The following is a 54355-nucleotide window of genomic DNA, read 5'->3' as shown; positions in this document are numbered from 1 at the left end:
TTAGTATTGATGCTGGTGCCGCTCACCATTCCGGCGATCGAAACGAGTGCGCACGCACCGAGGAACAAGGGCGTCGCCTGCATGGCTTTCGCTCCCAATAATGTTGCTTTGGTATTTTAATGCGCTGTATTCGGCAGTGTTCCCGCGTCCCGCCACAACGAGCGGGTTTCAGGAGATCGTTTGTGCGCCGACCGACTTTACCGCTCCGCGCGATGCTTGTGGCCGTGATGCCGCTCGCCGCCTGTCAGGGGGCGCAATCTTCCGGAAGCGGACCCGAGGCTGCGTCTGGCGCAGGATCGATGCCGGGCGACATGAGCGAGACGCAGGCATACAGCGGCATCCGCGCGGACGAGACGGTGCGCTTCACCGGCACGGAGCCGTTCTGGGGCGGACAGGTCGCCGGGCCGACCCTGACGTATTCCACCCCGGAAGATCCCGACGGCACCCCGATTGCCGTCACCCGCTTCGCCGGACGCGGCGGGGTATCATGGACGGGGACCTTGCAGGACCGGCCGTTTCACCTGGCGATCACCGAAGGCCAGTGTTCCGACGGGATGAGCGATCGCACCTATCCGTTCACCGCGACGCTGCAGGTGCTTGGTGAACAACGCCAGGGCTGCGCCTGGACCCAGCGGCGACCGGCGACGCTGCCGGACGGCGCGACGGCGCCCTAATCGCGAAGCTGCATCCAGGCGGGGGCGTCCCCCGGCTCGACGGTTTCGACCCGCAAGAGATCGACCGCCAGGCCAAGCTCCGGGTACGCGGCCTTGCGCCGGTTTTCCGCCGATCGGGCGAGTGGAACCACAAACAGGCGCCGGTTGACCTTCTGGCGCCAGTTCATCCGCGCCGTATTCTCCTGCCCGATGTAGCAGCCCTTGGTGAAGCTGACCCCATGCAGTTCCGAGGCATTAGTCTCCAGCCACAGCACGTCGCCCAGTTCTCCGCGCCCTTCCGCGATACCGAGCGACAGGCGGTGCGCGCGCCATGCCGCGTCGGCCGCCTCTTCCTGAGCTGACACCGGTGCCAGCCACCGGTTGCCGAGGTCGGGCAACCGCGGGTCGGGGTGCGCGTCGCCGGCGGGCTGCGGTGACCAGTGCACTGCCAGTTCCGGCTCGCGTTCGATCGCGAGCTTGCGCCGCAGCCGGTAAAGCGACAGCCGTTTCACCAGTTCGTCCGCCACCGCCGCTTCGCAGTCCAGCAGCAGCGCGCCGTCCTCGCCCGGCCACACGAGCAGGTCGAACAGCGCCTTGCCCTGGGCGGTGAGCAGACCGGCGTAGACCGGCAGCGGCCCCGCGACATCGTTGGTCAGCAATCCTTGCAGGAAGCCCGCCGCATCTTCCCCCTCGGCTTGGGGAGAGACACGGACAATGGCGCGATCGAACAGGCGGGTGGCAGGCATGGGTGACAGATAGGAGCGCGCTCGCATAAGGGGAAGCAATGGCCGACTCCCTCACCATCCGCCGCCCCGATGATTGGCACGTCCACCTGCGCGACGGCGCCATGCTGCGCAGGGTGGTCGCGCACACCGCCCGTCAGTTCGCGCGCGCGATCGTTATGCCCAACCTGGCGCCACCGGTCACCACCACGGCGGCGGCGCAGGCATATCGCGAGCGGATTTTGGCCGCACTCCCTGATGGGCTGCCGTTCGAGCCGCTGATGACCGCCTATTTGACCGACCACACCGATCCTGCCGACCTGGTGCGCGGCAAGGGCGAAGGCGTGCTGACGGCGGCCAAGCTCTACCCTGCCAACGCCACCACCAACTCCGCGCACGGGGTCAGCGACATCCGCCACCTCGCCCCGGTGCTTGGCGCGATGGAGGAGGCCGGGCTGGTGCTGTGCGTGCATGGCGAGGTCACCGATGCTGAGGTCGACGTGTTCGACCGCGAGGCGGTGTTCATCGACCGTCACCTGCAGTGGATCGTGCGCGAGTTTCCCGCGCTCAAGGTCGTGCTGGAGCATGTGACGACCGAGGACGGGGTGCAATTCGTCGAGGCTGCCGCCCCCACCGTCGCGGCCACCATCACGCCGCAGCACCTGCATCTCAACCGCAACGCCATGCTGGTGGGCGGGATGCGTCCGCACGCCTATTGCCTGCCGGTCGCAAAGCGCGAGCGGCACCGGATAGCGCTGCGCAAGGCGGCGACTTCGGGTTCAGCGAAGTTCTTCCTCGGCACCGACAGCGCGCCGCATCCCCGGCACGACAAGGAATCGAGCTGCGGCTGTGCGGGCATCTTCAACGCGCCATTCGCGCTGGAAAGTTACCTGCAGGTGTTCGACGACGAAGGGGCGCTGGACCGGTTCGAAAGCTTCGCGTCGCTGAACGGTCCGGCGTTCTACGGCCTGCCGGTCAACGAGGCGACGGTCACCCTTGTGCGCGGCGGAGTTCAGGTGCCCGATGAAATCGCCGCGGGCGAGACGGTGATCGTTCCGTTTCACGCGGGCGAGATGCTCAGGTGGCGATTGGCGTCCGGTTAGCGCGCAAGTCCCACACGAAGATGGCGATCGCGATCCAGATCGTCACGAACGCGGCGAGCTGGACCGGCATCAGCGGCTTGTGGAACACCGTCAGGCCGAGGATGAACACGATCGTCGGGGCGAGGAACTGTACGAAGCCGAGGGTGGAATACGCCATCCGCCGCGCCGCCACCGCGAACAGCCATAGCGGGATGGCGGTCAGCGCGCCGCCGAGCATGATCAGCAGGCTGAGCTGCCAGTCATGTCCGAATGAGGAACCGACGGGCGACGCCGCGTACCACGCTGCCACCCCGATCGCCGGCGCCAGCAGGATCAGCGACTCGATCGTCAATCCCGGCAGCGCGCCCACCGGCACCCGCTTGCGCAACAGGCCATACGAGCCAAAGCTGAGCGCCAGGGTCAGGCTGATCCACAGCGTGGTGAGGGCACCGCCCAGCAACAGCGCGATGCCAGCAGCGGCGACGCCGACGGCGGTCCATCCGCGCGCGCTCAGCCGTTCTCCCAGCAGCAGCGTGCCCAGCAGCACGTTGATCAACGGGTTGATGTAATAGCCAAGGCTGGCGGCATAGACCTCGCCGGTCTGGATCGCCCAGATATAGACCAGCCAGTTCACCCCGATCAGCGCCGCGCTGGCGGTCAGCGTCGGCATGATGCGGGGATCGCGCAGCGCGGCCAGGATTTCCGGCAACTGGTGGCGCAGCCCTGCGATCAGCAGGCATAGCGGCAACGTCCAGACGATCCGCCAGGCGACGAACTCGACCGCCGGCACCGCGCTGACCAGAATCAGGTAGAGCGGCAGAATGCCCCACGTGAGGTAGGCTCCGAGGGCCGCTGGCAAGCCGGAGGGGGTGGCGGGGGCGCGATCGTTCATCTTGGCGCGGGCCGTAGGCTCGTCCCGATGGCCTCACAAGCGCCAGCCCACGGACGCGCGAGAGCAAAAATGTCGACCGGTGAAGTTTTTTCAAACCTGCACCCTTGGTTGCGCATCGTTCAGCTTCGCCCCGCTATTTATGAACACATCAAATGAGGCTTCCACTCCGCCTCTCCGTTCAAGAGTGAAAGGAAGACCCGATGCAGATTTCCCAGTTCAAGAGCGCAGCGCTGGCGCTGGCCGTCCCGGGTCTTGCGATCGCCACCCCGGTGCTGGCCGCGCCCGCGCCGCATAGCGCCGCCTATGCCAACAGCGCAGTCTGGGGCGACCAGAACGTGAACCAGTCCCGCAAGCACAAGCGCCACTACGAGCGTCAGGATTGGCGCTATTACGGTGGCAGCAACTATCAGCAGCAGGGCTATTACGGCGAGCCTGTCTACGCTAACACCCGTGTGTGGCGCGGCGACAACAATCAGTACTACTGCAAGCGTTCCAACGGCACGACCGGCCTGCTGATCGGCGGCGCGGCGGGTGCCTTGCTGGGCCGTGAGGTTGTCGGCCGCAACGGCGACCGCACCCTCGGCGCCATTCTCGGCGCGGCGGGCGGTGCGCTTCTCGGCCGCTCGATCGACAATGGCGGCGCCCGCTGCCGCTAGGCGGAAGGCTGAACAGCTTTGCGACCGTGCCCACCCACGGTCGCAAGCCGCGAACTCTCTAGGGGGATCGCGGGAAGGCGTCTCTTGCTTCGGCAAGAGGCGCCTTCTTTCTTATGCGTTCAGGATGGGTTACGCCGGTTCGATGATCCGCAGCGCGCTTTTCGGTTTTCTGGCGCTGTGCCTTGCGGGCTGCGGCGATGACACCGAGCCCGCTGCTCCAGCCCCGCTTGATCCCGCGATTGCCCAGGCGCTGAACGATCCGTTGATGACCGACCCCGACCTTTCGTCCAGCAACGAAGGGGCGGCCGCCATCACCGTACAAATCGATGGTCCCCTGCCCATCCTCCCGCCACGCGACCAGGCGGTCGAAGATGCCCGTGCCGAGGCCCGGAGGTTGCTTGGTGCCGGTAAGCCGGTGTCGGTCCCGCAGGCGTCGGGGCAGGTGCCCCCGTTACCGAACGATCGTGAGCCTGCCGACCACCTTCAAGCGCTCAAGACAAAGACCACGTGCCGGGCGAAGCTGATCAATTCCGCCATCTGGGCTGCGCGCCTGCCGCCGGCGCTGCCGATATATCCCCGCGGCGCCACGCAGGCCGCCACCGGCGGTGACGGCAGCGGGTGCCGCGTGCTGGCGGTGATCTTCACGACCCCTGTGCCGCTGGACGAAGTGCGCGCCTTCTATTGGCACAAGGCGCAGGGTGCAGGGCTTGCGCCAGTTCACCGCTCGGCGGGGGAGTGGGCCGTGGTGCAAGGTCAGGATAGCGCGATCGCGTTCGACTTGCGCCTGCGTGAACGCGGTGGTGAGACCATCGCCCAACTGGCGGTGGTCACCCGCTAGGCCATCGGCTTGCGCGTTTCCTCGCGAAAACCTGCGCCCAGGCTGGCTCGCGGCTGCTCCATTTCGGTGCTGGCGACCGGGTATGCGCAGTAGTCGGCGGCATAGAACGCCGCGGGCCGGTGGTTACCCGACAGGCCCAGCCCGCCGAACGGCGCCTTGCTGCTCGCCCCGCTGGTCGGGCGATTCCAGTTGATGATGCCGGCGCGCACATTGGCCCAGAAGCGGTTGTAATCCTGTGGATTGCCCCCGACGAGCGAGGCGCTGAGGCCGAAGCGGGTGTTGTTCGCCTCTGCAATCGCCTGATCGAAATCATCGACCTTCACCACCTGCAACAGCGGCCCGAACAGCTCCACGTCCGGGCGGTCCGTCATGGCCGAAACATCGATGATCGCCGGGCTGACGAAGGGCAGGTCTTCGCTCGGACGCTGCATGTGCTTGATCGCGCGCCCGCCGTTGGACAGCAGGTACAGGAAGCTTTCGGTCAACTGGTCCGCCGCCCGGTTGTCGATCACCGGGCCCATGAACGGCACGGGGTCGGCAAACGGATGATCGTAGACGATCCGGTCGGCCAGCTTCTTCACCTCGCTTACCAAGGCATCGTACATGCTCGCCTTGACGATCAGCCGGCGCGCGGCGGTGCAGCGCTGGCCCGCGGTCATGAACGCACTCTGGATCACCAGAATGGCGGCGTCGGTGACCAGCGGCGTGTCGATCACCACGATCGGGTTGTTGCCGCCCATTTCCAGCGCGACGATCTTGCCGGGGTTGGTGGCCAGTTTCTTGTTGATCGCGATGCCGGCCTGCACGCTGCCGGTGAACAGCACCCCGTCGACATCGCGGTGCGCGACCAGCGCCTGACCCTCGCCGGGTCCGCCGACCAGCAGCTGGATCACCGCAGCGGAAATCCCGGCGCGGTGGAAGCAGCCGACCAGGAATTCGCCCACCGCGGGCGTCTTCTCGCTCGGCTTGAAGACCACCACGTTGCCCGCGATCAGCGCAGGGATGATGTGACCGTTGGGCAAGTGCGCGGGGAAGTTATACGGGCCCAGCACGGCCATCACCCCATGGGGCTTGTGGCGCACCGCGGAGCTGCCCTGCAGCGCACTGTCGAGCCGTTTCTGGCCGGTGCGTTCGGCATAGGCACTGACCGAGATATCGACCTTGGCAATGACCGCTTCCACCTCGGTCCGGGCCTCCCACAGGGGCTTGCCGGTTTCCCGCGCGATCAACTCGGCGAACGTGTCGCTCTGCTTGCGTACTTCGTTGGCGAACCGGCGGCACAATTCGATCCGGGTCGCGAGCGGCTGGGCCGCCCACGCTGGCCAGGCACGACGGGCGCGGTCGACCACCGCGTCGACGTTCCCGGGCGTGCCGCGCCACAGTTCAGCGCCGGTCGCGGGCTCGATGGAAATGATCTCACTGCTGGGCAATCGAGGATATCCGAAGTGAGGCGCCGCCGCGGCCGCGCGCGAAAGATGAACGTCGCGCGCTTTCTAGCGCAGGGGGTCTTGCGGTCAAATGGCCGGGCGTGGTGAAGAATGCGTAGTGGCCGCGCCGGGTTCCGCGTGCCCCGCAGCCTGGGGAGCGGGGCCGAGCCGCTCGCCGAAACTCCGAATCGCCGCGACTTGCGCCGTCAATGGCTGCCAGTCGTCGCGCTCGGCTATGGCGGTCCAGATGCGCTCCACCTGATCGATCACCAAGCTGGGCGGCGCTTCGTCGCTGTTCAGCGGATCGCCCGTTGGCTGATAGTCTGCCAGCGCCACAGCCAGCGCGCCCTCTGCCGCGCGCCCATGGCGATGGCGGTGGAAGAAAGCATCGGGTGCCGCGCCGCTTTCGCTCATCGCGGCCTCGCTGGCAGTGACGACGGCGGTGTCGCGCTCCTCGCCCAGGCTGGCGAGGCCGAGCCGCCACAGCCAGCGTCGGCGGACATTCGCCATGTACAGCGGGCCGAACCGCTCCAGCGCGGCCAGCAGCGGCGCCCCGTCCGCCAGGGTGCGCAGCGCCATCGCCAGCTGTCCGCAGTTCCAGTACAGCGCTTCGGGCTGGCGACCGAAGGCGTACAGGCCCGCGTGGTCGAAATAGGCGGCGGTAAAGCCCGGATTCCAGTCCGGCAACCAGCGCCACGGACCGTAGTCGAAGCTCTCGCCGGTCACGTTCATGTTGTCGGTGTTGAGCACCCCGTGGACGAACCCCGCCACCATCCAGCTGGCCGCCAGGTCGGCCAGCCGCTCGACCACCTGATGAAGCAAGATCACCGCGGGCTCATCCCGGCCCGGCGCGTCGGCGGGGGGCAGGGGTCCGGGGAATTCGCGGAGGCAATATGCCACCAGCTGCGCCATGTGGTCCCGCTCCTCCAGCGCCGCCAGCCGCTGAAACGTACCGATGCGGATGTGCCCGTGGCTAAGGCGGACCAGCACTGCGGAACGGGTGGGGGAAGGTTCATCCCCGCGCACCAATTCCTCACCGGTCTCGACGATGGAGAAAGTCTTGCTGGTGTTGACGCCCAGCGCCTCCAGCATCTCGGTCGCCAGCAATTCGCGCACCGCTCCCTTCAGCGTCAGGCGGCCGTCCGCCGTGCGGCTGTGCGGCGTGCGGCCGGAACCCTTCGTGCCAAGCTCGAGCAGCCGGCCGCGTCCGTCGCGCATCTGCGCGAAGGTGAACCCGCGCCCGTCGCCGATCTCGGGATTGTACACTCGGAACTGGTGCCCGTGGTAGCGCAGCGCGAGCGGGCCGGGCAACGTATCCGCCAACGGTTTGAACCGCGCGAAATGGCGCACCCAATCAGCGCCCGACAACTCTGCCAGGCCGATCCCGGCGGCCGCGCGATCGTTGCGCCAACGCAGGGTGGTTTCGGGAAAATCGGCCGGGGCGACGGGGTCCGCCAGCCACTCGGCAAGCTCCATCAGCGGTGCCCGCGGTTGATAGGCCTGCTGTTCGGCCTGTTGCGGTTCGCGTTCCATCAAGCGATAGTGGGGGCATGGGGACGACCGTTCAAGCGGCGCGTCCGATCGCTAGATCAGGAAACCGGACGCACCGATGGACATTCACGACCGCGCCGGTCCGGATCGCAGCGCTGCGGCACCCAAGGGGTGGAGCGACCGGTTCTGGCACTCGGCAGATGGACTGCAACTCCATTACCGCGACTATGCGGGAGCTGCCGACCGCGCCCCCGTGATCGTGCTTCACGGGTTGACCCGCAATGCCCGTGACGGCGCTGAACTGGCCGGGCGTCTGGCGGGGACACGCCGGGTGCTGGTCCCCGAAATGCGCGGGCGGGGCATGTCCGACTATGCGCCCGACAGCGCGAGCTACAATCCGGTGCAGTATGTCGCCGATCTCGTGGCGCTGCTCGATCAGGAAGGCATTACGCGGTTCGTAGCCGTGGGCACCTCGCTGGGCGGGCTGATGACGATGCTGCTGGCGCTGCAGCAGCCCGAACGGATCGCCGCCGCCGTGCTGGTGGACGTGGGGCCCGAGATCGACCCCGCGGGCATCGAACGGATCCTGGAATACGTGGGCCAGGGCGGCAGCTTCGCCACCTGGATGCACGCCGCGCGCGCGCTGCAGGAACTGCACGGCGATGTGCACCCCGACTTCGCGCTGGAGGACTGGCTCGCGATGGCCAAGCGGGTGATGGCGCTGGGCGCCAACGGCCGCGTGGCATACGATTACGACATGTCGATCGCCGACCCCTTCCATGTCGAGGCGGCACCGCCGGCGGCTGACCTGTGGCCGGCGTTCGAAGCGCTTGCCAACCGGCCGCTGCTGCTGCTGCGCGGTGAAAGCTCGGCGATCCTGTCCGCCGCGACAGCGCGCGAGATGCAGCGCCGGGTGCCCGACCTGACCGTCGTCACCGTCCCCCGCGTCGGTCACGCGCCGACGCTTGCCGAGCCGCAGTCCATCGCGGCGATCGAGGCCCTGCTCGCGAACGTGGCATGAGCGCTGCAAACCGCGCGCCCACAGCGCGCATCCTTCACCTGCACTCGACGTTCTCTGCCGGCGGCAAGGAACGCCGCGCGGTGCGGCTGATGAACGCGTTCGGGCCCAGGGTCGCGCACACGGTGGTCACCGGCGTCTTGGGCGAGACCGGCGCGGCGCGGGAATTGTCACGGGCGCTCAAGATCGCGTACCCCACCGATTTCCCCGCGCTGGCCGGGCGGCCGACGCCCGCGCGCCTGCAGAAGATCGCGCGCGCGATGCAGGGCCACGACCTCGTGCTGACCTATAACTGGGGGGCGCTCGATGCGGTGATGGCGCACACGCTGTTCGCCGACTTCTATCGCCTGCCGCCGCTGATTCATCACGAGGACGGATTTAACGCCGACGAGCAGGGCGGCCTGAAGAAAAGCCGTAACTGGTACCGCCGGATCGCGCTGGGCCGCGCCCGCGCGCTGGTGGTCCCGTCCGAGGTGCTGGAGGAGATCGCGTTGACCGCCTGGGCCCAGCCTTTGGGCCGGGTGCACCGGATCCCCAACGGGATCGACACCGCCGCCTTCGCCAAAAAACCGCGCGCGGACGCGTTGCAGGGCATCATCAAGCGCAAGGGCGAACTGTGGGTCGGGACGCTGGCGGGTATGCGGCCAGTCAAGAACCTGCCGGGTCTCGTCCGCGCTTTCGCGCCGTTACCTGCGCAGTGGCAGCTGGTGATCGTGGGCGACGGCCCCGAACGGGCGGCGATCCGCGCCGAGGCCGAACGGCTGGGCATCGAGGATCGGGTTCATCTACCGGGCTTCGCCCCCGACCCCGCGCGGTTCGTCGGCCTGTTCGACATATTCGCGCTGTCTTCCCACAGCGAGCAATTTCCGCTTTCCCTGGTCGAGGCGATGGCTGCCGGCATCGCCGTCGCCGCGCCAGCCGTGGGGGACATCGCCGACATGGTGTCGCCAGACAACCAGCCCTTCATCACGCCGCGCGCTGACGAGGCCGCGCTGTCCGGCACGCTGGCGGCGTTGGCGGTGGACACCGGTCTCAGGAACCGGCTGGGCCAGTCGAACCGGCTTCACGCCCGCGCGCACTTCGAAGAACGCGCCATGATCGAAGCGTACCGCCGACTCTATGCAGCGGCGATGGGCCGAGAGAGCCTGCCATAGCGCTTCACTTAGCGTTCACCGCCGGGGACGCATCCGGTTTGCAAGTTGAATTGGCCTGTCCTTAAGGTAAAGACGCCCGCGCGACCGGTTGGCGGATCGCATGGCATTACATAAACGAACGGCATCACGCGCTTGGCCCTGACCCCCGACAAATCACTTGCTCCTGACGACAAGCGCGCACGCGCCGCGGCAGCGCAGAACGACGTTCTGCTGCGCGAGGTGGACGATGCCGTGCGGCAGGACCAGTACGCCGATGCGGCCCGGCGCTATGGCCGCCCGGCGCTGATCGCGGTCGTGGTGGTCCTTGCCCTGTTCGCCGCCTACCTGTTCTGGAACAGCCGGCAGGACGCTGCGCGGGAACGCGATTCCGAAGCGCTGGTCGGCGCGCTCGATCAGGTGGAACGCGGTAATCTGGAAAGCGGTGCGACCGCGCTCGACCCGCTGATTGCCGATGGAACGGATGGTGCGAAGGCGGCCGCGCAGATGCTCAAGGCGGGGATCGCCATGGAGCAATCCAAACCCGATGACGCCGTCAAGCTTTACGATGCGGTCGCCGCCGACGGCGATGCGCCCCAGGCGCTGCGCGATCTGGCGACGATCCGCGGGGTAACCGCCCGTTATGACCGGCTCGCGCCGGCTGACGTGATCGGCCGGCTGAAGCCGCTGGCGGTGCCGGGCAACGCTTGGTTCGGACCTGCCGGGGAACTCGTCGCCATGGCGTATCTCGACCAGGGGAACACCGCCGAAGCCGGCGCGCTGTTCGCTGCGATCGCCAAGGACAAGGGGACCTCTGAAACGCTCAGGTCCCGCACCCGTCAGATGGCCGGCTTGCTGGGCGTAGACGCGATCGATGATGTCGACACAGTGCTCAACCGCCCGCAAGCCGCCGGCGAATGATTAAAACAAGGAACCGACCGCCGATGACCACTGCCAAGGCTCTATCAACAGCCGGGCGCGCGACGCTGACCCTGGCACTGGCGCTGGGGCTGTCGGCGTGTGGCGGCGGGCTGTTCGGCGGCAAGGACAAGAAAGTCACGCCCACGGTCGGCAACCGCATCCCGGTGCTGTCGCGGATTGAAGGCGTGAAGATCGACCCGGCGCTGGCCGGCGTTTCGGTCGTGCTCCCGCCAGCTTCGGCCAACACCGAATGGGCGCAGGGAGGCGGCACCGCGGCCAAGTCCTACGGCCACCTGGCGCTGGGCGAAAACCTGTCTCAGGCGTGGAGCGCGCAGATCCCCGGATCGACGCAGCGCCGGCGGCTGGCCGCTGCGCCGGTGATCGGCGGCGGGATGCTGTTCGTGCAGGACAGCGCGGGCGTGGTCCACGCGTTCGATGCCCAGACCGGCGCGCGCAGCTGGACCCACACCGCCGAGGTCGCGAGCAATGTCAGCTCGTCCAATTTCGGCGGCGGGGTCAGCTACGATTCCGGCCGGGTCTACGTCACCAACGGCGTGGGCGAAGTGCTCGCGCTCGATGCCTCGAACGGCAGCCAGATCTGGAAGGTCAAGCCCGGTGGGCCGCTGCGCGGTGCTCCCACCGTGGCGTTCGGTTCGGTCTATGTGATGACGCAGGACAACCAGATTTTCGCGCTCTCCAGCGGCGACGGCAAGCTGCAATGGACCGAATCCGGCTCCAGCGCGCAAACCGGCGTGTTCGGGGTGGCAGCGCCGGCCGCCGCGCAAGGGACGGTCATCGCGGGCTATTCCAGCGGCGAACTGGTTGCGTACCGGTACGAAAACGGCCGCTCGTTGTGGGCCGACGCGCTTGCCAGGACCTCGATCTCGACCGAGGTCGGCGCACTGACCGACATCGACGCCGATCCGATCATCGATTCCGGCCGCGTCTATGCCCTGGGGCAGGGCGGGCGCATGGCGGCGTATGAACTGGTCACCGGCCAGCGCATCTGGGAACTCAACCTCGCGGGGATTTCCACCCCCGCGGTCGCGGGCGAGTGGATCTTCACGCTGACCGACGACGCGCGCCTGCTGGCGATCGCCCGCGGCACCGGCAAGGTGCGCTGGATCACCGACCTCGGCCAATGGCGCAACGCGGAAAAGAAGAAGGATCCGCTGTTCTGGACCGGGCCGGTGCTGGCCGGAGGCAACCTGTGGGTCGCCAATTCCGCAGGGCAAATCCATCGCGTAAGTCCGGCCGAAGGGTCGGCAACGCTGTTCCAGACGGTCAAGTCACCCGTCAGCCTGGCCCCGGTGGTCGCGAACAACACGCTCTACGTGCTGGATGACGGCGGCACGATCCACGCATACCGCTGACCCGTTCGCGCTTTGCCGCACTGTTAACCGTTAGCGGGTAATGCCGGGCGCCAATGAGCGCGCCCGATCGTCCCGCCGTATCCCACCGCCCGCCGAGTGATGTCTCGGCGTGGGTAGGGTTGGCAGGTCTTGCCGGGCTGTTCGCCTGGTTCCTGATCTGCCGCCATTGGCCTGAGGTCGCCGCTTCCTTTGGTGTGCCCGGTCCACGGTTGCGGATGGACGGGCCATACGCCGCGCTGGCTGCGATGGTCTGGTCGGTGCTGCCGATGATCGTCGCCACGCTGGTGATCGACAAGGCGCACCGCCGCGCCTCGACCGGCATCGACTGGTCGCGCAAAAAGCTGCTGCGCGAGACGTGGCCGGTTTCGGCGGTCAAGCTGCTGGCGCTGTGGGCGACCTGGCTGGTCATCGCCGGCGTGTATTGCCTCGCCCGGTGGTACTGGGCCGAGCCGTACCTGTTCGCGATGGGCGTGCTGAAGGCGGCGGCCATCCCGCTGTTTGTTCTCGCGGTGCCGTACGTTGCGTGGCTGGATCGCTACATGGTGAACCCCCGCGATCATGCGTGGCACTTTGGCGCGATGCTGTTGGGCCAGCCGTTCGATGCGGCCGAGGTGAAGCGGCACTGGCGCGCGTGGATCATCAAGGGGTTCTTCGGCGCGTTCATGATCTCGATCCTGCCCGCCGGTTGGCAGGCTGCGGTCAATGCCGATTACGCCGCGATGCTGGGCAATCCCGCGGCGCTGGGCATGGCGCTCATCACCCTACTGTTTCTGATCGACGTGCAGATCGGCGCGGTCGGCTATCTCGTCACGTTCCGCCCGCTCGACGCGCATATCCGCAGCGGCAATCCGCTGCTCGCCGGTTGGGTCGCGGCGCTGATATGCTATCCGCCGTTCGTCTACGGCTTCTTGGGCAACGGCATCCTGGGGTATGAGTTCGGCACGCCGGGCAGGGGCGATGCCAACTGGACCGTCTGGCTTGCCGCTCACCCGGGGCTGATGTGGCTGTGGGCCGGACTGCTGGTGACGCTGACCGCGATCTATGCCTGGGCAACCTTCGCTTTCGGCCTGCGGTTCTCCAACCTTACCTATCGCGGCGTGCTGACGAACGGCCCTTATCGCTTCACCCGCCACCCGGCGTACCTGTCGAAGAACGCGTTCTGGTGGGCCTCCACCCTGCCGTTCCTCGTCACGAACGGGTCGCTCACCGACACCATCCGCAACACGGTGTGCCTGGCCGCGGTCAACGCGATCTATTTCTGGCGCGCGCGCACGGAGGAGGAGCACTTGTGGGCCGAAGACCCCAAGTACCGCGCGTACCACACATGGATGAGCGAGCACGGGCTGATCACCGCCCCGCTGGTGCGCCTGAAATGCTTGCTGCGGCCGCGCGGCGGCGCGCTTCCCCTGCCGGCGGAGTGACCCGCTAGAGCGGGGTGCCTTCGCCGACCTCGTACCATTTGAGATCGCGTTCCAGGACGCCGGCCTCGCGCATCGCGGACCCCCAGATCTTCATGTGCGGCGCCGCGCCGTGCGCCTTCAGCGCATCCATGTCGCGCCACAGCTCCGACACGTGCATCAGATCCGGGTCGAGCACGTCGCGGGCGTAGGCGTACTGGATGCAGCCATCTTCCGCGCGGGTGGCGCTGAGAACCGTCTCCATCGCATCGCGCACCTTGTCGAGCCCGCCTGCAGCAACTCGCACCGTTCCGGCAATCAGGATCATCGGGGCATCCCCTCCTTAGAAGCTTTCTTCGTACACGCGGGTCAGATCGCCCGCCCATTCACCGTGATACAGATCGAGCAGCCGCTGGGCCGGAACCTTGCCGCTTGCCACGATGTCGTCGAGCGGGCTCAGGAACCCCGTTTCGTTGTCGCCGCCGCTGCTCAGCTTGCCGCGCGCCGCCAGCCCCGCGCGGGCGATCCGCAGCGCCTCGGGCGCGATATCGCGCAACGTGCGCCCGCCACCCAATGGCGCGTCGAGGCCGAGCTTCGGCACCGCGTTGCGCAGCGCCTCACGCTCGTCCATCGTCCAGTCCTTGACCAGATCCCACGCGGCATCGAGCGCGCCCTGGTCGTACAGCAGCCCGACCCACAGCGCGGGCAGCGCGCAGATGCGGTTCCAGGGGCCACCGTCCGCGCCGCGCATTTCGAGGAACGACTTGAGCCGCACCTCGGGAAAGGCGGTCGACAGGTGATCCCACCAATCCGACTGCCGCGGCTTCTCGCCCGGCAGCACCGACAAGTTGCCGTCAAGGAAATCGCGGAAACTGAGGCCGGAGGCATCGATGTAGCGTCCGTCGCGGAACACGAAGTACATCGGCACGTCGAGCATGTAGTCGACGTAGCGTTCGTAGCCGAAGCCGTCCTCGAACACGAACGGCAGCATCCCGGTGCGCTGCGGATCGGTATCGGACCAGATGTGGCTGCGGTAACTGAGGTAACCGTTCGGCTTGCCTTCGGTGAACGGCGAATTGGCGAACAGCGCGGTCGCCAGCGGCTGCAACGCCAGGCTGACCCGGAACTTCTGCGCCATGTCGGCCTCGCTCGAATAGTCGAGATTGGTCTGGATGGTGCAGGTCCGCAGCATCATGTCGAGGCCCAGGGTGCCGACCCGGGGCATGTGCCGCATCATGATCTCGTACCGGCCCTTGGGCATGATCGGCAGTTCGGCGCGGGTCTTGTCGGGCCACATGCCCAGGCCGAGGAAGCCCACACCGCAGCGGTCTCCGATGGCCTTGACCTGATCGAGGTGCCGCCCGGTCTCGGCGCAGGTTTCGTGCAGCGTTTCCAGCGGTGCACCGGACAGTTCAAGCTGACCCGCCGGCTCAAGGCTGACCGCGCCGTCCGGGCCGGTAAGCGCGATGACCTTGCCGCCTTCCTCAACCGGCCTCCACCCGAACTCCCGCATTTGCAGCAAGATGTCGCGGATACCTCCGGGCTCGTCATAGCTGGGGGCGGCGTGGTCGCTCCTGCGATATACCAGCTTCTCGTGCTCGGTACCGATGCGCCAGCTCGCCTTGGGCTTCTCGCCCTTGGCCATGGGCTCCACGAGCTGGTCGCGGCTGTAGATGATCGGATCGTTGGCGTCGGAGGCCTGCCGCGTGCTCATGCAGGTTGCACTAGAAAACCCGCTTGAACCGCGCCAGCGAATTAATCGCGCCAGTCACCCGCCGCGCTCATCCACAGCGAAACGGCTGCGATGGCGGCAGTCTCGGCGCGAAGGATTCGCGGACCGAGCGAGATCGGCACCGACTGAGGCAGCCTGCGGATCGCCGCGTTCTCGCTGTCGTCAAAGCCGCCCTCGGGGCCGATCAGGATGGCGGCCGGACCGGGTCGAGCTGCCATTGCAGGCGCCGCCGGCTCCCCGCCGCGCTCGTCGCAGAAGAACAGCGTGCGCTCGGCAGGCCACTCGGCGAGGAGCTTATCCAGCCGCACAAGAGGTTCAACCTGCGGCAGGGCGGTGCGCTCGCACTGTTCGGCCGCCTCGATCATTCGCTTGGTGAGGCGGGACGCGTTGATCTGGCGAATCTGCGTCCGGCGCATCTCTACCGGCACGAACTGGCGCACCCCAAGCTCGCAGGCTTTCTCCGCCACCAATGCGAAGTTGTCGCGCTGGATCGGTGAGACGCACAGCCACAGGTCGGGGACTTCCTCGCGGGCGGCCAGCAAGCTGTCGATGGTGACGGAGGACCGCTCTTCCAGCCGGGCGACGTATTCGCCGGTGCGGTCGTCGAACAGGCGGACCGGGTCGCCGACTTTCAGCCGCAGCACGGTGCGCAGGTAGCGCAACTGGCCGGCGTCGAGCGGCACCTCGGCACCCACTGCCAGGGGCTGGTCGACAAACAGCCGCGGGGTCGATCGGGGCGGCCAGGCGGGGACCTGTGGCAGGTGCGGCGGGGTCATCGCTTTGCAGGTGGCATGCGCGGCGGTAGGGAACAAGCCATGGCGGATGCGATCGTCCCTGACAGCGAACAAGTTCCTGACAGTGAGTACGGGGGGCTGGTGGCGCGCCTGCCGCAGCGCCCGCGCGATCTGGCGATGCTGGCCCGATTCGACCGGCCGATCGGCTGGTGGCTGTTGTTCTGGCCCTGTTCCTGGGGGGTGTGGCTGGCGGGCGCGGGGTGGCAGATCGGCCTGGTGCTGTGGCTGCTGCTCGGCAGCATCGCGATGCGCGGCGCGGGGTGCGTGTACAACGATATCGTCGATGCCGAACTTGATGCCCGCGTGGCGCGCACCGCCAGCCGGCCGGTAGCGAGCGGGCGGGTATCCACAAGACTGGCGTGGGCGTGGCTGCTGGTCCTGTGCCTGATCGGCTTGGTGGTGCTGCTCCAGCTGAGGTGGCAGGCGCAGCTGGTCGCGCTGGCGAGCCTTGCGCTGGTGGCGGCGTATCCGTTCATGAAGCGCATCACCTGGTGGCCGCAGGCGTGGCTGGGGCTGGTGTTCACCTGGGGCGCGCTGGTCGGCTGGGTGGCGCTGCGCGGCGACCGGCTGGAGGTGGCGGGCGTGCTCTACGCGGGCGCGTTCTTCTGGTGCATGGGGTACGACACGATCTACGCGCTGCAGGACCGCGAGGACGATGCGCTGGTCGGCATCCGCTCCAGTGCATTACGGCTGGGCGCGCGGGTCAAGACGGGCGTCGCGCTGTTCTATGCCGCCGCGGTGATGCTGTGGTGCCTAGCGCTATGGTTGCTGCGCGGCGACCCGATCGCCTTGCTCGCGCTCGCGCCGGCGGCGGCGCACCTCGCTTGGCAGGTGGTGACATTGAACCCGGCGGACCCGGCGAACCCGTTGGCGCGTTTCCGCTCCAACCGCTTTGCCGGGGCGCTCGTTGCCGCGGCCTGCTTCGTCGCCGGAAACGCTTGAGACCAACGCCTGATGTGCAACCTCTATCGCATGACCAAGGGCGCCGACGAGGTCGCCAGGATGTTCGCCGTTACCAACGGGGCTGTCGGCGCCAACTTCGGCGAGGAAGTCTATCCGGGGTATCCTGGCCTGGTGATCGCCGAGGGCCAGCTGCGCCAGATGGCGTGGGGCTTTCCGGTGGTGTTGAAGGGCAAGCAAGGCCAGCCGCTGAAGCCAAAGCCGGTCAACAACGCGCGCGACGACAAGCTGCTGACCGGTTTCTGGCGCGACAGCTTCGTGAACCGCAGGTGCCTGATCCCGGTGACCCAATGGGCCGAGGCGGAGGGCGAGGCGGGGCGGATGACGCGCACCTGGTACCGGCTGGCGGGCCACGACCTGTTCGCGGTCGCCGGCCTGTGGCGCCCGACCGCGGAATGGGGTCATGCCTATACGATGGTCATGTCGGATTCGTGCAGCCAGATGGCCGAGGTGCATGACCGGATGCCGGTGATCCTGACCCGCGAGCAATACGGCCAGTGGCTGGACGGCACGGCGGACGAGGCGCTGCGCCTGGTGCAGACCTGCGACCTTGAACTGCACACCGAAAAGACCGCCGAACTCTGGGTCGGCCGGCCGAAACCAGCGGCGCCGGCTGAACGCCAGGGCACGCTGCTTTAGCAGCGCCAACGATTTCGCCGGTTGACCCGCGCCAAAACCGCCCCGACAGGCCGCCGGGCATGACCGGCCATCTCACGCGAACTCAGGAATATCTGCTCGCGGTGGCCGCCGCCGTGGTGACCGCCAACGCGTATTACATCCACCCGATCATCGGCGAGGTGGCCCAGCATTTCGGCGTCAGCACCGCGCGGATCGGGATCGCTCCGGCGCTCAACCAGCTGGCCGTGGCGGTCGGCATCCTGCTGCTGTTGCCGCTGGGCGACCGGTACTCCAATCGCCTGCTAACGATCCTGTTCACCGGCGGGCAGACGGTGGGCCTGCTGGTGATGACGTTCGCGCAAGGGTTCACCCTGTTTGTCGCCGGATCGACCGTGCTCGGCTTTTTCACGGTCGCGCCCTATCTGCTGCCGGCCTATGCCTCGAAGCGGGTCGCGCCGGAACGGCTCGGCCATGTGACCGCGATCCTCACCGCAGGGGTCATCTTCGGCATCCTGGTGGCGCGGGTCGGCGCCGGCGTGGTGGCCGAGCATTTCGGCTGGCGCACCGTTTACTGGATCGCCAGCGCGGCAATGATCGCAATCACCCTGGCGATGCCGCGGATCATGCGCGCCGAACCCGATGCGGCGCGCAAGGAGGGGCTCGGTTACCTGACGCTGCTCGGCTCGCTGATTGGCCTGGCGCGGACCCACCGCGAAATCCTGCTGTCCGGCGCGATCCAGGGGATCGGCTTTGGACAGTTCATCGCCTTGTGGCTGGGCCTGGCGCTGTATCTCACCTCGCCCGAGATGGGTTACGGCACCGACGTGGTCGGTTACCTCGCCGGGTTTGCCGCGATCAGCGTGTTCACCACGCCGATGTGGGGCCGGCTGGCCGATCGCGTTGGCCCACGGCGGGCGCGGCTGTGGTTCGCCGTGGCCCAGACCGCCGGCGTCGCGCTGCTCTATCCCTTCAGCGGCAACCTGATCCTGCTGGCGATCCCGCTGATCCTGGGCAACATCGTCGGTCCGGCGATCGACGTCACCACCCGGATGACCTTCCTCGCGCTCGATCCCGCGCTGCGCACCCGGCTGACCACGATCTACATCGTGCTGATGTTCGTCGGCGGCGCGGTCGGCAGCGTGGCCGGCACCGCGGTATACGACGCGTTTGGTTGGGCAGGCACGGCGGCGTACGCGTTCGCTTCGTGCCTGGCGTTGACGGTGCTCGCCGCGATCGGGCTGCGGCTTTACGGCAACCGGGTCTAGCTTTCCGGCCCCAGCGCCGGATCGAGATCGCGCGGCCGGGCGAAGTGGACCAGCTTGCCGCGTTCCTTTTCCAGCGAGGCCCAGTCGTCGATCGCCAGTTCAAGCGCCGCGAACGACGCGGTAGGAAACTTGACCGTGGCTTCATCGAACAGCTCGTTCTCGGCCGCCGGGGCGACCATCGCGAACAGCACGTCCTGCAAGCCCGGATTGTGCCCCGCGATCAGGACCGCTTTCGCGTCGCCCGCCTCGCGCAGCACATCCAGCAGGGTTTCGACATCGGCGAGGTAGAGCCGCTTGTCATAGCGCGGCTCGATCCCCAGCAGCGCGGCCTCCAGCGTCTGCTTAACCCGTGCCGCGGGGCTGGCGATCAGCGCGTCCCACTTGACGCCGTGATCGCGGATGTGCGCGCCGATCAGCGCCGCGCCGCGCCGGCCTCGGTCGTTCAGCCCGCGGTCGAAATCGCGCATCCCGATGTCGTCCCAATCGGACTTCGCGTGGCGCAGGAGGCCGAGCAGCTTGGGCAGGTTAAGTGATCCCGTCAGCGGCCGCTTCGGCCGACTCTTGCGCGCCCGAAACACCGGATGCGAGGCGTTGTAAAGCCTCGTCGAGCGTGCAGCGGATCACCGGCGTGCCGGCGGGGAAGGCCGGCAACAGGCGGCTGGGGAACGCAGGCGACAGGACGACAAAGTGGCCGCGGTCGTCCTTGGACCGGATCAGCCGCCCGAACGCCTGCGCCAGCCGCGCGCGGATGATGCGGTCGTCATACGCGCTGCCGCCGCCCGCCGCCCGGCGCGCACGGTGCAGGATGGTCGGGCGCGGCCAGGGGACCTGTTCCATGACGACGCACCTGAGACTCCGCCCGGGAACATCAACCCCGTCGCGCAAGGCATCGGCGCCGAGCAACGAGGCGGCGGGATCGTCGCGGAAAATATCGACCAGCGTGCCGGTGTCGATCGGATCGACGTGCTGCGAATAGAGCGGCAAACCCGAACGCGCGAGCCGGTCGGCGATGCGGCCGTGTACCGCGCGCAGGCGGCGGATGGCGGTGAACAGCCCCAGCACCCCGCCGCCGCACGCCTCGATGATGCGGCCGTATGCGCCTGCCAGCCCCGGAACGTCGCCGCGCTGGATGTCGGTGACGATCAGCACTTCGGCGTTGCTGGCGTAATCGAACGGGCTCTCCGCCTCGCTCAACCGCGGCTGGGCGTCGAGATGCCGTGCCCCGCTGCGCGCGACCGCCGCGTCCCAGTCCGGCCCGTCCTTCAGCGTCGCGCTGGTCAGCATCACCCCGTGCGCCGGCTCCAGCACCACCTGGGCAAACGGCTTCATCGGGTCGAGCCAGTGGCGATGCAGCCCGACGTCGAATTCGCGCGTATCGCTGCGCTCCACCGCCAGCCAATCGACGAATTCGGGGTCGCCCGGCCCGCCGAGCCGGTCCAGCAGCGCTTCCCACGCGGCGAGCAGGTCGCAGCGCCATTGCAGCGAATGACGCGCGCCTTCGATCCGGGCGCGGCCTTGCCCGTCCAGCCAGTCGGGCGGATCGGCGATCACCGCCTCCAGCCGGCCCCCCAGCTTCATCAGGGGAGAACGGATCGCGGCGAGGGCACCGGCGGCTTGCGCGGCCAGCTCCACCACCGGCCCATCGAGGCCGGCGGCCTCGGTCTCGATGCCGTAACCCGCTTCCTGCCCGCCGCTTTCGTCGCGGGCATAGGTCGTCGCGCGCACCGCGCCGAGCAGCGCCTCGACCGGTCCCGCCGGCACGCCTTCGACCAGGCGCTGCAGCCAGCCTTCGCTCGGCAGCGCCTGCGCCGCCTCCAGCGCCGCCTCGATCGCGGCGCCGCCCGCGTCATCATAGCTGGCGACATCGGCCAGCCGCGCGGCAAGCCCGCGCCGCCGTCCGCGCGACTGCTTTTCCGGACCGACGATCCACCGGCGCAGCTCGATCGCCTCGGCCCCGGTCAGCGCGGCGGCAAAGGTAGAATCCGCCGCCTCGAACACGTGATGCCCTTCGTCGAACACGATCCGCGTGGGGCGCTGCGCATGATCACGCCCGCGCGCTGCGTTGACCATCACCAGCGCGTGGTTGGCAATGACGAGGTCGGCCTGCGCGGAGGCGCGCGCGGCGTGCTCGATGAAGCACTTCCGGTAATGCGGGCACCCGGCATAGACGCATTCGCCGCGCTGGTCGGTCAGCGCGGCGATCCCGCGCTTGCGGAACAGCGTGCCCAACCAGCCGGGCAGGTCGCCGCCGATCATGTCGCCGTCCTGGCTGAACGCCGCCCACCGCGCGACGAGCTGGGCCAGGATCGCCGCGCGCCCGCCGAACCCGCCCTGCAGCGCGTCTTCCAGATTGAGCAGGCACAGGTAGTTCTCACGCCCTTTGCGCACCACCACCGGGCGGGTGCCGTCCGCACGCGCTTGCGGCCACGCACGCCCGCTTTCGCGGCGGAGCTGGCGCTGGAGGTTCTTGGTGTAGGTGCTGACCCACACCGTGCCGCCGGACTTCTCGCTCCACAGATGCGCCGGTGCGAGATAGCCCAGCGTCTTGCCGATGCCCGTACCGGCTTGCGCCAGAAGCACATGCGGCACCCCGCGCTTCGGCCGCGGCGCGAACACGGCGCCCGCTTCGCGCGCGTAGCGGCGTTGGCCGGCGCGATGTTCGGCGCCTTCGCCGGTCAGCCGTGCGAGGCGGCCCTCGACCTCCTCCTCCTCGATCAGCACGTGACCGGGGGCGGGGCGCTCGGGCGCTTCCTCCCACTCGGGCAGCCGCGCGAACAGCCAGCGCTCGGCGCGTTCGGGCTTGCGGACATGGGGAACGAGTACCTGGGCCCACGGCCAGCGCAGCCGGACCAGCGACTGGAGAGTGGACCACGCGCCCTCGCGCTCGGGCCAGTCGGCGCTTTCGCAGGTGGCGATCAGCTTGCCCGCGGCAGCCTGCAGGAACGCCGGCACCGCGTCGTCGGCCGCCGGCTCGTCCAGCCCCAGCGCATGCGCCAGCCCCTTGGGCGTCGGCACCGCGAACCGCGCGGGGTGAACGAAAGCGAACAGCTCCAGCAGATCCAGGCCCGACAGGTCGGGATAGCCGAGCCGTGTCGCGACCAGCGGCGCGTTGAGCAGCAGCAGCGGGGTGTCGGCCGTCGCCATCACCGCATCGCCCTTGCCGCACCCGCGGGTCACTTCGCGGTCGCGCAGCCAGATGCCGGCATGGCTCGCGTGGAGGGCGGGGAGGGGCAGCAGCGCGCTCACCTGGCAATCCATGCGGAGCGTGGAACGAAAAGTAAACACGGCTTTCCTACAGCCGTACTGGCCGCCTAGAATCTAAACATGCAACTGTTCGCACCCGTCATGCCCAGCGATCCGGCGCCGTTCGCGCAGACTGTGATATTTGCGCCGAGGACAGTGTGACACGTGTGACACAAGCCCCGCCGCGGCGGGCCGCTTGCCCTTGCGTCCGCGGCCGTTTCACTAAATGAAGCCCCGATGATCGATGATGCCCTGACCGAAGCCGCCCGCGTATCCAAGGCCTGGCCGTTCGAGGAGGCGCGCAAGCTGCTCAAGCGCTATCCCGAGGGGCGCCGCCCGGATGGCCAGCCGGTGGTGTTCGAAACGGGCTATGGCCCCAGCGGCCTGCCGCACATCGGCACCTTCCAGGAAGTGCTTCGCACCACGCTGGTGCGCCGCGCGTTCGAGGCGCTGACCGGCGGCGCGCCGACCCGCCTGATCGCGTTTAGCGACGACATGGACGGGCTGCGCAAGGTGCCCGATAACGTCCCCAACAAGGAGATGCTGACCCGCCATCTCGGCCTGCCGCTCAGCCGCATCCCCGATCCCTTCGGCACGAACGACAGCTTCGCGGGGCGCAACAACGCGATGCTGCGCGCGTTCCTCGACCGGTTCGGGTTCGAATACGAATTCGTCGCCGGCAGCGACCGGTACAATTCGGGCGCGTTCGATGCCGAGCTGAAGAATGTCCTGCAAAATTACGACGCCATCATGGACATCATGCTGCCGACCCTGCGCGAAGAGCGGCGGCGGACGTATTCGCCGGTGCTACCCGTCAGCGCGCTCAACGGCGTGGTGCTGCAAGTGCCGATCGAGGTGGTCGATGCCGATGCCGGCATGATCCGCTTCGAGGACGCCGGCCGCACGGTCGAGCAGTCGATCCTCGGCGGGCGGGCCAAGCTGCAGTGGAAGGTCGACTGGGCGATGCGCTGGGTCGCGCTGGGCGTCGATTACGAGATGTACGGCAAGGATCTGACCGACAGCGGCGTGCAGTCAGGCAAGATCGCCCAGGTGCTCGGCGGCCGGAAGCCCGAAGGACTAATCTACGAGCTGTTCCTCGACGCCAATGGGGAGAAGATCTCCAAGTCGAAGGGCAATGGCCTGACGATCGACGAATGGCTGACTTATGGCACCGAGGAGAGCCTGGGGTTGTACATCTTCCCCAATCCCAAGAGCGCCAAGAGCCTGCACCCCGGCGTGATCCCGCGCGCGGTGGACGATTACTGGCAGTTTCGCGCCGCGCTGGCCGAACAGCCGCTCGACAAGCAGCTCGGCAACCCGGTGTGGCACTTGCTGGGCGCGACCGATCCCGCGCGGACGGGAGCGGGCGACACGGTGCCGGTGACCTATGCGCTGCTGCTCAACCTCGTGGGCGTGCTCGGCGCAGGAGCGACGCGCGAGCAGGTGTGGTCGTATCTGGAGAACTATGTCCCTGATGCCGATCCCGCCGCGCACCCCGAACTCGACAAGCTGGTCACCACCGCGCTCGCCTACAACCGCGACCTCGTGGCGCCGGGGCTGCATCGCCGGGCGCCGAGCGAGAACGAGGCGGCCGCGCTGCGGGAACTGGACGCGCAGCTTGCCATGCTTGGCAGCGATGCTTCGGCGGAGGAACTGCAGACGATGGTGTACGAGATCGGCAAGCGCGAGGAATTCGGCTTCACCTCGCTGCGGGACTGGTTCCAGGCGCTGTATCGAACGCTGCTGGGCAGCGACCAGGGGCCCAGAATGGGCAGCTTCATCGCGCTATACGGAGTGGACAACACCCGCCGCCTGATCGCGGAGGTACTGGTCCAGACTTCGCCCGCATGATCGGCGCGGCCGACCCGGAAACGCTTGCGCGCGAACTGCTGGGCCGCGAACTGCACGAGCTTGATGACGAGGAGCAGGCGGTCATCTGCCGGGTGGCCGCAGGAACTTATTCGCAGCTTGATGCCGATGAAGCGGCGCAGATCGCATCCACCTTCGGCGACCGGCTGGCGGACCGGGTGGCGCGCGTCGGCGGAAGCTGGGGCTTCATCCTGTTCTTCGCCTGCGTGTTGCTGGCGTGGGTCCTGATCAACGCCGGTTACGTTTACGGCGTGCCGGTCTTCGACCGGTTCCCGTACATCTTTCTCAACCTGATGCTGTCGATGCTGGCCGCGATGCAGGCGCCGGTAATCATGATGAGCCAGAACCGGCAGTCGAAGAAGGACCGGATCACCGCCCGGCACGATTACGAAGTGAACCTGCGCACCCAGCTTGAGATCGTGCGGCTGTCACGTAAGCTGGACAAGATGGTCCACCTGGCGATCCGCGAGGCGAAAAAGGCGGAGGATTCCATCGAGGAGGTGGCGCAGGAGGTGCGCAAAACCACCGACTAGCTGTGGCGGCGGGTCCGGTACCACTTGGTTAGGACGTACTTTACGCCCTCCAGCACCGGAGTGCCAGCGTGCAGCGTGTTTTCGTTGGGTGAGCCGTCCGCCAGCGCGTTGTTCCACACCATCAGCACGCCGGCCTTGGGTTCGATCTTGGCGCCGACCTCCACGAAGTGGGTCTCGCCGCCCTTGTCCACGTTATTGAGGAACGCCATCGCAGTCCAGCTGCGCTGGCCGCCGCGCTTCCGCTCGGTCTTCCAGTAATCCTCGCTGGTGTAGAACCAGTCGTTGTGCGGCTTGAATTCCTGCCCCGGATAATACCGCTGGCCCTGGATGGATTCGCCGCAGATGCCGTTGATTCCCAGGAGGTCGTCGATCCGCCGGCCGATCGCCTTGACCAGCGGGTCATGCCCGTTGAGGTCCCCGGAATACGAGGTGCGGAACCCGGTCGAATAATCCTGGTCGTACAGCTTGCTCGGCTGCGCGACGGTGTCGATCATCCGCATCAGCCGCTGGCATTCGGACGGAGTGATGAAATCGCCGACCGCGAAGATCTCCGCCTTTTCGGTGGGCACTTTGTACACCCGCGGATCGGCTGCCAGCCGGGCGCGGACGGTTTCGCCCACTCGCCGCAGGGCGTCCTTGTCGGGAATCAGTTCGGTCGTCGGCATGGTGTGCGTCCTAGCAATCGGCTTGCCGCCCGCAAAGCCGGAGCTAGTGTGGCGCGACAGGACAGAGAGGGGAGGCACTGATGCAGGCGGAGCAAGGCGCGCGATATTCCGGGGTGGCAATGCTGCTGCACTGGGTCATCGCGATCGCGGTGATCGTCAACTGGCGGCTCGCCGAGAGCGCCCACGATGGCCCGCGCGAAGCGGGCGCGAGCCTGATGGCGACGCACAAGGCGATCGGCATGACCATCCTGGCGCTGACGCTGGTCCGGCTCGCCTGGCGGCTGGCGCATCCTTCGGTGGTGCGAACGGGCGATCTCAAGGCATGGGAGCGGGTCCTTGCCAAGACCGTGCACGTGACGTTCTACGTGCTGCTGGTGGGATTGCCGCTGCTCGGCTGGCTGGGTTCTTCGGCGTTCGACAAGCCGGTGGACTGGTTCGGCCTGGTGCAGATACCCGCGCTGCCGTTGGGCCGGAATCCCGACACTGGCGAGACGCTGTTCGAGATCCACGAAACGCTGGGCGGGGCGATGGTCTGGCTGATCGCGCTGCATGTGGCGGGCGCGCTGAAGCACACGTTCTGGGACAAGGACGGCACGCTGTGGCGGATGCTACCGTTCGGCAATCCCCGCGGCTGAGTTGGCGGAAAAGAACCCCCGCCGGCCGAAGCTGACGGGGGTCCAGTTTTCCCGGACAGGCCACTCAATCCCACCCGGGAAGAGCGCGTCCGTTACCAGAAGAAGTCGTAGATCACGTCAGCAACCTGACCGGTATAGACGTTCACCAGCAGCGCATCGTCGTAGTAGCGCACCCAGCGATACGGGCCGTAAGCTTCCGGCAGGCGGTACTGCCAGGGATCGTTGATCCAGTAGCGGTTACTGTAGAACAGGCTGCCAAGGCGCAAGCCGATGCTCAGCCGGTTGTAGCGATAGTTGTTGTACGGCGAGTAATAGCGACCCAGCCGGTACCGATCCTGGTACTGGTTGCGGTAGCTGTACCAGTTGTAACGGTTATCCCGCCGCCAGTCGCGGCTCCACGTCCGGTGATTGTCGCGGTAGTTGCCGTCCCGGCGCCCGTCGCGCCAGCTGTCGTTGCGGTCACCGTCGCGATAGCCGCTGCGATACGCGTTCTGCGTCTGTTGCCGGTCGCGGACATTGTCGACCCGGCGCCCGTCGCGATAGCCGTCACGGTAGGTCTGGTTGCGCGTGTTGTCGGTGTAGGTCCGGTTGCGCTCCCAGGTGTTGTTCGTGCTACCCGTGCGACCGTTCCAGCCCGAGCGATCGCGGCCCGTGGTCTGGGCCTGAGCGCGCGCCTGTGCCTGCGCCTGGGCACGGGCACGGGCTTGAGCCTGCGCCTGCCAGTCGCCGCCGCTGCGGTTCCATTCGCGGCCTGAGCGCGCGGTGCCGGTGTCGCTGCGCCGATCACCGCGGTTCCAGTCGCGGCCGCTGCGCTGTTGCGCCACCGGTGCCGCCTGAGCGGCCTGGCGCTGCGGGGCCTGGTACGACCGCTGCGGAGCCTGCTGCGGAGCTTGGGCGGCCCGCTGCTGCTGGCGCGCCTGGCGTGCCTCGGTACGGACTTCGCGCTGTTCGGCGCGGCGGTTCTTGTAACCGTCCTCGTCCTGCGCATGGGCGATGGTAGGGAGGGCGCCGAACGACAGGGCAGCAGCAATCGCCGCGGCGCTTCCGGTGCGCAGAAGGGTCTTGATATTCACGGGCGTTCTCCAGATCGAAGAAGCCGCTCCACCACCTGCGGCCGTATGTCGATGAGTCGTTTTCTAGTTAATCCTGGCTGTCGCGAAACTGAACGATACGGCCAAAGTGTCACACGTGTCACACTGTCCATGGCACCAAAAATCTTCCCGCTCTTGCGCCCGTCCGCTCGCGCTGAAAGCAGACGGGGCCTGAGGTGAGCCCTCGCTAGCAAGCGCCGGCGGATGTAGGAAAGCGGGAACCCCGCGCCCTTACGCAGCCAGCGGTGCGAGCCGGCGAATGTCGTGATGCGCGCCGGCGATCGCCTCGGCCTGCGCCGTCTCGCTGACCTTGAGCCCCTCGGCCACGACGAAGGTCAGGTCGGTCACGCCGATGAACGCGAACACCGCGCGCAGATAGCTTTCGACATGCTCGAAGGCGGCCTGGCCGCTGCCTTCACCATAAAGCCCGCCGCGCGCCACCGCGACGATCACCCGCTTGTCGCCCGACAGTCCTTCGGCCGCGCCGGTTTCGGTATAGCGGAAGGTTTCGCCGGCGATGGCAATCCGGTCGATCCATGCCTTGAGCTGGCTGGGCACGCCGAAGTTGTACATCGGCGCGCCGATCACCACCGTGTCGGCCGCCTTGAACTCCGCCACTGCGGACTGCGATTCCTCGCTGGCGAACGCGGGCAGGGTCAGGTGCTCGATCGGCGCGGCGGCCAGGTCGCGGTAGACGACACGCGCTTGCGGATCAGCGGCGGTCAGTTCGCGGGCGATGGCGGCAGTCAGTTCGCGGCTGGCGCTCGCCTCGCCGGTGATGGCGCTGTCGAGATGCAGGATGGTCATTTGCAGAAACTCCGGTCTGGAATGTTGACCAGCACCACATAAGTGACCACATCAGAGCCGCAAGAACGCAAATATTGCTGACCAGGTCACACCGATATGACTACCTCTCCGCATCCCCACGCCAACCCGGACTGCCGCGCGGTCAGCGAACTGTTGAGCCGCGTGGGCGACAAGTGGACCGTGCTGATCGTCAAGTCGCTGGAGGGCAAAGCCTGCCGCTTCAACGAACTGAAGCGCGAAGTCGGCGGGATCAGCCAGCAGATGCTGACTCGCACCCTGCGCACGCTGGAGCGCGACGGGATGGTCGAACGCATCGTCCACCCGACGGTGCCGCCATCGGTGGAATATCGCCTGACTGCGCTCGGCCGATCGCTTGCCGTGCCGGTGATGGCGCTGGCGGACTGGACATTCGCGCACCTGCCACAGATCCACGCGAACCGGGCGGCGTATGACGGGGCGATCGACCAGGCCGCCTGAGCGGGCGGCCGGTCGCCCGGCTTACTTCATCGCGAATTCGCCGGGCTTCGCGCGGAACTCCGCAGCCGCATGCTGGCGCGCCTTGGTCGCGGTTTCGAACGCCTGGTCGACCACGGTCGCGGTGACCAGCGGATAACCCTGGCTGTTGTATCGCGTCTCGCGCACCGTCAGGCGGATCATGCCGTCGTCATTCTTGGTGATGAGGAACGGTTTCAGGGGAACGTAGGCTTTATCGGGCTTCATGGGCGGCACCTTTGCGCGTTGGGGGTTAAGATGACGATCGGGCGATCAATGGGCGTCACCAGCATTGCCATGCGCCGCGGTGGCGTTTGGCCTCAGGTAAGGCGGGCGTGGACCACCAGGCGGACGCTTCCGCGCCAAGCGCGGCCTGCGCAACGGCGATATGGTCGGCAATGGCCGCCGCGCTGAGCAGATGGGCAGACCGCTTGTCGTTGGAACAGGTCCGGTCAGCCGCGATCAGCGACGCCTGATGATCGAAATAAAGGCGGTTGAGATCCATCTGTCGCTCCGGTCACAAGCGGGAGCACAAACAATCTCTCAGTCGCGGGGCGCTTATTCAGATCGACCGCGATGTGGATGAACTAGCACAGATCGTCCGAAATCCCAAATGGCTCGCGGGATGAAGCATACAGCTGATCAGCCGGCTGCTGTGGTCGGGCAGCTATCCGCCCGCTTCGCATTCTGACCGCTTCAGGGGCGAAACAGTCGGCCGCGCATGTCCAGAAACGGGTAGAAAGCGGTCAACGTTGCGGTCATCGGGTTCAGCCTACTGAAATTCCAATGCCGTAGGACCTGGTCAGAGGCTGATCGCAGCCTGGAGAAAAACTGCATGAAAATCAGTCTGCTCTTGGGTGCCGCCGCATTAATGGCCGCCAGCCCGCTGGCGGCGAATCCGCGAGGCGATGAGCCGATCGCGATCCCCGCTTCGATTAAGCAGGGGATCGACTTCATCTATGTCGATCCGCAGATGGCTGAAGTTGCGAAGCCGAAGCAAAAGCCGCGAAATTGGCTTCAGCGCATCTTCAAGGGTCGCGAAGAGACGCGAGGGAAAGAACCTAACTCGGTTTTCCTCGGCCTCGCGGGCGGTCTCGAACGGTACAAAACAAGTTGGGGCGGTTTGCCGCAGATCAAGGTTGCCGCGGGCGGTCCGCTGAAGGCGGGCTCCAAGGGAAGGCGCGTGGAGCAGCTTCGGACCCGCTTAGGGCTGCCTGAAGGGGGCGGCTATGACGAGACGCTTTTGCGCGCGGTGACCGAGTACCAGCGCGTGCATGGCCTTGACGCCGATGGCGTTGCTGGCCGGTCGACGATCGCCTCGCTCAACTTGGGCGCGGATCATTATGCTCGCCGGATCGCAATCAACATGGAACGTGCCTACCGCCTGCCGGTCACCCGCACGTTCGACCGATATGTGGTGGTCGATTCAGGCGCGGCCGAAGCATACCTCGTTCAGGGTGACAAGGTGGTGGACAGCATGCGCGTGATCGTGGGCGCGCCGAAGACCAATACGCCAATGCTAGCGGTTCTGATGCAGCGCGCGAAGGCCAATCCGTACTGGAACGTGCCGCCGGACATGATCCAGACCGTGACGGCCAAGCGCGTGCTCAATCAGGGCGTCTCCTACTTGAAGAACTTTCATTACGAGGTGCTGTCCGATTGGACGCCCGCTGCCCAGGTGGTCGATCCGAAGACCATCAACTGGAAGCAGGTCGCAGCGGGCAAGAGCAACATCCGCGTGCGCCAGCTGCCCGGGCCGTGGAATTCGATGGGTGAGATGAAATTCGAGATGCCGAACGACTACGGCATCTATCTCCACGATACCCCGACCAAGGAAGTGTTCGACTCAAAGGACCGCTGGCTGAGCAATGGTTGTGTTCGGCTGGAGGACTATCGCCGATTCGCATCGTGGGTGTACGGCGGTGTTCCGCAGCCCGGGCCGGCAGCTGAGCAAGTTCTCGAGCTGCCGAAGCCAGTCCCTGTATTGATGACTTACCTTACCGTGATGCTCAGCGGCACAAGCGTCCAGTTCCGCCCCGACCCCTATGGGTTTGACGCGCTGGCGATGCCGCAGATGTTTGCAGCCACCCGCAGCGCAGGCCTCGAACCCATCGAGAAGGGAGCCCAGTCCTAACGCTGCTTGGTGTCTCTGGCATCGTCACCTGTGTTCGAAGCACCTTCTACGGAACGTCGGCAATGGGCCGATACCCGGCAGTATGCAGGCAGGCGCGTTGCTGCCAATTCTACCGCGTCAGTTTCTTGTAGGCGAGCCGCGTCGGCCGATCTGCGGCATCGCCCATGCGGCGGCGCTTGTCTTCCTCGTACGCCTCGAAGTTGCCTTCGAACCATTCGACGTGGCTGTCGCCTTCGAACGCCAGGATGTGCGTCGCCAGGCGATCGAGGAAGAAGCGGTCGTGGCTGATGACCACCGCGCAGCCGGCGAAGTTCTCGATCGCTTCTTCCAGCGCGCCCAGCGTCTCGACGTCGAGATCGTTGGTCGGCTCGTCGAGCAGGAGGACGTTGCCGCCCGCCTTGAGCATCTTGGCCATGTGCACGCGGTTGCGCTCACCGCCGGACAGCTTGCCGACGTTCTTCTGTTGGTCGGCGCCCTTGAAGTTGAACGCGCCGACATAGGCGCGCGTCGACATGTCGTGGCCGTTGACCTTCATGTAATCGAGGCCATCGGACACTTCCTCCCACACGTTCTTCTTGGGATCGAGATCGTCGCGGCTCTGGTCGACGAAGCCGAGGTGGACGGTCGAGCCGATCTCCACCGTGCCGCTGTCGGGCGTCTCCTTGCCGGTGAGGATCTTGAACAGCGTCGATTTGCCGGCGCCGTTCGGGCCGATCACGCCGACGATGCCGCCGGGGGGCAGCATGAAGTTCAGGTCTTCGAACAAGAGCTTGTCGCCATAGGCCTTGGAGATGCCCTTGGCCTCGATCACCTTGCCGCCGAGGCGCTCGGGCACCTGGATGACGATCTGGGCCTTGCCCGGCTTGCGGTTGTTCTGCGCTTCCTGCAGCTGCTCGAACTTGCGGATACGCGCCTTGGACTTGGTCTGGCGCGCGGCCGGGGTCTGGCGGATCCACTCCAGTTCGTCCTTGAGCGCCTTGGAGCGGCCGGATTCCTCGCGGCTTTCCTGCTCCAGCCGCTTGGCCTTCTTCTCCAGGTAGGTCGAATAGTTGCCCTCGTACGGGTAGTACGAACCCCGATCGAGCTCGAGAATCCAGCCGACCACGTTATCCAGGAAATAGCGGTCGTGGGTGATCATCAGCACCGCGCCGGCGTATTCCTTGAGGTGGTTTTCGAGCCACTGGACGCTTTCGGCGTCGAGGTGGTTGGTCGGCTCGTCCAGCAGCAGGATGCCCGGCTTCTGGATCAGCAGGCGGGTGAGCGCGACGCGGCGCTTTTCACCGCCCGAGAGGCTTTCCACACCCATGTCGCCCGGCGGGCAGCGCAACGCTTCCATTGCGATCTCGAGCTGGTTGTCGAGCGTCCACCCGTCGACCGCGTCGATCTTGTCCTGCAGTTCGGCCATCTCGGCGCCCAGCGCATCGAAATCGGCGCCCTCCTCGGCCATTTCCATGCCGATGGCGTTGAACCGTTCGACCATGTCGGCGGTTTCGCGCGCCCCGTCCTTGACGTTTTCCAGCACGGTCTTGGTCGGATCGAGTTCCGGTTCCTGCTCCAGGTAGCCGACGGTGATGTTCTCGCCCGCCCACGCTTCGCCGGTGTAGTCCTTGTCGATCCCGGCCATGATCTTGATCAGGGTCGACTTGCCCGCGCCGTTGGGGCCGACGATGCCGATCTTGGCGCCCTGGTAGAACTGCAGGTTGATGTCCTTCAGCACCGGCTTGGGCGCACCGGGGAAGGTCTTCGTCATGCCTTTCATGACGTATGCGTACTGGGCGGCCATCGGTGGTCCTCAAAAAAAGCAGAGTGTGTCTGAAAGTTGGCCGCCAGATAGGGGTTGGGGCGGGGAGGGGCAAGCGGGTTGGCACCGCCGATGCGAGGCGCTAGCAGCGCGGGCATGAAGTCGCATTTCTCCGCGCTCGCCGCGCTGTCGCTCCTCGCCGCAACCGCCGCGTCTGCCGCGCCGCCGCCGCTCTCGCTCGAGCGTTTGGCCGATGACGCGCTGGAGAACGACCGGGTCGCATGGGACTTTGTCGAAGGGATCACCACCGAAGTCGGTCCGCGCCAGGCCGGCACCGAAGCGGAAGCGCGCGGGCGGGACTGGGCGGTGAAGTGGCTCAAGGCCAACGGCTTCGCGGGCGTGAAGGTCGAACCCTACAAGATGCAGACCTGGGTGCGGGGCGAGGAACGCGCCGAGATCGTCGGCACCTTCGCCCAGCCGATGAAGATCACCGCGCTCGGCAACTCGGCCTCGACCGGGGCGGCGGGCCTCACGGCGGAAGTGGCGTACTTCCCCACGTATGCCGACCTGGTCGCGGCCCCGGCGGGCAGCCTGGCGGGCAAGATCGCCTTCATCAGCCACGACATGCGCCCGACGCAGGATGGCTCCGGATACGGATTTGCCGGCCCTGCGCGGTGGACCGGCGCCAGCCTCGCCGCGAGCAAGGGCGCGGTCGCGACCGTGATCCGCTCCATCGGGACGGAGAACCACCGCACGCCGCATACCGGCGGTACCACCTTCGCCGAGGGCGTTACGCCAACCCCGGCCGGCGCGCTGAGCAACCCGGATGCCGACAATCTCGAGCGGATGTTCGCCCGCGGCAAGCCGATCCGCATGAAACTGACGTTGACCCCCAGCGCGGTGGGCGAAACCGACAGCGGCAACGTGGTGGCCGAAATCACCGGCCGCGATCCTAAGCTACCGCCGGTGTTGATCGCGTGCCATCTCGATAGCTGGGACCTGGGCACCGGAGCGATCGATGACGCGTCAGGCTGCGGGATCATCGCCGCCGCCGCCAAGCAGATCGCGCGCGGCGACCGGCCCTTGCGCACCATCCGGCTGCTGTTCGCCGGGGCGGAGGAGACCGGCCTGTGGGGCAGCCGTGCCTACGCCGCGGCCCACCGGGGCGAGGCGATCCACGCCGGCATCGAAAGCGACTTTGGCGCCGACCGGATCTGGCGGCTTGACAGCAACTTCACGCAATCCGCGCCCGCGCTCTATCAGCGCCTGGCCAAGGCCGTCGCGCGTTTCGGGGTAGCGCCATCGCAGGAGGTGGCCACCGGCGGGGCGGACCTGAACCTGGCGCGCGAATCGAAGTCAGCCATCCTTGATCTGCAGCAGGACGGCACCCGCTATTTCGACCTGCACCACACGCCTGACGACACGCTGGACAAGGTGGATCCGGTGCAACTGCGGCAGAATGTCGGCGTTTGGACTCAGGTGGTCGGCATCCTCGCGAACGAAGCCGACGCGATCACCCCGGGGGCGTAGCGCGGCGTTTCCGTTAGCATCCCGCGCTGGTTTCGCGTGGTGCTCATGAACGCGCTGACCTGTAAAGTCCGGGCGCGTTGCTCCCTCGGCGGTGATCCTGCGGGAACGGCACAAAAATCGCGCAAGCGGGTCCGGGAACGGCGCCGGAAACACCCGCCCGCCCGCGCGTTCGGTCAGCGGACGGGCACACTTTCTTGCAGGAGCAACCAATAGTGGCGCAGCAATTTGACGTGGCGGTGATCGTGGGCAGCTTGCGCAAGGAATCGGTCAACCGAAAAGCCGCGCTGGCGCTCGCGCGGCTCGCCCCTGCCAACCTGACGCTGCGGATCGTCGAGATCGGCGATCTCGCGCTGTACGACGAAGACGTGGAGAAAGCCGGCGCGCCCGATGCGTGGCAGCGTTTCCGCCGCGAGGTAGGCGCGGCCGACGCGGTGCTGTTCGTGACGCCGGAATACAACCGGTCCGTGCCGGGCGCGCTCAAGAACGCGATCGACGTGGGTTCGCGCCCCTATGGCAGCAGCGCGTGGGCCAAGAAGCCCGCCGCGATCATGAGCGTGTCCCCCGGCGCCATCGGCGGCTTCGGCGCCAACCATCATCTGCGCCAGGCGCTGGTGTTTCTCGACATGCCGACGTTGCAACAGCCGGAGGCTTATGTCGGCGACGGGTTCAACCTGTTCGGCGACGATGGCGGTATCGTGAAGGAGGGGACCGAGACGTTCTTCCAGACCTTCATCGACGCGTTCGCTCAGTGGATCGAGCGCACGGCAACGCCGCGCACTTAGCCGAGCCGGTTTTTATCCTGCTCTCACTGGGTTGATTGGTCGGGGAGACAGGATTCGAACCTGCGACATCTTGCTCCCAAAGCAAGCGCGCTACCGGACTGCGCCACTCCCCGACCCATCGATGCCGGCCACCTGGCACGCCTTGAAAGGCGCCGGTGGTGGGCCCGGCAGGATTCGAACCCGCGACCTAGCCGTTATGAGCGGCCAGCTCTAACCGCTGAGCTACAGGCCCCCTGGCCGAACCGGACGGGCCGGTCCGGTCAAAGCCGGTGCGCGGGGCGGTAGACGCAGGGCTGCACGCTGGCAAGCGGCTCAACGCTCGGCGGTGGAGATGATCTCGCTGACGCTGGTGGGAGCCACTCCGCGCATGTCCAGATACATGTAAACGCGGCGGAACCAGTCATACAGCCGATCAAGGTCGGCTTCGGTGCGGACGTAGGGTGTGTGGCCGGGTGACAGCGACGGGCTGTGAAAGCTCAGCACCAGCAGCGGCAGGCCATCGTCCAGCGCCATGTCGATGCCGCGCAGCGCTTCCTCGGCGGTGACGCCTTCGGGGGTCAACGCAATCCGTTCGAGCACGCCGAACCGCGAGCACGCGCCGGCCACTCTCGGTAACTTGCGCAGCAGCGGATGCACCCAGCGGCCCTGCCGCCGCAGCATTCCCCAATAAACGGTGGTGAGGGGCAATTCGAGGAGTTCACGCGCCTCGTCCACCCAGTACGGCGCCAGTGGATGGCGGCTGTAATCGGGACCCTGGCCGTCCCGATAGTCGAAGTTCGCCCGCACCGAGGTGTCGATCGGCACCCCTGCATCGCGGAGCATGGCGGCGGTTTCGGCCCCCAGCCCATAACGGCCCGCCCGGTAGATCAGCGGGGTAGTCTCGAATGCCTGCTCGACCTGCCGGCGCAGCCGAAGGAACTTGGCGCGCTCGAGCGCCGGCGGAAGGTTGCCGGCATAGCTGTTGTGGACGCTCACCTCTTCATCGAAGGGCGGATTGACCCATGGGTGAAGCTGGACGCCGACTTCGGCGCGGCCCGCCTTGACCGCGCTGCCGATGATGTCGATCGCCAGCGGCGAGGTGGCGACCGGCCAGTCGACGAGGTACACCGGCACCACCCCCAGCCCTTCGCAGAACTCCTGGAAGCGGGCGATCCGCGGCACGTGCATCAGTCCGTGCCCGTCGCGGGTGAAGGGGTCCGCCCAGTTGAATTCTTCTTCCGTATCGACCGTCAGCAATGAGCGGGTGCCGAACCGGGGGGCGAAGCGCGCGGCCGAACCGGGGAGCGGCGGCTGGGTGATCGGACGATCCATGCAACTCCCCCGCTGGCGGGCGGCGTGAGGTCAGCCGTGAGCGGCGCCAGCGCGGTCGTGGCTAAGTTGCCCCTCGGCGGCGGTCAAGCCGGGGAGAGTGAGGATCAGCGCCTTGTTCGCGGCCACCAGGTCGCCGCCTGCGGCCTGCGCCTCCGCCCGGGCGAGCCGCAGCGCGAAGCCGGCGCCGAACATCCCCGCGCTCACCGCGCCGCTGCCCGCGCGATAGTCAGCGGCAAAGACGTCGTCCTGCGTCGCCAGCGAGGCGGGCAGGGCAATGCGCAGTTGCACGCCGTTCGCCAGGCGAGAGAGGCGCAGGGCAATGACTTCGCCCGGACCGGTCGCGCCGGTCGCCGTCGCCAGCAGCCGCCAGGCGAGCGCTTCGGCATCGTGGCGGGCGAGGGGCACCGCGCCCGCGGCCCCGTCGATCTCGCTGAGAAACTGCGCATTGCGGCTGCGCAACACCTCGCCCAGTTGTACGGTCAGCCCCTGCAAGGTCTGCGCAAAGTCCGAGCTGCCTTCGTCCAGGGAGAGGGTGCCGCTCTCCAGCCGGGCCAGCCGGTCAAGTTCGTCGAACCCCGCCAGCATCCGCGCCGCGTCGCCCGCGATCGTCGCGGCCAGGGCGCGGTATTCGTGCGGCGTGGGTCCGAACAGCTGTTGCTGGATCACCTCGGCAAAGCCCTGGATCGCGTTCACCGGGGTCTTCAGTTCGTGCAGCAACTGACGCATGCGATCTGCCTGCGGGCTGGACGCGGCGGCAGCGGCGGCGAGTGCTGGCCGCCGGAACCGGCCCGCGTACCCCATGAACCGGCCACCCGGATCGGAGAAGCGGGGACCCGCATCGATGAGCCAGTCGCCCGCTACCGCCGGAGCGCCGCTCCACGTCATCGCGACACGGCGCAGCGGCTGGTGCTGGTTGCGCCCGCTGTCCGCGGCGACGGGGACGAGTGCCCCCATGACCATCGGCGCGATCGGCGCATCGGCCCAGTCGATCCGCCCTTCGGCGTCGGTGGTGAAAGCGAACCCCTCGCACCGCGAGCGCGCCTGGTCGGGCCGTTCGTTTAGCGGCAGGCGCGGCGCTTCTTCCGGCGGACGCGCGGCGCGGGTCTTGCGGAAAGTCTCGATCCGGCGGACCAGCGCGCCGATTTCGCTGGCGGAGTCGTCATCGCTCTCCGCCAGGTCGTTGGCCGGGACCGGCCGCAGGGGCGGGAGCGGGGCGGCGGGCGCCGCGTCCATGGCGGGATAGGGGCTCGGCAGACCGCGGTCGCGAATCCCAAGCCGGTCGAGCACGTGCTGAGTCGCCTGCGGCAAGTCGCGCCGCAAGCGCAGAAAGCCGCGCGCGCGGATCGGCAGGCGCGGGATCAGCGCGTCCCAGTCGTGCACGCTCAGCTGCGCGACCGAGAGTGCCGCCGCCGCGACCTCGGGCTCGTCCTCGGCCAGGTGCAGCGCCAGTTCGGGGTTGCGGAACCGCAGTCCCGGTTCCCGGATCATCATCGCGCGCTGGTCAGCGGCAATCGTCTCGCCCAGCGCCGCCAGCCTGAGCCACGCGGCCGCAAGCATGGATTCGTCGCGGCCGGCGCGGCGGTTGCCCAGCAGGTCGAGCAACTGGCGGAACTGGGTCATGGCCGCACGCTCACCCGTCGCCCGGTGGCGCAAGACGGTGGCAAGGCGGTCGTCGAAGTGCATCATGCTCCAGTCAGGCGCTCGGCGCGGGTGCGAGGCGGTATCCCAGCTCGTTCTATCACGGAGCGCCGATGTGAACATTGGGGCTCGGCCCCGCGTTGCAAAGCGGGACAATTGCTGGCAGAAACAATAAAATTAGCAGGCGGTGCCGTAATCTGCCGCCTTTATTGCCCGGCGATGTCTGGGTACCATCTCGCGGGGGCGCGGCAATGGCCAATCTCGACGATATCGACCGCAAACTGCTGGCAGAGCTGCAAAGCGAAGGCCGGGTGACGAATGTGGAACTCGCCAGCCGGGTCGGCCTCACCGCCCCGCCATGCCTTCGGCGCGTGCGCGCGCTGGAGGAAGAGGGCGTAATCCGCGGCTATCATGCCGATCTCGATCCGTCGAAGCTCGGCTTTGCGATCACGGTGTTCGCCATGGTCAGCCTGAAAAGCCAGGCGGAAAGCAGCTTGCGCGAGTTCGAGGATCACATGAAGTCGCTGCCCGAGGTGCGCGAGTGCCACATGCTCAACGGCGAGATCGACTTCATCCTCAAGATCGTCAGCCCCGATCTGCAGAGCTTCCAGGAGTTCCTGACAAGCAAGCTCACGCCCGCGCCAAATGTCGATAACGTAAAGACATCTTTGACCATTCGGACCGCCAAGCAGGAACCTGGGGTGCCGCTCGCCGACTAAACCGCGCGGCTTGGCAGATTGTCGAATCCCTGTCGGAACGCATCGCCGCGCCGGCGCTTGAGTATGTGATAACCCACAAGGAGATTCGCATGCCTACTCACGCCATTTTCGACAGCCATGACCATGCCCGCCGCGCGGTCGACGACCTGCGCACCGCCGGGGTGCGCGACGATTCGATCTCGGTCGTAGCCCACCATGGCCGCACCACCATCACTACGGACGCCGACGGCAACGTGACCGATGAAGACCACCAGAACATCCTGCGCGGTATTCTGGGCGGGGGCGCCTTGGGTGCCGGTCTCGGCGTTGCGGCGCTCGCCATCCCCGGCGTTGGCCCGATTGCGGCGGCTGGCGCGATCGCGGCCGGCGTAGTGCCCGAAGCGATGGGCATCGGCGCGCTGGCTGGCGCGGCGTTCGGGTCGATGAACGAAGTGCTGAAGGGCCACGGCGTCGATGACGATGACGCCGCGTACTACAGCCCGCGGATGAAGGACGGCGCGGTGTTCATGTCCGTCGACGACGAGAAATCGGGCTACGACGCTGATCGCACGTCCGAAGTGATGTACAACGCCGGCGGCCATAACCGCAGCCGCCCGCGCACGTAAGCAAATCGCGGGGGGCGGGCCAGACCGGCTCGCCCCCTGCTATCCCCTTGAGCACCCGCGAAAGTTAGGCTTCGCGTTCCCGGAGCCAGTCCTCCAGCCATTTGATCGAATAATCTCCGCTGAGGACATCGTCCTGGCGGATCAGTTCCCGGTGGAGCGGGATGCTGGTCTTGACGCCTTCGACGACCATTTCCTCGAGGGCCCGCCGCAGCCGCATGATGCATCGTTCGCGGTTGCGGCCATAAACGATCAGCTTGGCGATCATGCTGTCGTAGTACGGCGGGATCTTATACCCGGCGTAAAGCCCACTATCGACCCGCACGTGCATCCCGCCGGCGGCGTGATAGGCGGTGACCATTCCCGGTGAAGGGGCGAAGGTCCAGGCGTCTTCCGCATTGATGCGGCACTCGATCGCGTGGCCGGTGAAGGTGATGTCGGCCTGGCTGCACGACAGGTCCTTGCCATCGGCGATGCGGATCTGTTCGCGCACCAGATCGATGCCGGTGATCATCTCCGTCACCGGGTGTTCCACCTGCAGACGCGTGTTCATCTCGATGAAATAGAACTCGCCGTTTTCCCACAGGAATTCGATCGTGCCCGCGCCGCGGTATCCCATGTCCGCCATCGCGTTCGCACAGATCATGCCCATCCGATCGCGCTCTTCCGCGGTGATGATCGGCGAGGGCGCTTCCTCCAGCACCTTCTGGTGCCGGCGCTGGAGCGAACAGTCGCGCTCTCCCAGATGGACCGCGTTGCCGCGCCCGTCGCCGAACACCTGGAATTCGATGTGGCGCGGGTTGCCGAGGTATTTTTCAATATAGACCGTGGCGTCGCCGAACGCGGCCTTCGCCTCGCTGCCGGCCTGACGCATCAGCGTTTCGAGCTGTTCTTCCGCCTCGCACACCTTCATGCCGCGGCCGCCGCCGCCGCTCGCAGCCTTGATGATCACGGGATAGCCGATCTCCGCCGCGATGGCGCGCGCTTCATCGAAGTCGCTGACCGCGCCATCGCTGCCGGGGACCAGCGGCAGGCCGAGCGCGCCGGCGGTGCGCTTGGCTTCCACCTTGTCGCCCATCGTGCGGATATGCTCGGGCTTGGGGCCGATCCAGGCGAGGCCGTGCGCCTCGACGATCTCGGCGAACTTGGCGTTCTCCGACAGGAAGCCATAGCCGGGGTGGATCGCATCGGCATGGGCGATCTCGGCCGCCGAGATAATCGCCGCGACGTTGAGGTAGCTGTCGGTCGCCGGCGGCGGACCGATGCACACCGCGTGGTCGGCCAGGCGCACGTGCATCGCATCGGTATCGGCGGTCGAGTGCACCGCGACCGTCTCGATGCCCATTTCGTGGGCCGCACGATGGATCCGCAGCGCGATTTCGCCGCGGTTCGCGATCAGGATACGGGTAATCGGCATGGCCGGATCAGCCGATCACGACCAGCGGCTGGTCGTATTCCACCGGCTGCGCGTTCTCGACCAGAATCGCCTCAATCGTCCCTGCCTTGTCGGCGGCGATCGGGTTCATCACCTTCATCGCCTCGACGATCAACAGGGTGTCGCCCTGCTTGACGGTGTCGCCGACCTTGACGAACGGCTGGGCGCCCGGTTCCGGCGTAAGATAGACGGTCCCGACCATCGGCGACTTGAGCGCGTCTGCATTCGCGGTCGGTGCAGCCGGCGTCGGCGCGACTGCGGCGGACGGGGGTGCCGCGGCTGGCGCGGCCGCCATCGGTTGCGGCGCGGACGCCATCATCACCCCGCCGCGGGCGACGCGGACCTTGCGGTCGCCATCTTCGACCTCGATTTCGGTCAGCCCGGTTTCCGCCAGCAGTTCGGCCAGTTCACGGACCAGTTTGGTGTCGACGTTCATGCCCGAGCTCCGCGCGCTTGCGTCCTTGGTTTCGGCCATTGCCTGCCCCTTGTTGTGTCAGGCGAGTGCCTATGCGCGGCTCGTCCGCCAACCGCAAGCCACTAGCAAGCCGCTAGAGCGCCGCCGCCTTTTCCAGCGCGGTGACATAGCTTTGCGGACCCAGGCCCTTCACCTCGGCCACCGCGCCCATGCCGACATAGGATACGTGCCGGAACGCCTCGCGCGTCAGTGGATCGGACAGATGCACTTCGATCACCGGCACGGCGATCGCCTTGATCGCATCGAGCAGCGCGATCGAGGTATGGGTATAGGCCCCGGCGTTGAGCAGCACCGCCCTGGCCCCTTCGGCATTCGCCTCGTGCAGCCAGTCGACGAGATGGCCCTCATGGTTCGACTGGCGCACGTCGACTTCCAGCCCCAGTTCCTGCCCCCGGTCCTCGAGCATCCTGGCGATCTCGTCGAGCGTGGCGGAGCCGTAGATCTCCGGCTCCCGCGTGCCGAGCAGGTTGAGGTTGGGACCGTTGAGGACATAGACGAGGTTGCTCATCCGCGCTGCTTACAGACCCCGCGGCCCGGCGTGCAAGCATGCCGGACTGGGGCGAGTGTCACACGTGTCACACTGTTCAGAGCCGAAACAACTTATCCCTCCACCCCCTTGATCTTCCCCCACTGGCGCGCGGCGGTGTAGCCGAGGTAGCCGGTGCCGAAGAGGGCGTAGAGTTCCTCCGGCAGGCCGCGCAGGTATGCGGTCATCGATCCGGCAATCGTCTCGGCGGTGCCGGGGGCAAACAGCGACAGGATGCCGATCGGCAGCGCGGCGAGCAGCATCACGTACATGACATAGAGGAAGCTCGGCCGCGCGCGGCTGGTCCAGGGATCGGACGACGCAGCCTCCGTAACAATGGCCGATAGCTGGGTTTCGATCAGCCTGAGTTCGTGCGTCCCTTCCAGTTGCAACAGTTCAAGCTTCGCCTGCGCGGCGGCCTGCTTGTCGGGAATGACCTTGTCGATGATCGAGGTGACGGGACCGATCAGGACGTCGAGGATAGACATGTGCTTACTCCGGTTGAAACGGTCGGTCTGTAACCAGATGGGTTTGTGTAGGAAAATTCTTTCACCATTCGTAGCTCTGGCCCGCCAGGTTTGACAGCACGCCGGCCGGGCAGCAGGAAGGCGCGCATGAAATCGACGCTGTTGCTTGCCGCCGCCCTCTCCTTGTCCGCCACCACCGCCGCCGCGCAGGACGCCGCCGCGCAGGACGCCGCCGCGGGGCCTGCCGACGAGGCGCTGCAGGCGCTCTACGATGAATACTGGAACTGGCAGGTGCGCGAGTACGGCTGGATCGAGAACGCGGACGGATCGACCGACCAGGGGCCGACCATCGCGCCCGCGACGCCCGCTGCCCAGCAGGCCCGCGCCGCGCAGGCGGTAGAGTTCCGCAGGCGGCTCGGCGCGATCGACCTGGCGGCGCTGTCATCCCCGGAAAAGACCAACGCCGCCGTGCTGCGCGCCGCGCTGACCGAGACGATCGAGGACGCGAAGTTTGCCGAATGGGAGATGCCGTTCGACAGCGATTCCAATTTCTGGAGCTATTGGGACGCGCCCACCGGATACCAGACGGTCACCGAGTACGAGCATTACATCGCCCGCCTGCGCGCGCTGCCGCGCCATTTCGACGAGCAGATCGCCAACGCGCGCGCAGGTTTGAAGCGCGGGTTCAGCGTTCCGCGCGTGACGTTGGCGGGGCGCGACGGGAGCCTGGCGGCCTATACCGTCGACGAGCCGGAGAAGAGCCCGTTCTGGCGCGCCTTCGCCGACATGCCTGCGCGATTTTCCGACGCCGACAAGGCGCGGCTGAGGGCGGACGGGCGCGCGGCCATCGCGCAAGGCGTCACCCCCTCTTATGCCGAGCTGCTGACATTCCTGCGCGACGAGTACGCGCCCAAGGCGCGCACGACGCTGGCGGCCGAGGCGATGCCGGATGGCAAGGCGTATTACCAGCAGCAGATCCGCCAGTACACGACCCTCGACCTCAAGCCCGCGGAGATCCACCGGACTGGCCTGGCCGAAGTCGCCCGGATCGAAGGCGAAATGCGCAAGATCATGGCCGAGGTCGGTTTCACCGGCACGATCGCGCAGTTCACCGAGAAGCTGCGCACCGATCCCGCGCAGGTCGCGGCCACGCCCGACGAGCTGATGGGCGTATCCGCCTACGTGGTGAAGCGGGTGGACGGGAAGCTGGCCGATTACTTCGGTTTCCTGCCGCGCAGGCGCTTCACTATCCGGCCGGTCGCCGATGCGATCGCGCCCTTCTATACCGCGGGGCGCGGCGGTCTGGACGCGTGCCAGATGAACACTTACAACCTCGCGTCCCGCCCGCTGTACAACATCCCCGCGCTGACGCTGCACGAGTGCGCGCCGGGGCATAGCTTCCAGATGGCGTTCCAGCAGGAGCAGGGCGAGCAGCCCAAGTTCCGCCGCAACCTCTATTTTAGCGGGATGGGCGAAGGCTGGGGCCTCTACACCGAGTTCCTGGGCGAGGAGATGGGCATCTACCGCACGCCGGAAGAACGCTTTGGCCGGCTGAGCTACGAGATGTGGCGTGCCGCGCGGCTGGTGATCGACACCGGCATTCACCACGATGGCTGGACCCGCGACCGGGCCATCGCCTATCTCGCGGACCGCACCGCGCTGTCGCGGCACGAGGTGGAGACCGAGGTGGACCGGTACATCTCGTGGCCCGGCCAGGCGCTCGCCTACAAGCTGGGGGAAATGACCATCCGGCGGATGCGGACCAAGGCCGAAGGCGCGCTGGGTGCGGCGTTCGACATCCGCAAGTTCCACGATGTGGTGCTGGCGCTCGGATCCGTGCCGCTGCCCGAACTCGAAGCGCGGATCGACGCCTTCATCGCCGATGGCGGGCAGGGGTTGCCGGGCGTGACGTACGATTGACCCCGGGACCATTCCCGCTGACCCGCGTTGACCCTCAAAAGGGGAAGCACATGACCGACGACGGCGGGCCGGGTGCCGGCAGCGGCTGCGCGGTGACGCGCGGTTTCCTGGCGCCCTGTGCGCCGCCAGCGACGCGCGCGGGCTAAGCGGGTGGCGTTTCGCGTACGCGTGCGGAAGCTGGTCGAGGACATCCGCGACAGCTACTGGTTCGTCCCCGGGCTTCTGGCGCTGGTCGGCCTGGTGCTGGGTCTTGCCGCGATCCTGCTCGACGTGCGGATCGGGGATGCCTGGCTGGGCCGCTACGAATGGCTCTATGGCACGCGCCCCGATGGCGCCCGCCAGATCCTTGCCACCATCGCAGGGTCGACCATCACTGTCGCGGGCGTGGTGTTCTCCATCACCCTGGCGGCCGTGACCTACGCCTCGGGCCAGTACGGGCCGCGATTGCTGAGCAACTTCATCCGCGATCGCGGCAATCAGGTGACCCTGGGCGTGTTCGTGGGAACGTTCCTCTATTGCCTGGTGGTGTTGCGAACGATCCGCAGCGCGGAAGAAGCGAGCGCCGACAGGGCAGGCACCGTGCGCGAGGCATTCGTGCCGCACGTAGCGATGTTCGGCGCGCTGGCGCTGGCGATCCTGTCGATCAGCGTGCTGATCTACTTCGTGCACCATGTCACCTCGGGCATCCATATCAACAACGTGATCGCGAAGATCGGCAGGCAGCTGCTCAGCGACATCCGCGACCGTGCCGCCGAGCGCAGCGACCTGTTACCCGGACCGCCGGCATCGCCCCTCGATGGAGCGGTCCGCGTCGCCGCCGACCGGACAGGCTATATCGAAGCGATCGACGAAGGCGTGCTGATCGATTTCGCCGAGCGTCATCAGCTGACGGTGCGGCTGGTCCGCCGCGCGGGTGATTTCATGCACAACGGCCGCGCGATCGTGGAGGTCTGGCCTAGAGAAGCGGTTGATCCGTCGATCGCGCAAGCATGCAACGCCGCCTTCGCCATCGGTGATCGCCGGAGCGCGCAGCAGGATTTGCGCTATGGCATCGATGAACTGGTGGAGATCGCCACGCGCGCCCTGTCGCCCGGGGTCAATGATCCCTTCACCGCGATCGCCTGCATCGACTGGCTGGGCGCGGCCTTGTCCGAACTTGCTCTCATGCGACCGGCCCCCGACGTTATGGCGGGCGAGGGAGGCGAGGCCCGGCTGGTCGCCGATCGGCTGGGCTTCGAAGATTACCTCGCCAGCGCGTTCGGTCAGCTGCGTCCGTACCTGGCGGGGGACGTCAACGCGCGCACCCGCGCCCTTGCCGCGCTGGATGAGGTGGACGCGACGCTGTCGGACCCCCGAAATCGATCGCTGCTGGCCGCGGAGCGGCGGGCGCTGCGGGCGTGCGCGGCGTAGACTTCGCTTCTTGCAGGACAGCCATGCCCGCGGCGGGGCGCGCGCTGGCAAAGAAAGCTGAAACCACTGGTCGGGACGAGAGGATTCGAACCTCCGACCCCCACACCCCCAGTGTGATGCGCTACCAGGCTGCGCTACGTCCCGAGACCAGTGGAGCGGGCGCCTATAGGTCCGGCATTCCGGCAGCGCAAGCTGCGCAAGTGCAGGTGTGTCGCGCGCGCAACGGTTGTCACTCGATTGCCCTTGCCAGGCGATGCTGCTAGGCGCGCCGCCATTGCCGCTGGAGCGAGAGTTCCTACGTTTTCCGGCGCCCATTCTCGTTCGAACGGACCATTTTGACGATGCTCGATTTTCTCGCTGCCGCCGCCGGTGGTGCCGCGCCCCCGGTATGGATCAGCTGGCTGCCGATCGTCGGCATGATCGCGATCTTCTGGTTCCTGCTGATCCGCCCGCAGATGCGCCAGGCAAAGCTGCACCGTGAAAAGATCGGCGGGCTGAAGCGGGGTGACCAGGTGGTCACCGCTGGCGGTCTGGTCGGCAAGGTGTTGAAGGTGGATGATAACTACGTCGAGCTCGAACTGGGCAAGGGCGTTCAGGTCAAGGCGGTCAAGCACACGATCGGCGACGTGATCCCGCCCGCCGGCTCTGCCGCGAACGACTGAGGCGCAGCGCACAATGCTCGATTTCCCGCGCTGGAAGAAGATCTGGCTGTGGAGCGTGATCATCCTGGTCTCGCTCGCCGCGCTGCCATCGCTGGTGTCGCTGGCTGGCGGCAAGTGGCCGCAGAACCTGCCGGACCCGTCGATCAATCTCGGGCTGGACCTCGCCGGCGGCAGTCACATCCTGCTCGAAGCGGACAGCCGCCAGATCGCCGCCCAGCGGCTGGAAACGATGGAGGAATCGGTCCGGACCGTGATGCGGCAGGCCACCCCCGCGGTTCGCATTGGCGACGTGTCGACCCAGGGCCAGCGCCTCAGCTTCATGGTCGAGAGCGCCAGCGACGTCGATCGCGCGCGCGAGCTGTTGCTGCCGCTGGTCAACGGCGAAGGCCTGCGCCGCGAATGGACGCTGGAGGTGGTCGACGAAACCCGTTTCGTGCTGACCCCGACGCAGGAAGGGCTCGACGCCGCGCTCGACCAGGCGATGGACAGCGCCAAGGACGTGATCGACCGGCGGATCAACGCGATCGGCACGCTGGAGCCAACGATCATCCGCCAGGGCGACACCCGGATCGTGGTGCAGGCGCCCGGGCAGGAAGATCCCGAACAGCTCAAGGCGCTGATCGGGCAGACCGCGAAGCTCGAATTCAAGCTGGTCGACGAGACCGCGCTGCCGAGCGACGTGCAGGCGGGCAATGCGCCCCCGGGGAGCGAAATCTTCCCGTATGCCGAAGGGACGCCGTTCACCGGCCAGAACCTCGCGGTTCGGCGGCTCGGCGGGATCAAGGGCGACAGCCTCACCAACGCGCAGGCCAGCGTCAATCCGCAGACCAACGAACAGGTCGTCAACATTCAGTTCGACCAGCAGGGCGCCGCCAAGTTCGCCCGGCTGACGACGCAGAACGTCAACAAGCCGTTCGCGATCATCCTCGACAACAAGGTGCTGTCCGCACCCAACATCAACGAACCGATCCGCGGCGGCACTGCGCAAATCTCGGGCAGCTTCACGTCCGAAAGCGCCAACCAGCTCGCGATCGCGCTGCGGTCCGGCGCGTTGCCGGTCGATCTCAAGGTGATCGAGGAGCGGACCGTCGGGCCTGACCTGGGCGCGGATTCGATCCGCAGCGGGATGATCGCGATGGGCATCGGCACCGGTCTGGTGCTGATCCTGATGCTCGTCACGTACGGGCGGTTCGGGGTCTACGCGTGCGCCGCGCTGGTGCTGAACGTGGTGATGATCCTGGGCATCATGGCGGTGCTCAACACCACGCTGACGCTGCCCGGCATCGCCGGCTTCGTGTTGACCATCGGCGCCGCGGTGGACGCCAACGTGCTGATCAACGAGCGTATCCGCGAAGAACGGCACCGAGGCCGGCGCGTCGTCCAGGCGGTCGAGTTCGGGTATAGCGAGGCGAGCCGCGCGATCTTCGACGCGAACATAACCAACGTGATCGCAGCGACCCTGCTGTTCCTGTTCGGTCAGGGCCCGGTGAAGGGGTTTGCCGTCGTGCTCGTCATCGGCGTGATCACCTCGGTGTTCACCGCCGTCACCATCACCCGCATGTGGGTTGCCGGCTACCTGCGCCGCAAGCGCCCCACCGACCTGCACATCTGATCGAGGGCCGAAAGCCATGAAACTCCTCAAGCTGGTGCCCGATCACACCAACATCCACTTCCTGAAGTGGCGGATCCCGTTCTACGTCGTCTCGATCCTGCTGATCGCCGCCAGCTGGGGGCTGGTGATGACCAAGGGGCTCAATCTGGGCGTCGATTTCGTCGGCGGGCAGATGATCCGGGCAACCTTCGTGGGACAGGCTGATGCGCCGGTCGCCTCGATGCGCGAAGAGATCACCCGGCTGGGTTACGGCGATCCGATCATCCAGCGGTTCGGCGCGCCCAACGAAGCGTCCATCCGGATGAAGCTGCCCGAAGGGTCGGAAGCGCGGCCCGATCTTGCCAACACCATGGCCAGCCGGATCACGGGCGCGCTCAAGGCGGCACATCCGGAAGTGCGGATCGACGGGGTGGACTCGGTATCCGGCAAGGTATCGGGGGAGTTGTTCCAGACGGGGTTGATGTCGCTGCTGTTCGCGATGATCGCGATTTCGATCTACATCTGGGTGCGGTTCGAATGGCAGTTCGGGGTGGGCGCACTTTTCGCGCTGCTTCACGACGTGTCGCTGACACTGGGCATGTTTGCGCTGACCCAGCTCGAATTCGACCTCAACATCGTCGCCGCGATCCTGACGATCATCGGTTATTCGCTTAACGACACGATTGTGATCTACGATCGCATCCGCGAAAACCTGAAGAAATTCCGCAAGATGCCGCTGCCGGAATTGCTCGACCTGTCGGTGAACGAAACGCTGGCGCGCACCGTGATGACATCGATGACGTTGCTGATCGCGCTGATCCCGCTGCTGCTGTTCGGGCCCGCGAGCCTGTTCGGCCTGACCGCTGCGATCACGCTGGGCATCTTCGTCGGCACCTACAGCTCGATCTACATGGCGGCGCCATTGCTGATCTGGTTCGGGGTCAAGTCCGACAGCTTCGTGCCGACCGACAAGGGGCCCAACCAGGCCGAGCGGATCGCGCGCGGCGAGGTCTAGGCGAGTAGACTTTCGTAGTATCGGGCCAGCGCCTCTGCGTGGGTTTGCCAGCTGAACCGCTCGGCCATCGCGGCCACGGCCTGGCGCTGCGGCGGATCCTCGAGCAGCTCGCGCACCCCCTCGGCGATCGCCCGCGCGTTGCGGGCGACGATCCGCCCGGCCTCAGGCGCGGTGAGCACCTCGCGCGCGCCGCCCGCGTCCGTGATCACCAGCGGTGTGCCGCAGGCCAGCGCTTCGACCCAGGCGTTGGCCAGGCCCTCGCGGGCCGAAGGCAGCACCATCGCATTCGCGGCCGACAGTACCAGGGGCAGCAGGTCGTGATCGAGACTGCCGAGGAAGTGGACCCGGTCCGCCACCCCGAGTGAGCGCGCCTGGGCTCGCAGCCGGGCTTCGTCGTCGCCCCGGCCAACCAGCAGCAGCACGGTCCTTTCCGGCAAGTCGGCGAGCGCGTCGATCACCAGCGACTGGCCCTTGTGCGGCAGCAGCGCGCCCAGGGTCACCAGCACCGGCGCCGTATCGGGCAGCGCCACGCCGAGTTCGTGGCCGAGGCGCCGGCGCAGCTGCGTGTGTTGCAGGGGCCGGAACCGATCGCGGTCCAGCCCGGTGTAGTGAACCGTGACCTTGTCCCCGGGCAGCCCGATGGTCGCCATGTCGCCGGCCAGCGAGCCGCTGACCGCCAGCAATCCGCCTGCGTGCTTCCCCGCCGCAATCATCTGCGCCAGCGCCCATGGGCGGGTACTCCAGTAATGGATGTCGCTGCCGCGCGCCTTGATCGACAATGGCAGGTCCAACGCGCGGGCGATGCGCGCCGCGGCGGGCCCGTCGGGGTAGAAGAACTGCGCGTCCACCAGGTCGAACGGCGCTTCGGCATGGAGCCGGCGGGCAAGGGGGAGCACCGTGCGCGCGATCAGCGCGGGGTTGATCCGGCCGCCCACCCTGGGGACCAGCGGAAAGGTGGGGCGGTGGACCGCCACGCTGTGCTCCACGCCATCGGTCGCCGCTGCCTTGAGCGCGCGGTACCGGCCAAACGCCACCGGCGGCACGCCGATCGGGTTGATCACGGTTACCTGCCAGTCGCGGCGCGCCGCCAGCGCTTCCAGGCTGCGCGCGACGAAAGTGCCAAAGCGGGGCGCAGCGGCGTTGGGATAGAGCGTCGCCAGCGACAGAACGCGCTTCATGACCGTAGCTACAGCCGGCGCACGAGCATTTCGGCGACCGCGATCCACGCCGGATCGTCGACCACCAGTTGCTTCTGCCCCGCGCCGACCGGCAGCACGCCCACCTTGCCGCCTTGCCGATCGATCAGCCGGCCGAACGCGAAGCGGCCGCCCTTCCGCGGGACCAGGACGTCGCGGTTAACGGCGCGGCCCGCGTCCTCCGGCGCGATCTGGCGCAGCCACAGCTGGTCGCCCGCGCGGTATTCGCCCGCGCTCTCCTCGATCGCGAGCACCACGCGCACCGCTTCACCGCCCAGTTCGCTCGGCAGCAAGGCATCGCGCGGGCTGCTGAGCGCTTCGGCTCCGCCAGCGGTCAGCTGGGCGATCACCTGCGCAGGCGCGCTGCCTTCGGACCGGATGAGCATCTCCGCCTCCACGCCCAAGGCGGCGGCGATCCGGTCCATCCATTTGATCGACAGGTTGCGCATCCCCGTCTCCAACCGGCCGATCGTTTGAGGCGTGGTGGGCGGGCGGCAAGCATCGGCGAGGTCTGCCAGCGTCATGCCTTTCTCCCGGCGGATGTCGCGGATGCGGTTAATCACAGGCGAAGCGTCCTAACCAAATCGGTTTTCCGCTTTCCTACAGCAAACCCCTTTTGGCAAGCGGCGTTTCTCAGCGAGGAGAATCCGATGCGCCGCCAACTTGTCGAACGCGAACTCACGCCGGAAGGTCCACGGCGGTCCGGAGCCACGCAGGACAAGCGGCGGACGGTGACCGTCAACCTGGGCGAATCGCCCATCGCTTGGCTCCATGCGCGCGGCCATCTCGACGATCGGCTGTTCGATGCCGGCGAGCGCCTGCGAGCCGATTACGAGCGTGCCCAGCTTGCTCCCAGTGTCACCATGCGGTGGGATCCGGTGCGCATCCGGTCGACCGGGGACACCGGCCTGACCCCGGGCGAGCGGCAGATCGCCGCCAAGGCGCGCTTCGACGGTGCGATCGGCGCCGCCGGCGAAGGGCTGTCGGACGTGCTGTGGCGGGTGGTCTGTGCCGGGGAGACATTGCCCGATGCGGAGAGGGCGCTGGCGTGGCCGGCGCGCAGCGGCAAGGTGGTTCTGCGGATCGCGCTCGATCGGGTGGCGCGGTTCTACCGGATTTTCTGACTGCCGCGGTCGAGCGCCGCCAGCGTCCGGCCTTCGCGCACCGTCTGGACCATGAACAGGACGACCAGCAGCGTGGCCAGCGCGGTAAACAGGATATCGAATCCGTTGAACCCCGCGACCCGGCCGACGTCCGGGCCCAGGAACCCCATGATCACGGTCAGCGCGATAAGCACGATCCGCAACTCGGTCGGTCCGGCACCGAGGTGCGAGAGGGGAAACTCGCCAGCCACCTTGGCGAGCAGGAACGTATGCACGGACATCAGCAGATAGGCGACGACCGCGAACAGCGCGACCTCCACCTGCAGATACGGGCTCACCCCCAGGCCGCCCAGGATCAGCAGGGTCGCCAGCCCGTCGCAGCTATGGTCGATGAAATAACCGTAGCGCGGCCGTTCCACCCGCCGGTAACGCGCGATGGTCCCGTCGAGCGAATCGCCGAACCAGTGCGTGAAGTACCCGGCGACCGACAGCGCCAGCCACCACGGGTTCCAGGTGCTCAGCGCATAGCCGAGGCCGATCGCGACGGCGGACAGCAGCGCCAGCGCGGTCAGGCCATCGGGCGTCACCCACGCCGGCAGCCGCGGGCACAGCCACGCCAGCAGGTGCTTCTCGCCGCTGGCGAGCAGGTTGCGCTGGATGCGGCGGGGTGGCGCCGGGTCGAGTGGCCGTGTCATGAAACTGCAATGCGCCCGCGACGGTCACCGGGGCAAGCTTTTATACCGCTTGCTGTTCGACCATCTCTGCCAGGGTGAGCCAGCGCTCCTCGGCGGCGTCCTTTTCGGCCCGCGCGTTGGCCAGCCCCTGGTTGATGGTCGCAAAGCGCTGCGGATCGCGGGTGAACAGGTCCGGATCGCTCAGGATATCCTCCCCCCGCGCGATCGCCTGGTCGAGTTCCTCGATCCGCGCGGGCAGCAGTTCATAGTCGCGCTGGTCCTTGTAGGTCAGCTTCGTCCGGGCGGCCTGGGGCGGGGCGGGGGCCGGTTCGCGGGTGCGTTCGGACCGCGCGGAGGCCTTGGCAGCCGTGCTGCGCGCCTTGCGCTTGGCGACCCAGTCCTCGTAGCCGCCAGCCACCACGTCGACCGTGCCGCTTCCGTCGAGGCCGAGGGTGACGGTCACGGTCCGGTCGAGAAAGTCGCGGTCGTGGCTGACGATCAGCACGGTGCCTTCGTAATCGGCGATCACTTCCTGCAGCAGGTCGAGCGTTTCGAGATCGAGATCGTTGGTCGGCTCGTCGAGCACCAGCAGGTTCGATGCCTTGGCGAACTCGCGCGCCAGCAGCAGCCGGCTGCGCTCGCCGCCCGACAGCATGCCGACCTTGGTATCGACGATCGCCGGTTCGAACAGGAATTGCTTGAGGTATCCCTGGACGTGCGTGCGGTGGCCGCGCACGTCGATCCAGTCGCCGCCTTCGGCCAGCACGTCGCGCACGGTCTTGTCGGCCGCCATGACGCTGCGCTGCTGGTCGATCATCACGCCGGTCAGGCGCTTGGAGATCTCTACGGTGCCGCTGTCGGGTGCCAGCTCGCCGGTCAGCAGCTTGAGCAGCGTGGTCTTGCCCGCGCCGTTCGATCCGACGACGCCGATCCGGTCGCCGCGCTGGATGCGCAGGGTCAGGTCGCGGATGATCCGCCGGTCACCGAACGACTTGGAGACCTTGTCGGCGACGATCACCGACTTGGACTTGAACTCGCCGTCGGTCGCCAGCTTGAGCTTGGCCGCGCCTTGCGGGTCGATCATCGCCGCGCGCTGCGCGCGCATCTGCCACAGCTTCTCCAGCCGCCCCTGGTTGCGTTTGCGCCGGGCGGTCACCCCGCGTTCAAGCCAGTGCGCCTCCAGCTTGAGCCGCGCGTCGAGCCGTTCGGCGGCGCGCGCCTCCTCGGCATAGACCTGTTCTTCCCACGCCTCGTAGCCGCCGAAGCCCACGTCCTTGCGGCGCAGCCCGCCCCGGTCGAGCCACAGCGTGGCGTTGGTCAGGCGCTTGAGGAACGTGCGGTCGTGGCTGATCACCACGAACGCGCCGGTGTAGCGGCTGAGCCAGTCCTCCAGCCAGTCGATCGCGGCCAGATCGAGGTGGTTGGTGGGCTCGTCCATCAGCAGCAGGTCCGGCTCCTGCGCCAGCGCGCGGGCGATGGCCGCTCGCCGCCGCTCGCCGCCGCTCGCCTTGTCGGCCGGACGGGTCATGTCGATGCCCAGCTGGCCGGCGATCGCCTCCACTTCGTGCGCGGCCGGGGGTTGATCACCCGCCAGCGCCCAATCCATCAGGGTGGCATAGCCCGTCAGGTTCGGATCCTGCTCCAGCAGCACGATGCGCGTGCCGGGCTTCACCTTGCGCAGGCCGCGGTCGGGATCGATCTGCTGGTCGATCAGGCGGAACAGCGTGGTCTTCCCCGCGCCGTTGCGGCCGATCAGCGCCAGCCGGTCGCGCGGGCCGATGTGCAGGTCGAGGCCATCTGTGCCCGGCCCACCGAACAGCCAGCGCCCGGCTTGTTGCAGGCCGAGCCCTTCCCAGCTCAAGATCGGAGGCTGTGCCATAGGGGGCCGCACCTAGCGACGGCGGGGAAGGGGAACAAGCCGGTTCACCCGCGCGTAATCGCGGCCGAGCCAGCTAGGTCTTCAGAAATGATAAGGAGCCTCTCAATGATCCGCACCGTGCTTTCGCTTGCCGCCGCATCGCTTGCCATGCCCGCCGCCGCCGCCGAGGTTCAGGTGACCTCCCAAGGCCCGGTGGTGGAGCTTGCGGTCACCGAAACGGTCAAGGCGAAACCCGATATCGCGGACGTCAGCGCGGGGGTGACCACGCAGGCGGCGACCGCGGTCGAGGCTATGCGTGCGAACGCCGCCGCGATGGACCGCGTGGTGCAGCGGATCAGGGCGTTGGGCATCGCGCCGGCCGACATCCAGACCACGGGTATCAACCTAGGCGCGCAGTACGATTACGACCAGCAGACCCAGCGCCAGGTGTTTCGCGGTTACCAGGCTTCGAACCGCGTCAGCGTGACCCTGCGCGACGTGAAGCGGACCGGACCGGTGCTCGATGCGCTGGTGGCGGCGGGCGCGACCGACATCGGCGGGCCGAGCTTCTCGATCGACGACGACACCGCGCCCCGCGCGCAAGCACGCCAGGCAGCCTTCAGGAAGGCCCAGGCCCAGGCAACCGAATACGCGCGCTGGGCGGGTTATAACGGCGTCCGGCTGCTGTCGATCGACGAAGCGGTGAACCCCGGCCGCCCGATGCCGTACGCCGAGGCGCGCGCTGCCTCGATGGATGCCAAGAGCACTCCGGTAGAGCCCGGGCTGGTCGGCACCTCCGTCACCGTATCGGTGACCTTCGAGATGACCCGCTGAGTCGGGCAGCGCCCACCTGAACAGCGTGGGGAGGCGACATTCACGGGTTGTTCAATGCACCGGCTGTAATCAGGTCGGCATCATGAACAAGCCGGTCGCCTCTCTTCTCGCCCTTATGCTCGCCCCCGCGCTTGCCGTGACTGCGCTGCTTGCGCCGGCTGCGCCCGCTCTGGCCCAGCGCAATGACCAGGGCGAAGCGCGCAAGGAAATGCGTGCGGGCAACGTGCTCAGCTTGCGGCAGATCGAAAGCCGCGTGGTCCCCACGATGGACAGGCAGCAGTATCTGGGTCCGGCGTACGACGCGACCGCGATGGCGTACCGCCTGAAGTTCATCGACCAGAAGGGCCACGTGACCTACGTCGATGTCGATGCGCGGACCGGCCGGGTGCTGGGCGTCACCCGCTGAGGCGACGGTTCGGAAACCGCGC

General features: G+C 67.2%; 55 protein-coding genes and 3 tRNA genes (1 of these 58 running past the window's edge). 29 read left to right on the top strand and 29 right to left on the bottom strand.

The features are described from left to right. Window positions 1-83, bottom strand: partial view of a hypothetical protein gene (locus tag C0V74_RS05260; protein ID WP_143250921.1) — the 5' portion only. Its footprint begins 400 nt before the window's first position; 83 of the gene's 483 nt are visible here — the first part of the coding sequence; its start codon is at window positions 81-83; its stop codon lies off the left edge, out of view. 129 nt (window positions 84-212) lie between these two features. Here C0V74_RS05260 and C0V74_RS05255 point away from each other — a divergent pair, with 129 nt between their 5' ends. Further along, the gene (locus tag C0V74_RS05255) at window positions 213-674 is read left to right on the top strand and encodes a hypothetical protein (RefSeq protein ID WP_143250920.1); all 462 of its coding nucleotides are present in this window, start codon (window positions 213-215) and stop codon (window positions 672-674) included. Here C0V74_RS05255 and C0V74_RS05250 read toward each other — a convergent pair. Then, window positions 671-1399 carry a folate-binding protein YgfZ gene (locus C0V74_RS05250; protein ID WP_143250919.1) on the bottom strand — a complete coding sequence of 243 codons (729 nt, stop codon included), beginning with the start codon at window positions 1397-1399 and terminating at the stop codon, window positions 671-673. The two genes, C0V74_RS05255 and C0V74_RS05250, sit on opposite strands and share 4 nt — an antisense overlap. A gap of 38 nt (window positions 1400-1437) precedes the next feature. On the opposite strand from C0V74_RS05250, the gene pyrC reads away from it, so the two are divergent. Then, window positions 1438-2478 (top strand): dihydroorotase, encoded by a 1041-nt coding sequence (gene pyrC / locus C0V74_RS05245; protein ID WP_143250918.1) that lies wholly within the window; start codon window positions 1438-1440, stop codon window positions 2476-2478. Here pyrC and rarD read toward each other — a convergent pair. Then, complete coding sequence (gene rarD, locus C0V74_RS05240; RefSeq protein ID WP_143250917.1) at window positions 2453-3349, bottom strand: EamA family transporter RarD; 897 nt, start codon at window positions 3347-3349, stop codon at window positions 2453-2455. The two genes, pyrC and rarD, sit on opposite strands and share 26 nt — an antisense overlap. 200 nt (window positions 3350-3549) lie before the next feature. Between rarD and C0V74_RS05235 the strand changes: the two genes are divergently transcribed. Both C0V74_RS05235 and C0V74_RS05230 read left to right on the top strand, forming a co-directional pair. Then, complete coding sequence (locus tag C0V74_RS05235; RefSeq protein WP_143250916.1) at window positions 3550-4005, top strand: glycine zipper 2TM domain-containing protein; 456 nt, start codon at window positions 3550-3552, stop codon at window positions 4003-4005. Between the two features lie 142 nt (window positions 4006-4147). Continuing rightward, a complete protein-coding gene (locus C0V74_RS05230) occupies window positions 4148-4843 on the top strand; it encodes a hypothetical protein (protein WP_143250915.1) in 696 nt (231 codons plus the stop codon). On the opposite strand, the gene astD is transcribed toward C0V74_RS05230, so the two are convergent. Both astD and C0V74_RS05220 read right to left on the bottom strand, forming a co-directional pair. Continuing rightward, window positions 4840-6273, bottom strand: a complete 1434-nt coding sequence (gene astD, locus C0V74_RS05225; protein ID WP_143250914.1) for a succinylglutamate-semialdehyde dehydrogenase — start codon at window positions 6271-6273, stop codon at window positions 4840-4842. The genes C0V74_RS05230 and astD overlap by 4 nt on opposite strands. Before the next feature lie 84 nt (window positions 6274-6357). After that, window positions 6358-7803: a protein adenylyltransferase SelO family protein gene (locus tag C0V74_RS05220; RefSeq protein ID WP_143250913.1), complete on the bottom strand. Its 1446-nt coding sequence runs from the start codon at window positions 7801-7803 to the stop codon at window positions 6358-6360. Between the two features lie 76 nt (window positions 7804-7879). Between C0V74_RS05220 and C0V74_RS05215 the strand changes: the two genes are divergently transcribed. The 5 genes from C0V74_RS05215 (at window position 7880) to C0V74_RS05195 (ending at window position 13624) form a co-directional block, all read left to right on the top strand. After that, on the top strand, window positions 7880-8782 hold the full coding sequence (locus C0V74_RS05215) for an alpha/beta hydrolase (RefSeq protein WP_143250912.1): 903 nt from the start codon (window positions 7880-7882) through the stop codon (window positions 8780-8782). Then, a complete protein-coding gene (locus C0V74_RS05210) occupies window positions 8779-9933 on the top strand; it encodes a glycosyltransferase (RefSeq protein ID WP_143250911.1) in 1155 nt (384 codons plus the stop codon). Before C0V74_RS05215 ends, C0V74_RS05210 begins: the two co-directional genes overlap by 4 nt. A 132-nt stretch (window positions 9934-10065) precedes the next feature. Then, complete coding sequence (locus tag C0V74_RS05205) at window positions 10066-10830, top strand: tetratricopeptide repeat protein (protein WP_143250910.1); 765 nt, start codon at window positions 10066-10068, stop codon at window positions 10828-10830. Window positions 10831-10853: 23 nt separating this feature from the next. Then, complete coding sequence (locus tag C0V74_RS05200) at window positions 10854-12203, top strand: PQQ-binding-like beta-propeller repeat protein (protein WP_143250909.1); 1350 nt, start codon at window positions 10854-10856, stop codon at window positions 12201-12203. A gap of 53 nt (window positions 12204-12256) precedes the next feature. Then, window positions 12257-13624 carry an isoprenylcysteine carboxylmethyltransferase family protein gene (locus C0V74_RS05195; RefSeq protein WP_143250908.1) on the top strand — a complete coding sequence of 456 codons (1368 nt, stop codon included), beginning with the start codon at window positions 12257-12259 and terminating at the stop codon, window positions 13622-13624. Between the two features lie 4 nt (window positions 13625-13628). Here the strand turns inward: C0V74_RS05195 and C0V74_RS05190 are convergent, their stop codons facing one another. Genes C0V74_RS05190 through C0V74_RS05180 form a run of 3 tightly spaced genes read right to left on the bottom strand, consistent with a single transcriptional unit; the run spans window position 13629 to window position 16093 of the window. Continuing rightward, on the bottom strand, window positions 13629-13928 hold the full coding sequence (locus C0V74_RS05190; protein WP_143250907.1) for a putative quinol monooxygenase: 300 nt from the start codon (window positions 13926-13928) through the stop codon (window positions 13629-13631). Between the two features lie 15 nt (window positions 13929-13943). Then, complete coding sequence (locus C0V74_RS05185; RefSeq protein WP_143250906.1) at window positions 13944-15314, bottom strand: glutamate--cysteine ligase; 1371 nt, start codon at window positions 15312-15314, stop codon at window positions 13944-13946. 41 nt (window positions 15315-15355) lie between these two features. Beyond that, window positions 15356-16093 (bottom strand): 16S rRNA (uracil(1498)-N(3))-methyltransferase, encoded by a 738-nt coding sequence (locus C0V74_RS05180; protein ID WP_143252173.1) that lies wholly within the window; start codon window positions 16091-16093, stop codon window positions 15356-15358. A gap of 54 nt (window positions 16094-16147) precedes the next feature. Here C0V74_RS05180 and ubiA point away from each other — a divergent pair, with 54 nt between their 5' ends. Genes ubiA through C0V74_RS05165 form a run of 3 tightly spaced genes read left to right on the top strand, consistent with a single transcriptional unit; the run spans window position 16148 to window position 18969 of the window. Beyond that, entirely contained in the window at window positions 16148-17068 is a 921-nt protein-coding gene (gene ubiA, locus C0V74_RS05175) for a 4-hydroxybenzoate octaprenyltransferase (protein ID WP_143250905.1), read from the top strand. A gap of 12 nt (window positions 17069-17080) precedes the next feature. Beyond that, window positions 17081-17725, top strand: a complete 645-nt coding sequence (locus C0V74_RS05170; RefSeq protein ID WP_143250904.1) for an SOS response-associated peptidase family protein — start codon at window positions 17081-17083, stop codon at window positions 17723-17725. A gap of 59 nt (window positions 17726-17784) precedes the next feature. Beyond that, the gene (locus C0V74_RS05165; RefSeq protein ID WP_143250903.1) at window positions 17785-18969 is read left to right on the top strand and encodes an MFS transporter; all 1185 of its coding nucleotides are present in this window, start codon (window positions 17785-17787) and stop codon (window positions 18967-18969) included. On the opposite strand, the gene C0V74_RS05160 is transcribed toward C0V74_RS05165, so the two are convergent. Continuing rightward, entirely contained in the window at window positions 18966-19493 is a 528-nt protein-coding gene (locus C0V74_RS05160; RefSeq protein WP_143252172.1) for a histidine phosphatase family protein, read from the bottom strand. The genes C0V74_RS05165 and C0V74_RS05160 overlap by 4 nt on opposite strands. Before the next feature lies 1 nt (window position 19494). Next, complete coding sequence (locus tag C0V74_RS05155) at window positions 19495-22215, bottom strand: ATP-dependent DNA helicase (RefSeq protein WP_246844972.1); 2721 nt, start codon at window positions 22213-22215, stop codon at window positions 19495-19497. A 234-nt stretch (window positions 22216-22449) separates the two neighbouring features. Here C0V74_RS05155 and C0V74_RS05150 point away from each other — a divergent pair, with 234 nt between their 5' ends. Together C0V74_RS05150 and C0V74_RS05145 are read left to right on the top strand one after the other, a co-directional pair. Beyond that, window positions 22450-24063 (top strand): lysine--tRNA ligase, encoded by a 1614-nt coding sequence (locus C0V74_RS05150; RefSeq protein WP_143250902.1) that lies wholly within the window; start codon window positions 22450-22452, stop codon window positions 24061-24063. After that, on the top strand, window positions 24060-24614 hold the full coding sequence (locus C0V74_RS05145) for a DUF1003 domain-containing protein (protein ID WP_143250901.1): 555 nt from the start codon (window positions 24060-24062) through the stop codon (window positions 24612-24614). Before C0V74_RS05150 ends, C0V74_RS05145 begins: the two co-directional genes overlap by 4 nt. Here the strand turns inward: C0V74_RS05145 and C0V74_RS05140 are convergent. Then, window positions 24611-25279 carry a 2OG-Fe(II) oxygenase gene (locus C0V74_RS05140; RefSeq protein ID WP_143250900.1) on the bottom strand — a complete coding sequence of 223 codons (669 nt, stop codon included), beginning with the start codon at window positions 25277-25279 and terminating at the stop codon, window positions 24611-24613. The two genes, C0V74_RS05145 and C0V74_RS05140, sit on opposite strands and share 4 nt — an antisense overlap. A gap of 80 nt (window positions 25280-25359) precedes the next feature. Between C0V74_RS05140 and C0V74_RS05135 the strand changes: the two genes are divergently transcribed. Next, the gene (locus C0V74_RS05135; protein WP_143250899.1) at window positions 25360-25914 is read left to right on the top strand and encodes a cytochrome b; all 555 of its coding nucleotides are present in this window, start codon (window positions 25360-25362) and stop codon (window positions 25912-25914) included. 92 nt (window positions 25915-26006) lie between these two features. On the opposite strand, the gene C0V74_RS05130 is transcribed toward C0V74_RS05135, so the two are convergent. Continuing rightward, entirely contained in the window at window positions 26007-26987 is a 981-nt protein-coding gene (locus C0V74_RS05130) for an RcnB family protein (protein WP_246844971.1), read from the bottom strand. A 249-nt stretch (window positions 26988-27236) separates the two neighbouring features. Beyond that, a complete protein-coding gene (locus C0V74_RS05125) occupies window positions 27237-27812 on the bottom strand; it encodes an NAD(P)H-dependent oxidoreductase (RefSeq protein ID WP_143250898.1) in 576 nt (191 codons plus the stop codon). 96 nt (window positions 27813-27908) lie between these two features. Here C0V74_RS05125 and C0V74_RS05120 point away from each other — a divergent pair, with 96 nt between their 5' ends. Beyond that, a complete protein-coding gene (locus C0V74_RS05120) occupies window positions 27909-28289 on the top strand; it encodes a helix-turn-helix domain-containing protein (protein ID WP_143250897.1) in 381 nt (126 codons plus the stop codon). Window positions 28290-28310: 21 nt separating this feature from the next. Here the strand turns inward: C0V74_RS05120 and C0V74_RS05115 are convergent, their stop codons facing one another. Together C0V74_RS05115 and C0V74_RS05110 are read right to left on the bottom strand one after the other, a co-directional pair. Beyond that, window positions 28311-28532 (bottom strand): hypothetical protein, encoded by a 222-nt coding sequence (locus C0V74_RS05115; RefSeq protein WP_131624288.1) that lies wholly within the window; start codon window positions 28530-28532, stop codon window positions 28311-28313. A gap of 55 nt (window positions 28533-28587) precedes the next feature. Then, on the bottom strand, window positions 28588-28809 hold the full coding sequence (locus C0V74_RS05110; RefSeq protein WP_143250896.1) for a hypothetical protein: 222 nt from the start codon (window positions 28807-28809) through the stop codon (window positions 28588-28590). A 330-nt stretch (window positions 28810-29139) separates the two neighbouring features. On the opposite strand from C0V74_RS05110, the gene C0V74_RS05105 reads away from it, so the two are divergent. Beyond that, window positions 29140-30438, top strand: coding sequence for a L,D-transpeptidase family protein (locus C0V74_RS05105; RefSeq protein WP_143250895.1), 1299 nt, complete (start codon window positions 29140-29142; stop codon window positions 30436-30438). Window positions 30439-30547: 109 nt separating this feature from the next. On the opposite strand, the gene ettA is transcribed toward C0V74_RS05105, so the two are convergent. Beyond that, window positions 30548-32221: an energy-dependent translational throttle protein EttA gene (gene ettA / locus C0V74_RS05100; protein WP_131624294.1), complete on the bottom strand. Its 1674-nt coding sequence runs from the start codon at window positions 32219-32221 to the stop codon at window positions 30548-30550. Window positions 32222-32335: 114 nt separating this feature from the next. On the opposite strand from ettA, the gene C0V74_RS05095 reads away from it, so the two are divergent. Together C0V74_RS05095 and C0V74_RS05090 are read left to right on the top strand one after the other, a co-directional pair. Then, window positions 32336-33709, top strand: coding sequence for a M20/M25/M40 family metallo-hydrolase (locus C0V74_RS05095; protein WP_143250894.1), 1374 nt, complete (start codon window positions 32336-32338; stop codon window positions 33707-33709). A gap of 212 nt (window positions 33710-33921) precedes the next feature. Continuing rightward, window positions 33922-34491, top strand: a complete 570-nt coding sequence (locus C0V74_RS05090; protein ID WP_143250893.1) for an NAD(P)H-dependent oxidoreductase — start codon at window positions 33922-33924, stop codon at window positions 34489-34491. Window positions 34492-34527: 36 nt separating this feature from the next. On the opposite strand, the gene C0V74_RS05085 is transcribed toward C0V74_RS05090, so the two are convergent. The 4 genes from C0V74_RS05085 to C0V74_RS05070 all read right to left on the bottom strand — a co-directional run bounded on the left by C0V74_RS05085 (window position 34528) and on the right by C0V74_RS05070 (window position 37488). Continuing rightward, window positions 34528-34604, bottom strand: a tRNA-Pro gene (locus C0V74_RS05085). A 43-nt stretch (window positions 34605-34647) separates the two neighbouring features. Beyond that, window positions 34648-34723, bottom strand: a tRNA-Ile gene (locus C0V74_RS05080). Window positions 34724-34803: 80 nt separating this feature from the next. After that, complete coding sequence (locus tag C0V74_RS05075) at window positions 34804-35802, bottom strand: polysaccharide deacetylase family protein (protein ID WP_143250892.1); 999 nt, start codon at window positions 35800-35802, stop codon at window positions 34804-34806. A 30-nt stretch (window positions 35803-35832) separates the two neighbouring features. Beyond that, window positions 35833-37488, bottom strand: a complete 1656-nt coding sequence (locus tag C0V74_RS05070) for a histidine kinase dimerization/phospho-acceptor domain-containing protein (RefSeq protein ID WP_246844970.1) — start codon at window positions 37486-37488, stop codon at window positions 35833-35835. Window positions 37489-37691: 203 nt separating this feature from the next. On the opposite strand from C0V74_RS05070, the gene C0V74_RS05065 reads away from it, so the two are divergent. Then, a complete protein-coding gene (locus C0V74_RS05065; protein ID WP_131624303.1) occupies window positions 37692-38159 on the top strand; it encodes an Lrp/AsnC family transcriptional regulator in 468 nt (155 codons plus the stop codon). Window positions 38160-38248: 89 nt separating this feature from the next. Further along, window positions 38249-38764 (top strand): hypothetical protein, encoded by a 516-nt coding sequence (locus tag C0V74_RS05060; RefSeq protein ID WP_143250891.1) that lies wholly within the window; start codon window positions 38249-38251, stop codon window positions 38762-38764. Window positions 38765-38828: 64 nt separating this feature from the next. Here C0V74_RS05060 and accC read toward each other — a convergent pair whose 3' ends face one another. The 4 genes from accC to C0V74_RS05040 all read right to left on the bottom strand — a co-directional run bounded on the left by accC (window position 38829) and on the right by C0V74_RS05040 (window position 41685). Further along, window positions 38829-40178 carry an acetyl-CoA carboxylase biotin carboxylase subunit gene (gene accC, locus C0V74_RS05055; protein WP_143250890.1) on the bottom strand — a complete coding sequence of 450 codons (1350 nt, stop codon included), beginning with the start codon at window positions 40176-40178 and terminating at the stop codon, window positions 38829-38831. 7 nt (window positions 40179-40185) lie between these two features. Then, on the bottom strand, window positions 40186-40671 hold the full coding sequence (gene accB / locus C0V74_RS05050; protein ID WP_143250889.1) for an acetyl-CoA carboxylase biotin carboxyl carrier protein: 486 nt from the start codon (window positions 40669-40671) through the stop codon (window positions 40186-40188). A 73-nt stretch (window positions 40672-40744) separates the two neighbouring features. Next, window positions 40745-41179, bottom strand: a complete 435-nt coding sequence (locus tag C0V74_RS05045) for a type II 3-dehydroquinate dehydratase (RefSeq protein ID WP_143250888.1) — start codon at window positions 41177-41179, stop codon at window positions 40745-40747. A gap of 92 nt (window positions 41180-41271) precedes the next feature. Beyond that, a complete protein-coding gene (locus tag C0V74_RS05040) occupies window positions 41272-41685 on the bottom strand; it encodes a holin family protein (RefSeq protein WP_143250887.1) in 414 nt (137 codons plus the stop codon). A gap of 126 nt (window positions 41686-41811) precedes the next feature. Between C0V74_RS05040 and C0V74_RS05035 the strand changes: the two genes are divergently transcribed. Together C0V74_RS05035 and C0V74_RS05030 are read left to right on the top strand one after the other, a co-directional pair. Continuing rightward, window positions 41812-43584 carry a DUF885 family protein gene (locus C0V74_RS05035; protein WP_143250886.1) on the top strand — a complete coding sequence of 591 codons (1773 nt, stop codon included), beginning with the start codon at window positions 41812-41814 and terminating at the stop codon, window positions 43582-43584. A 168-nt stretch (window positions 43585-43752) separates the two neighbouring features. After that, complete coding sequence (locus tag C0V74_RS05030) at window positions 43753-44994, top strand: DUF2254 domain-containing protein (protein WP_210413450.1); 1242 nt, start codon at window positions 43753-43755, stop codon at window positions 44992-44994. 67 nt (window positions 44995-45061) lie between these two features. On the opposite strand, the gene C0V74_RS05025 is transcribed toward C0V74_RS05030, so the two are convergent. Then, window positions 45062-45138: transfer RNA gene (locus C0V74_RS05025), tRNA-Pro, on the bottom strand. A 197-nt stretch (window positions 45139-45335) separates the two neighbouring features. Between C0V74_RS05025 and yajC the strand changes: the two genes are divergently transcribed. The 3 genes from yajC to secF are packed head-to-tail and all read left to right on the top strand — an operon-like array spanning window position 45336 to window position 48262. Further along, a complete protein-coding gene (gene yajC / locus C0V74_RS05020) occupies window positions 45336-45656 on the top strand; it encodes a preprotein translocase subunit YajC (protein WP_131624336.1) in 321 nt (106 codons plus the stop codon). 13 nt (window positions 45657-45669) lie between these two features. Next, window positions 45670-47268 (top strand): protein translocase subunit SecD, encoded by a 1599-nt coding sequence (gene secD, locus C0V74_RS05015; RefSeq protein ID WP_143250884.1) that lies wholly within the window; start codon window positions 45670-45672, stop codon window positions 47266-47268. A 16-nt stretch (window positions 47269-47284) separates the two neighbouring features. Then, window positions 47285-48262: a protein translocase subunit SecF gene (gene secF, locus C0V74_RS05010; RefSeq protein ID WP_131624568.1), complete on the top strand. Its 978-nt coding sequence runs from the start codon at window positions 47285-47287 to the stop codon at window positions 48260-48262. Here secF and C0V74_RS05005 read toward each other — a convergent pair. Together C0V74_RS05005 and C0V74_RS05000 are read right to left on the bottom strand one after the other, a co-directional pair. Then, window positions 48259-49440: a glycosyltransferase gene (locus tag C0V74_RS05005; protein WP_143250883.1), complete on the bottom strand. Its 1182-nt coding sequence runs from the start codon at window positions 49438-49440 to the stop codon at window positions 48259-48261. The two genes, secF and C0V74_RS05005, sit on opposite strands and share 4 nt — an antisense overlap. 8 nt (window positions 49441-49448) lie before the next feature. Continuing rightward, window positions 49449-50021: a helix-turn-helix transcriptional regulator gene (locus tag C0V74_RS05000; RefSeq protein ID WP_131624342.1), complete on the bottom strand. Its 573-nt coding sequence runs from the start codon at window positions 50019-50021 to the stop codon at window positions 49449-49451. An 87-nt stretch (window positions 50022-50108) separates the two neighbouring features. Between C0V74_RS05000 and C0V74_RS04995 the strand changes: the two genes are divergently transcribed. Then, window positions 50109-50582 carry a DUF6456 domain-containing protein gene (locus C0V74_RS04995; RefSeq protein WP_143250882.1) on the top strand — a complete coding sequence of 158 codons (474 nt, stop codon included), beginning with the start codon at window positions 50109-50111 and terminating at the stop codon, window positions 50580-50582. Here C0V74_RS04995 and C0V74_RS04990 read toward each other — a convergent pair. Together C0V74_RS04990 and C0V74_RS04985 are read right to left on the bottom strand one after the other, a co-directional pair. Then, window positions 50567-51256: a CDP-alcohol phosphatidyltransferase family protein gene (locus C0V74_RS04990; RefSeq protein WP_143250881.1), complete on the bottom strand. Its 690-nt coding sequence runs from the start codon at window positions 51254-51256 to the stop codon at window positions 50567-50569. The two genes, C0V74_RS04995 and C0V74_RS04990, sit on opposite strands and share 16 nt — an antisense overlap. A gap of 40 nt (window positions 51257-51296) precedes the next feature. Then, window positions 51297-53114 (bottom strand): ATP-binding cassette domain-containing protein, encoded by a 1818-nt coding sequence (locus C0V74_RS04985; RefSeq protein ID WP_143250880.1) that lies wholly within the window; start codon window positions 53112-53114, stop codon window positions 51297-51299. A 105-nt stretch (window positions 53115-53219) separates the two neighbouring features. Between C0V74_RS04985 and C0V74_RS04980 the strand changes: the two genes are divergently transcribed. Beyond that, on the top strand, window positions 53220-53927 hold the full coding sequence (locus C0V74_RS04980; protein ID WP_246844969.1) for an SIMPL domain-containing protein: 708 nt from the start codon (window positions 53220-53222) through the stop codon (window positions 53925-53927). Between the two features lie 82 nt (window positions 53928-54009). Beyond that, a complete protein-coding gene (locus C0V74_RS04975; RefSeq protein ID WP_131624348.1) occupies window positions 54010-54333 on the top strand; it encodes a PepSY domain-containing protein in 324 nt (107 codons plus the stop codon). Window positions 54334-54355: the final 22 nt, after the last annotated feature.

This window comes from Altererythrobacter sp. TH136 (assembly GCF_007065885.1).
Lineage (GTDB): Bacteria > Pseudomonadota > Alphaproteobacteria > Sphingomonadales > Sphingomonadaceae > Tsuneonella.
The sequence above is the reverse complement of the archived record's forward strand: the minus strand, read 5'-3'. Positions and strand labels throughout refer to the sequence as shown.

Coding starts and splice junctions, on each gene's coding strand:
- rarD (WP_143250917.1), bottom strand. CDS start 3,349: ATGAACGATCGCGCCCCCGCCACCCCCTCCGGCTTGCCAGCGGCCCTC.
- C0V74_RS05140 (WP_143250900.1), bottom strand. CDS start 25,279: ATGCCGACGACCGAACTGATTCCCGACAAGGACGCCCTGCGGCGAGTG.
- C0V74_RS05200 (WP_143250909.1), top strand. CDS start 10,854: ATGACCACTGCCAAGGCTCTATCAACAGCCGGGCGCGCGACGCTGACC.
- C0V74_RS05075 (WP_143250892.1), bottom strand. CDS start 35,802: ATGGATCGTCCGATCACCCAGCCGCCGCTCCCCGGTTCGGCCGCGCGC.
- C0V74_RS05150 (WP_143250902.1), top strand. CDS start 22,450: ATGATCGATGATGCCCTGACCGAAGCCGCCCGCGTATCCAAGGCCTGG.
- secF (WP_131624568.1), top strand. CDS start 47,285: ATGAAACTCCTCAAGCTGGTGCCCGATCACACCAACATCCACTTCCTG.
- C0V74_RS05255 (WP_143250920.1), top strand. CDS start 213: ATGCTTGTGGCCGTGATGCCGCTCGCCGCCTGTCAGGGGGCGCAATCT.
- secD (WP_143250884.1), top strand. CDS start 45,670: ATGCTCGATTTCCCGCGCTGGAAGAAGATCTGGCTGTGGAGCGTGATC.
- C0V74_RS05135 (WP_143250899.1), top strand. CDS start 25,360: ATGCAGGCGGAGCAAGGCGCGCGATATTCCGGGGTGGCAATGCTGCTG.
- C0V74_RS05065 (WP_131624303.1), top strand. CDS start 37,692: ATGGCCAATCTCGACGATATCGACCGCAAACTGCTGGCAGAGCTGCAA.
- C0V74_RS05125 (WP_143250898.1), bottom strand. CDS start 27,812: ATGACCATCCTGCATCTCGACAGCGCCATCACCGGCGAGGCGAGCGCC.
- C0V74_RS05185 (WP_143250906.1), bottom strand. CDS start 15,314: ATGAGCACGCGGCAGGCCTCCGACGCCAACGATCCGATCATCTACAGC.
- yajC (WP_131624336.1), top strand. CDS start 45,336: ATGCTCGATTTTCTCGCTGCCGCCGCCGGTGGTGCCGCGCCCCCGGTA.
- C0V74_RS05250 (WP_143250919.1), bottom strand. CDS start 1,399: ATGCCTGCCACCCGCCTGTTCGATCGCGCCATTGTCCGTGTCTCTCCC.
- C0V74_RS04995 (WP_143250882.1), top strand. CDS start 50,109: ATGCGCCGCCAACTTGTCGAACGCGAACTCACGCCGGAAGGTCCACGG.
- ettA (WP_131624294.1), bottom strand. CDS start 32,221: ATGGCCGCCCAGTACGCATACGTCATGAAAGGCATGACGAAGACCTTC.
- C0V74_RS05215 (WP_143250912.1), top strand. CDS start 7,880: ATGGACATTCACGACCGCGCCGGTCCGGATCGCAGCGCTGCGGCACCC.
- C0V74_RS05035 (WP_143250886.1), top strand. CDS start 41,812: ATGAAATCGACGCTGTTGCTTGCCGCCGCCCTCTCCTTGTCCGCCACC.
- C0V74_RS05235 (WP_143250916.1), top strand. CDS start 3,550: ATGCAGATTTCCCAGTTCAAGAGCGCAGCGCTGGCGCTGGCCGTCCCG.
- C0V74_RS04990 (WP_143250881.1), bottom strand. CDS start 51,256: ATGACACGGCCACTCGACCCGGCGCCACCCCGCCGCATCCAGCGCAAC.
- C0V74_RS04980 (WP_246844969.1), top strand. CDS start 53,220: ATGATCCGCACCGTGCTTTCGCTTGCCGCCGCATCGCTTGCCATGCCC.
- C0V74_RS05095 (WP_143250894.1), top strand. CDS start 32,336: ATGAAGTCGCATTTCTCCGCGCTCGCCGCGCTGTCGCTCCTCGCCGCA.
- C0V74_RS05045 (WP_143250888.1), bottom strand. CDS start 41,179: ATGAGCAACCTCGTCTATGTCCTCAACGGTCCCAACCTCAACCTGCTC.
- accB (WP_143250889.1), bottom strand. CDS start 40,671: ATGGCCGAAACCAAGGACGCAAGCGCGCGGAGCTCGGGCATGAACGTC.
- C0V74_RS05210 (WP_143250911.1), top strand. CDS start 8,779: ATGAGCGCTGCAAACCGCGCGCCCACAGCGCGCATCCTTCACCTGCAC.
- C0V74_RS05040 (WP_143250887.1), bottom strand. CDS start 41,685: ATGTCTATCCTCGACGTCCTGATCGGTCCCGTCACCTCGATCATCGAC.
- C0V74_RS05105 (WP_143250895.1), top strand. CDS start 29,140: ATGAAAATCAGTCTGCTCTTGGGTGCCGCCGCATTAATGGCCGCCAGC.
- C0V74_RS05005 (WP_143250883.1), bottom strand. CDS start 49,440: ATGAAGCGCGTTCTGTCGCTGGCGACGCTCTATCCCAACGCCGCTGCG.
- C0V74_RS05120 (WP_143250897.1), top strand. CDS start 27,909: ATGACTACCTCTCCGCATCCCCACGCCAACCCGGACTGCCGCGCGGTC.
- C0V74_RS05060 (WP_143250891.1), top strand. CDS start 38,249: ATGCCTACTCACGCCATTTTCGACAGCCATGACCATGCCCGCCGCGCG.
- pyrC (WP_143250918.1), top strand. CDS start 1,438: ATGGCCGACTCCCTCACCATCCGCCGCCCCGATGATTGGCACGTCCAC.
- ubiA (WP_143250905.1), top strand. CDS start 16,148: ATGGCGGATGCGATCGTCCCTGACAGCGAACAAGTTCCTGACAGTGAG.
- C0V74_RS04985 (WP_143250880.1), bottom strand. CDS start 53,114: ATGGCACAGCCTCCGATCTTGAGCTGGGAAGGGCTCGGCCTGCAACAA.
- C0V74_RS05070 (WP_246844970.1), bottom strand. CDS start 37,488: ATGATGCACTTCGACGACCGCCTTGCCACCGTCTTGCGCCACCGGGCG.
- C0V74_RS05190 (WP_143250907.1), bottom strand. CDS start 13,928: ATGATCCTGATTGCCGGAACGGTGCGAGTTGCTGCAGGCGGGCTCGAC.
- C0V74_RS05145 (WP_143250901.1), top strand. CDS start 24,060: ATGATCGGCGCGGCCGACCCGGAAACGCTTGCGCGCGAACTGCTGGGC.
- C0V74_RS05115 (WP_131624288.1), bottom strand. CDS start 28,532: ATGAAGCCCGATAAAGCCTACGTTCCCCTGAAACCGTTCCTCATCACC.
- C0V74_RS05230 (WP_143250915.1), top strand. CDS start 4,148: ATGATCCGCAGCGCGCTTTTCGGTTTTCTGGCGCTGTGCCTTGCGGGC.
- C0V74_RS05170 (WP_143250904.1), top strand. CDS start 17,081: ATGTGCAACCTCTATCGCATGACCAAGGGCGCCGACGAGGTCGCCAGG.
- C0V74_RS05110 (WP_143250896.1), bottom strand. CDS start 28,809: ATGGATCTCAACCGCCTTTATTTCGATCATCAGGCGTCGCTGATCGCG.
- C0V74_RS05195 (WP_143250908.1), top strand. CDS start 12,257: ATGAGCGCGCCCGATCGTCCCGCCGTATCCCACCGCCCGCCGAGTGAT.
- C0V74_RS04975 (WP_131624348.1), top strand. CDS start 54,010: ATGAACAAGCCGGTCGCCTCTCTTCTCGCCCTTATGCTCGCCCCCGCG.
- C0V74_RS05165 (WP_143250903.1), top strand. CDS start 17,785: ATGACCGGCCATCTCACGCGAACTCAGGAATATCTGCTCGCGGTGGCC.
- accC (WP_143250890.1), bottom strand. CDS start 40,178: ATGCCGATTACCCGTATCCTGATCGCGAACCGCGGCGAAATCGCGCTG.
- C0V74_RS05220 (WP_143250913.1), bottom strand. CDS start 7,803: ATGGAACGCGAACCGCAACAGGCCGAACAGCAGGCCTATCAACCGCGG.